Raw genomic sequence first — 56,969 nt, forward strand, 5'->3', positions numbered from 1 at the left:
TCAAAAGGTGCTGGAGAACCCTGGCCTCGCGGTGACCGTGGCGCCCGCCACCAGTGTGTTCCGACTGCTCTCGCCTCTCCACAGTCCCGTCCCCTTCCACGACCGGGACGAGGAGCTGGCGGAGCTGCGCCGCTGGTGCACGACGGCCGCCACGCATCCGGTGATGCTGCTCGCCGGCGCGAGCGGCGTCGGCAAGTCACGAATCGCACTGGAACTCGCGCGGTCCCTCGGCGAGGAATGGACAGCGGGCCGGATGATCGTCCCGGGGGCCGACTGGCTCGGTGCTCTCGCCGACCGTGGAAGACCGGCGCTGGTGATCGTGGACGAGGCCGATGTCCGCGCTCATCTCAGCTTTGACCACTCATGGGTCAATACCTTCGTGGTTCCGCTGCTCACGCGCCTCGGCGAACACCTGGGGGAAGACGGGCCCGCGTCGTCGGAGCGGCCCAGGGTGCGCCTGCTGCTGATCGCACGTCACCAGGACGCGGTCCGCAGGACGGTGGCCCGCGAGCTGGAGCGCGAAGCCAGGGGCCGCTACCGGTATCTCGTGGAGCAGGCCCCGGCGCTCGTCCTGGAGCCACCCACCCTGGACCGCGCCACCTTGGACGAGCGTTACCGTGAGGCTGTCGTCGCCATGACCGCCGCGCTGGCGGACGCGGCGGCCCCGACGGCCCGCGACGGTCTCGACGGCCCCGCACCCGCCCGCTCCGGTCAGACCCCCCTGGATCTCCACGCCCAGGCCCTGGTCACCGCGCTGCGCGGCGGCCCCGGCCCGGCCGAGCCCCGGCCCTTCGACGACATCGCGGACGTACTGTGCGAACACGAGCGACGACACTGGCGCGAGGCCGCAGCGGAATTCGCCGCCGCCGACCGGAGGCAGGGGGCTCCCTGGGCGTCCCAGCTGTCCGCCCACCCCGGCCTGCCGGAGCACATCATGCTGGGCATGCTCCTGTTCGGGCACTGGGAGTGGACCGAGACCAGCCACCTCCTGGCAGGACTTCCGGAGTTCGCCGGGCTGTCCGAGGAAGAGGCCGACGACCGGGCCCACGACTGGGCGTGGTGGGCCGAGGGACTGCACGACGGCCGGTCCACCAAGGGCGCGGCCGAGTCCTGGATCGGGCCGGAGGTCTTCACCGACTGGTTTCTCACCACCCGGCTGCAGGCCGAGCCGGACCTCCTCACCGGCCTCCTCGCCAAGGGCCCTCATGGGAGACGGTTCGAACACCTCGCCGTCCGCCTCTGCCGGGCGTGCGAACACCTCCCGGAGGCAGGGGAAGTCCTCCAGCGGTTCGTCCTGGACCAGATGTACTCGTACGACGGGCACGCCGTGGTGGCCGCAAGCCTGCTCCGCCGACCGGAGCGGGCCGATCCCTGGATAGCCGCCGGCTTGGAGGGCATGGACCCATCGCACCCGTGGTTCAGCAGAGACACCTTGTTCGCCGTGCGCCAGAACACCTCCCCCGAGCTGCTTCCGCTCACCTTCCGGCTCCTGGACGCCAAGTGCGCGCAGGTCGAACGACAGGAGCGGGAACTGGAGGAGCAACAACGCAGGGAAGCTCGCCGACGCCGAAGGCAGCCTCGTGGCTGAGCGGGACTCCCCAGGGGCGCAAGACACCAGGTGCGGACGCCTGTCAGTGCACGGTCGGTCTGGCGTCGAGGCCGCGGGTGATCACGGTGACGATGGTGTCGAGTACGGCGCCCATGTCCTGCGGATCGACACGGAGGCGGTCGGCGCGCCAGCTCAGGGCGAGGATGCCGTTCATGGCGGCCCACAGGGCGTAGGCGGTGGCTCGGGGATCCAGGTCGGGGTCGAAGGACCCGTCGGCGATGCCGTCGCGCAGTGCGGCGGTGAGTTTGGCGTTCTGTTCGTCGACGAGGTCGGCGATGCCCTTCGGTGACCCGGCGTCGGCGGGGGGTTCGGCGAGCAGCCGGAAGTGGTGCGGGCGTTCCAGGGCGAAGCGCGCGTAGGCGTCGGCGGCCAGCAGGATGCGTTCGCGCGGGGTGCCGGGGGTGGCGTAGGCGGCGTCCATGTACTCCCGGTTCTCCCGGAAGGCACGCTCGGCCACCGCGACCAGGACCGCGGACCTCCCGCCCACCCGGTTGTAGACCGTCTGCACGGCCACGTCGGCACGTTCGGCGACAGCCTCCAGGGTCAGGGCCGTGGGCCCGCCCGCGACGAGGATCGCCTCCGCCGCCTCGATGATCGACTGCCGCGTCGCGGCGGCCCGGCGTGCGGTTCGGGAGGTCTCATTGGCGGCCACAGGGCGACCCTACAGAACCCTGAAATCCTCATCGCTCCCAGCAGGCCGACCCCTGCTTCAGTTCCGTGCCCCGGATGCCGGGGACAGCGGTGGTTCCTGGTGGGAGCCGTAGCGTTCCATGCGCTGCCAGCGCAGGCGGCTGCCGGACAGGGCCGTGGCGACCGACTGGACCACCACGAGGTACATCAACTGGCGGTAGACGAACTGCTGGAACGGCAGGCTCCACAGCGGCCCGAGCCGTTCGCCGTCGAGGCGGAACGCATAGACCCCGGTGACTGCCTGGATGAGCAGGAACGAGCTCCACAGCAGCAGGACGTGGACGGGGTCGAGGAAGATCACCCCGTACACGCTCAACACGTCGACCAGGGGCGCGAACAACGGCAGCAGCACCTGGAAGAGCAGCAGGAAGAGCAGTCCGCGACGACCGAACGTGCCGGCCGCGCCGCTCTGCCGGACCGCGCCGCGGTGCTTCCACATCGCCTGCAGGGTGCCGTAGCACCAGCGGTAACGCTGCCGCCACAGGGCGCGGAGAGAAGCGGGCGCCTCGGTCCAGGCGATGGCCTTCTCCTCGTAGACCACGCGCCAGCCGCCACGCCAGATCGCCATGGTGAGGTCGGTGTCCTCGGCGAGCGTCGCCTCGGAGACACCGCCGACGCGCACCAGCGCGGCCCGCCGCCAGGCACCGATCGCGCCCGGCACCGTCGGCATGCACCGGGCCAGGTCGAAGAGCCGCCGGTCCAGGTTGAAACCGATGACGTACTCGATGTGCTGCCAACGGCCCATCAGTCCGCCCCGGTTGACGACCTTGGCGTTGCCGGAGACCGCGCCGATCCGAGGGTCGGAGAACGGTTGCACCAGGTGCCGGACCGCGTCCGGTTCGAAGACCGTGTCGCCGTCCATCATCACCACGATCTCGTACGAGGCGGCGGCGATCCCCCTGTTGAGCGCCGCGGGCTTGCCCGCGTTCCGCTGGCGGATCACCCGCACTCCCGGGAGCCCGAGTGCCTCGACGATGTCGGCGGTGCCGTCGGTGGAGCCGTCGTCCACGACGATGATCTCGACCGGGTGGTCGGACGCGACCAGGGACCTCACCGTCGCCTCGATACCGGCCGACTCGTTGTAGGCCGGGACGACCACCGACACGGGTTCGGTGACCGGCGGCCCCCACGCCTCCCTGGCGTCCCGCCGATGCCTGGCAGCGGCGATCATGGAGATCACGGCGCGCAGGATGCCCAGCAGTCCGGCGACGAGAAGCAGGACGTCGAGCCCGTCGAGCCCCCAGAGCGCCCCCTTGAGCAGCCACAGCAGCCCGACACCGAGCAGATGCTGGCCCGCGGAGGCGGGACGGTTGGCGCCGGTGAGGTGGAAGGCCTGGCTGACCGTCCGGAAACGGTAGCCGCGCGCCTCGAGGCGCGGAATGAGAGTGTCCAGCGCGGCCACGGTCTGCGCCCGGTCACCACCGGCGTCGTGGAAGAGAATCACCTGGCCGGTGGACCCGGGAGGGGTGGCGTTGCGGACGATCCTCGCCACGCCCGGCTTCTGCCAGTCCTCGCTGTCCTGGGTGACCAGCACGGTCAGGTAGTCCTGACGGCCGAGCTGCCGCATCACGGACCAGTCGGCGTTGCCCACCGCATCGGCACTGGAGGAGTACGGCGGCCGGAAGAGGCCGCTGGTGATTCCCGAGGCGCCGGCCACCGCGAGCTGGTCCTCCCGCATCTCCAGCGTGCGCTGCCAGCTGGGCAGGGCGGGCAGGTAGGGGTGGGTGAAGCTGTGCAGGCCGAGTTCGTCGTGGTCCTTCGCCATCCGGGCGACCAGTTCGGGGTGCGTGGCCACGCCGGTCCCCACGAGGAAGAAGGTCGCGGGCACATGGTGCCGTTCCAGCGCCGCCAGGACCTTCGGGGTCCAGGTCGGGTCCGGACCGTCGTCGAAGGTGAGCACCACGGTGTGCGCCGGCGGGGTGAGCGAGACCGGCTTGGTTCCGTTGGACGAGATCACCGGGCCACCGTTCTCGACCGAGGACGGCACCTGGTCGATGGGCCCCTGCGGAGGGTTCCCGCCGTCGTCCTGGAAGCCGAACATGTGCTGCGTGTAACCCTCGATGAGCAGCGTGAGGGTGAGGGTCAGCACCATGGTCACCAGCAGCACCCAGTGGGTGCGCACGGGCGTTTCGCGGGCGCTACGGCGACGCCGTGGGGAAGAGCTCACATCGGTGGTTTCTGGGATGAGTGACGAGGAGACGGAGGAGACGGGAGTCCCGGCAGACCGTCAGAGTCCGGACGTGCTGTGGGTGGGTGAGGCGGAGGGCGACCCGGTCGGGCTCCGCTTCGCGTGCGGGGACCGCCCGTGGCCCTTGTACCGCGTAGGACTCGGGGACGGCGACGCCGTCGCGGACGGTTTCGCCGTCGGGGACGAGGTCACCGTCGTCGCGGTCGCAGACGATGTCGCCTCGGCGGACGCGCTGCCGACGGCCTTCGACACGGTCGTCGCCAGGCCCGAGCCCCGTTGCCGCTGAACGCTGCCGCCCGCTGCGCCTGTCGAGGACGCTGAGTCCCGGGGCGTCTTGTGCACGTGCTCGGCGACGGCGCCCGTTCTGGGCCGCAAGGGCTGCGGCAGCAGCGCCGGCAGAGTCGGACCGCCGACGAAGGTGCTGATCAGCAAGGCGACGTAGGCCACTGCCGGGGTCACCAAGGCCGCCACCAGGATGCGCAGCCGCCGACGGCGCCCACCTGACATGTCGACGAAGACGGGCTTGGGGACAGGACGGCGTATCGGCAGGCCCCTCAGCCTCAGCGTGTCAGCGCCGGTGGCCTCAGCCGTGGAGCCGGCCATGGCAGACGCCTGGGGCGGCTCCTGAAGGGAGACCTCGGGAGACGGCGACGCGTCCCGCGTCACTCTGTCCCCGGCGGGCGCCGAGCCCTCCGGAATGGTCTGCATGAATTCGAGACAGTACTGGCTTGAAACCGCCTACGCCCCAGGGTCTGTTGAAGCATGCGAAAAGAGTCCGCAAAGCGGACGAGCGGATGAACGGACGAAACGGATGACCTGCGCGATGGGAGCCGTGACGCCCGTCAGTCGTGCGGCCTGCTGATGGTCAGCTTGAAGTCGGCACCCACGGACAGCGGAGCCTTCAGATCCCACTCGCCCCGGTCCGCGAGCTCCTGCAGGGCCTGCGACCGGTCGACGGCCTGCGGCCAGTCGCTCTCGCGGCCGGCGGTGCAGGGGTGCTCCATGTGCTTCCGCCGGACGGCGTTGAACCGAGCCAGCCACGTCGCCTCGTTCACCCCGGAGGCTGGATTGCCCCCGACCAGCTTGTCGGTCTCGTGCACGATCTTCACCACACCGTCGCAGTCGTCGGCGGTCTGGCCCATCATCAGCGCGGTGTCGTAGAGGTTCTCCAGACCGAGCTCGCTCTTCACCCCCTCCTGCGCGCCCAGCTTCAGTGCAGGGGCGAGGTACGTGTCGTGCCCCACTTGAATCTGCACCCTCCGGAAGGCCGGATCCAGGGCGGCCTTCTTCCAGTCGCGCACGAACGCCCCACCCAGCGCGCCGGTGTCGTCGCTACCCGAGTCGGCAAGTTTCTGCAGGACGGCGGTGTACTTCGCGAGCGGATTACCCGGCACGGCGGCGTCGTACTTCCTCACCAACGCGAGCATGTCGCCGCTCTGACTGCAGAACCCGATCCACCCCGCCGTGTAGCCGCACCCGTCGTGCAGATCGGTGATGTAGGCGTACTGCGGGACCGTGGCACCGTTCTCGAACACGGCGGTGATGTCATCCATCATGGAGATCCCGGCCGACCCCGCCGGACTCGCCGCAGGCGTCGCCGGAGTACTGGCCGCACCGCCGGGCTGATCGCCAGTACGGCTTGGCTTGTCGACAGCACCGGACGTACATCCCCCCACGGTGAGCACCGCACCGAGGATGACGAGGACGGTGCGACGTATTCGGCTCAGTCTCAACTCACTCAACTCCACGAACCGCTCCGGCCTGTCCTTTGCTGAGTGCGTCCTCTACGCCTACGGCACCAGGGGCGGTATTGGCCGGTGCCGAGCAGCAGCGCGGCTCACTCTAGATCCTGCTGCTCACGGCGCGATCCGCGAGCAGGCGGCTTGATTCATCATGAGTATCGGTGCCGCAGGCGAGACCCGATGCCTAGCCCTTGATGGCGGTGATACGAGGGCCGCACAACGCGGCCAGGGCCTCGGGGTCTGAGGTGAGAACGGGCGTCGGACCGAGGACGGCCAGGGCGGTGGCGCTGAGCATGGCGTCGACGGCGTACTTGTGGTCACCCGCAGATCGTCGGCGCGAGCGAGGGCGAGCCAGCCGGTGACCGTACGGTCACGAAGGATGGCCTTGGCCAGCCCCTCACTGTCGAGGACCAGGGTGCCGCCCGGGGTGGCGGGGGAGGGGCGAGTCACGCGGCGTCCGTCCCGCCTTGCGTTTGCTGCAGGCGAGCCTGGTGGAGCTGGTCGCGCAGGGTCTGGATCTCTTCGTCGGTGATGGGCCCGTGCTCGTCGGAGTGGTACCGCCGGTCGATTCCTCTGGCCGAGGTGCGTTACAGGCAGTGGCTGGCTTACCTGGAAAAACGGCGCAAAGGAGAGTGAGCAATGGACACGTTCCACTCCTGGGACGAGGTAGGGTACGAGATTTTCGTCGAGGACGTCCTCGACGAGATCAGGGCGGGCGCCCAAAGGCTGGTTGCCCGGGCCCGCGCTCATCGGCTGGCAGAGGTACGACAGGAACTCGGTCTTACCCAGAGCGAGGTTGTGGCGGGCATGCATGTCCGGGCAGGAACGGGTGTCCGCCATCGAACGCGGTAAGGCCGTCTCCACGGAGGTCGGCACCATGGCGGACTACGTCGCTGCGCTCGGAGGCAAGCTGGAGATCGTCGCGAACTTCGACGGCACCCGCGTCGTCATTGCCCGGTGAACCTGCTTCCACGACGCGCCGTGCGGCGAGGCGGACCGCGGCCCCGATCTCTCGGACAGCCTTCGGACATTCGGCGCGGTCATGCAGGCACTGCGCGAGCACGCGGGCTACAGCAGGATCCAGTTCACGGACCTGGTGCGTTTCTCCAAGCACACCGTGGAGTCAGTGGAGTTGGGACGACGTATGCCCGACGCGGCGCTGGTGGAACGCTCCGAGGAGGCGCTGGGCAAACGGGGGCGCTGCGGAAAGCGTCGCAGCACGTGACACGTGGACGCGGGGATGTCGGGCTCGCCGCGTGGCAGTGGGCTCTGCTGGAGCGGGTCGCGGTGAGCCTGTGTACGTACGAGTTCCAGCTGGTGCCGGGGTTGTTGCAGTCGGAGGGGTATGCGCGGGCGGTGTTCGAGGGGACCGTTCCGGTGGCGCCGGACGGCCTGCTGGAGGACTTCATGGCCCGCCGGATGGAACGACAGCGGATGCTGTTCGAGCGGCCGACGACGCCGTTCAGCTTCATCGTCGAAGAGCATGTGTTCCGGCGCCGATTCGGTGCTCCGGACCAGATGCCGAAGATGTTCGACCATGTGCTGGAGCTGAGCGCACCCCGGAACGTGACCCTCCAAGTAGTGCCGCTGGAGTCGGGGTTGCATGCCTGCCTGGATGGGCCGGTGCAGTTGCTGGAGACCCCGAGGGGGCAGCGGCTCGCGTACTCCGAGGGCCAGCAGTACGGCCGTCTGATCTCCGACGTGAAAGAGGTGAGCCTCCTCTACCAGCGCTATGACACACTGCGCTCGCAAGCCCTGAACGCCAAGGACTCGCGGGGTCTGCTGGAGCGACTCCGAGGACGTTGGGAGGGGCGCTCAACTCAAGTCGGTACTGCTTCTCATACACGCCAGCCTCCGTCAAGGCTCCGCGTGCTGCTGTCGCCCTATCCTCGAGCGGATCGTGACTATTGTGAGCTGTGTGACCTCGGATACGTCCCGGTGCCAGCGGAGGCGATCAGATGCCGCAGAGCTGAGAACACCCACCACGGCACCTAGCGCAGTAGCGATCACAGCTGCCCATTCCACCAGTTAAGCGTAGGGGGCAACTTCGACGTTGCCTATGGGGCACGCAGTACGCCGCCACGCCGTCATTTCGGTGCTGGGGCAGACGAGTTGGGCAAGGCACTGAAGGTGGGCCAGCACGCCCCAGCGCACCGGGACCCGAGCACGGGTCTGGAAGACGTGATGGGGAGCGTCTGGCGCCGAAGTTCAACGACTTCTGATCCGTAGCTCTGTAGAGATCGGTCATTGGAGGTCGTTCAGGCTGCGGGGAAGGGCTTGGTGCCCGGTGGTGGTCCTGCCGGTTGCTGGGGTTGCTGTACCTCGATGCTGTACAGCAGGATCCCGACTGGGGGTGTGGTCATGGAACGGGAACAGCTCGAACGGCTGCTGGGCGGTGGCGACGACACGTCATCGGCCGCTCTGGCTGCACTCCGCGCCGACGCTTCTTACATCGTCTGGGACGGAACGACGTCACCCAAGTCGCTCGCGACGGTCTACGGGCGCCGACTCCGTCACACCCTTCGGAGGGGCATCGAGACCTCCGGCTTGGCCCAGGCCGTACAACGCCTCGACCTATACGGTCGACCGGTTCGCCTGGGTCAGATCCGGACTGCCGACGCATCTTGGATCTTCATGCTGTTCCTCGACGAGGACAGCAGCACGCTGGTGGCGTGTACCGGCGTTCGGCAGCCCCAACCGGACCCACCACGACCAGACGCCTGCTGAAGCTCTGCAGCGCCAACACGCTTTCCAACTGTGGTGGATTGGGTCCCGAGTCAGTGCTGAGGTGAGGGGGCCGCCCCCCTCCAGGGCGGTTGAGCAGATCGACATGCGCTGGGTGCAGCCATGGAGGTGCCGGAACAGGAATGGCACGTTTATTCGATACCCTTGGATCCTTGCTGTTGGAGAATACTCGGCGGCATAACTCCGGGTGGTGACATTTGACGCATTTAAGGGGGGGCAGTGAAGGGCAAAACGCGCCGAGCGGTATCCGTAGCAGTCGTATTCGCATCAACAGCAGCCATGACAATAGCTGGTAGCGAAACTAGTAGCGCAGCAAGCCGTGCCTGCTGGCGGGCGAGTCACAGTCACACCATCACCAAGCTGAGGGTTCCTCTACTGGAGAGCGGGTTCACTTACCGCTGGTGTGCCCAGAATGGTCGAATCGACGAGTTCGTCGTAGAGAGTTGGCACAGCGTCATTCGCAATTGGGTTTGGGCGTCTGACCCTCGTGCCGACATCCAGCCGAGTATGTCTCTGGGGCAGGACCATCTGCATATCCATGCCGACTTCAGCGCGAAGTCGACACTCTCGGGAAGCGGAAAGTTCAAGGGAACAAAGGGCGAGGTGAACGTGAGTTGGTCGCCTGGGCGTTTGGGTGACCACTACGAGATCGACTTGTGGCCAGATGGGCGAATCTCAGGCGAGATCTGGAAGGGCTGAGCTCGATTCATTGATCGCTCTCATCGGTTCGGCGCACAGTGCGTTCTCGCTGTTGGCCGGCGCCTGGTCGGAGTCGCCGTTCTCGTATCGCTGCTGATTGCTCTCGGTGTCCACCTGTTTCCGTTGGTGCAGTCGCGCGCGGTGTTCCAAAGATCGTCAGGGATAGCCAAAGGGCCCCCAGCCAGCGGAGAATGTGCAGGTGGGGGCTTGGCCTTCCGTCTCCTTCTTCTTGCCCTGGGTGTTGTCGGGGATCTTGGTGAGCTTGGTTTTTGCTGGTCAGGAGACCACAGGCTTGCTCAGCTACTGTCATCGCTGGCCGTTGATGAGTGGTCTTGAGTCACCTCGGACGGCCCAGAGACGGCCCGACCGTTGGTCGCCTCCACCCGCAGGAGATCGTCAGGACTCATGTACGTCGAGATGTCAGAGCTTGGCGTACATGGGGTCGCCAGACGCTTCTCCCGCTCTTCCTCTGACATCGGTTCGAACTCGGGCGGCTCGTAGCTCTCGTCCGTCCACCCACAATGTCTGCAAGTACCTGCCGCTACGCTGTAGGACTCGCACTCGTCACAGCGCTTGACGGAGTTTCCGAGTCGCACCCGCGCCGCCGTGAATACACCCAACAGGTGCTCAACGGCTTTCAGCCCGATCTCAGCGTCCGTCCGCACTGCCCGCTTCGCGTGGGTCAACCAGTTGACGTACTCCCAGGTCTCTGCAGCGCTCTTCTTCAGATAGGAGCGGAGCTTTGTAGCGGAAGCACCAGCTGCCAGGTAGTTCACCAACAGCTCAGACCACGCCCGGAAGTCGGCATCCTTCGGCCGGTCCTTGCCGGCCGGCACCAGCTGATCCGAACGCGTCTCTCCAACGAAGGAGACCAGGCACTCGCGAAGACACACACCTACGGATTGGAAGTTCTCGGCCTCATCTCCACTGTCATAAGCCTCGAACGCTTGCTCCCACCGACGCCAGGAGCCTGGCAGAAGCTCGGCTTCGTCGGGTGCGAGTGGCACCTGTCGTTCCTGGAGGTACGACATCCGAAGCATGAGTCCAACGTGAAAAGGTCAGGACAACGTCTCGGCTCTTGAAGTCCCGTTGGTCGTACAGGTTCGTGCTGTTGGTTACGACCCACCATCGGGTGTCTTCGCAGTGCACGTCCCAGATGTCGTGCCGTACTGGGCCCACCAGTTCAGAGGCGGCCTTCTCCAGATGCACGACCTCCTCATGGGCTTGGTCCTCGACGTAGGCCCTGATGTGAGCCTTCTCCTGGTCCGTCGCTCGCACGCCTTCCCCCTATCCCTGGTGACGCGAGGGTAGCGAGAAGCCGACGGCCGGGCAGCTCAATTGGGCCTCTGCGCTGCACTCATCTCTGCGAACCGCGCTCTCAGCCTGGGAAGCTGATGTGATCTAGGGATCGCTGAGCGGATGACCTGCGGCGGAAGAGACCGGCGTCTGGTGGGCGGCCTCGTTGGTTCCCCGGTGTTCCCCTTGGTTCCCCGTACGAACTGGCACGCGTCTGGCACGGGCGTCGTCGGCACCAGGCGCTCTCGATCGAAGACATCGATGGCGTGGCGGAGTGCGTTTGCTGATCGCCTGCTGCCAACTCGACCTCCTTCGACGAACGTCCGGGACACAATGTGCGGTGCGGTGCGGTGCCGCCGTCCGAGATCAGGGCTGAAACGAAGAGTTGACATGCAGAATACGAACGATGGGGCCGGTTTAACCATCGCTGCGGTGATCGTTGCTCTCGTGGTGAGACAACAGCTGCGCACGCGTCTGGTGCGGCGCAACGGCTCGCTGATCACCCCGGTGGTTCTCGGTGTTCTGGGCGTCTTTGGGATCGCCTTCGGCGTTGCTTCGGTGATCAAATACCACCCGCTGACCGCGCTGCCCATCGTGCTGCTGGCCGTGAGTCTTGCAGTCGCGGCGGCCTTCGGCGTGGCCAGGGCGCGTACCGTCCGGGTCTGGAGTGGCCCTCAGGGCGAGGTACTGCGCAAGGGGACGGCTACCACTACCGCTCTGTGGCTGACGTCAGTTGCCGTGCACCTTGGGCTGAGCCTGTGGATCGACCATGCGGCCGGAGTCGGGTTACTGGGGACGGCGTCGCTGTACGCGTATCTGGCGATCGGTCTCGGGACGCAGAACCTGTTGGTGTGCGGACGGGCCACGGCACTGGGACCCCGGCCTGACACGGCCGACACGAAGTCATCGCAGGCTCGTCGCAGCCGATCCACACGCTGACGGCATCGGTGCGCGACGCGCATGGGAGAGCGGTCGGCGGCTCTCCGCTACCCGCGCCAGGCAAGAAACACCCCATCTTGCCTGAGGTCCAGACTTCACTGCTGTACGGCACAGGGACCGCAGCACGTCAGGTTTGCCTCAGGTTCCGCTACGGGTCTCGGCTTCGGCCTGGGCGATGGCTTCGGCTTCGCTCTCGGCCAGTGCGAGCGCCACACCGAACGCCTGGGCAATGTGGCCCGCGGCCGACATCACGCGCGCTGTCCCCACGACGGGGGCGATGGCGACGAGAAGGTCTTGCAATTGCTCGACCGTGAATTCGGCCTTGATCGCGGGGGGGATGTGGGCCAGGTAGGAGATCGCCGGTGCATCCATGGCCACGAGTGCGGCTATGCGGGACAGGATGAGCGTCCGGCCCTCCATGTGACAGCGCTCGATGGAATCGAGCGTCATGGCGGTGATCGTGTCGAGTACAGGAGTCTCAGATGCAGTGGCCATGGTGGGACCGCCTTCTAGTGGTGTAGGGAGCTGAACCGCCAACCGCTCGACGCGGCGATCCCCCCCCCGCGTGCCCGGCGGTTGCCACTCAAGCGTAGACACCCTCAGCTGGGCTCGCGCGTCGAGCCGGTCACCCGGACCGGGTGAGGCTGCCAGCCCCTGCCCGGCGCAATATGGGCACAGTAATGGGTCTGAGCTCGTAAAGGATCTTGCTGAAGTGCCCTGGTCGGGTGTGACTGGCGTGAGGAAGCCTCCGATCTCGGAGGAGCTGACCTGCTCCGGGCCGCGTGCCGGCCACTTCGCTCAGTCAACCCCCCGGGGGCCCCTGGAAGAGCCACACTGAGCGGATGAGCTCTGGAATGGCATCCGACCTGGTCGTCGGCCTTGTCCCTCTCCTCGGCGTGACTGTTGGTGCAGCAGCGACATTGCTCGTACAGCGCAGCGCGGCACGGGAGTCGCGAGCACGAGTCGCCGAGCAGGGGCGCGCCGCACACCGTGCTGAAGTCAAGGCTGCGATCTCCAGCTATCTGGAGGCAGCACACAAACTGCAAGGTGAGCTGGATGCCCGGGAGCGCGGGGAAGCCGCACCAGCTATCAAGAGCCTTGTTGAACGACTGTGGCTGGCCGGGAAGCAGGTCGAGATCATTAGTTCAGACGATCTTCAACGACCTCTCATCGCACACAACAAGGCACTGCATGAAGTGTCCCGCGACCCGACGCAGTACCCGGACTGGTGGGTACACCTGAAACCGCTTCAGGCAGACCTGCTCCGTGCGGTAAAGAGGGAACTTCGCTAGGAGCTTGCGCGTGCCCGTGTCGGAGCTGTGTCGCGTGTATCGCAGATGGTGCGTGAACAGTGAGAGACAACGAGAAAGAGCGGGAGTCAGTGAGACTGACTCCCGCTCTCTCATGTCGGCATCCGCACTGGTCAGAGCATGATTCTTGCTGGCTGACTGGCGAGTGCCCCCGGCAGGATTCGAACCTGCGCACACGGCTCCGGAGCCCATCAGAGACCGTTGCCCTCTTGGGGTGCTGACCTGCGGGGGAGGGGTGGCCACGGTCGCTGCTGACGAAGATCATTACGCCCCTATTACGTGGGTGGCCTGTCGGGCGGTCGGTGCGGCCCGTATGGTCGAAGCATGATCTCGGGCAGCAGCGAGGGACCGGACGGCGGCGCGGAGTTCACGGCGGAGGGCCTGGAGCCTGTCCTCCAGGAAGCATGCGCGACGGTCGGGCTCGACTCCCGCGGCGCCGAGTTGCTGCGGCTCGGTTCGAACGCGGTCTACCGCCTGGCGTCTTTACCGGTCATCGTCCGCATCGCGCGTGATCGAGCGGTGCTCGCCGAGATGGAGCGGGCCGTGAGCGTGGCCCGTTGGCTTGAGACGCAGGAGTTCCCGGCCATGCGCGTGCCGGCGTCGGTCGCTCAACCGCTCGTCGTCGGCGGCCTCGTGGTGACGTTCTGGGAGAGCGTCCAGGAGAACGAGGAATACGGAACGGTCCGGGAACTCGCGGATCTCCTCCGTCGCTTGCACTGGCTCGAAGAACCCGAGTCACTGCACCTGCCGTACTACGACCCGCTGGCCAAGGTAGCGGCGTCCCTCGAAGGGTTGGACGGCATCTCGGCGGAGGACCGAACGTTCCTCGAGGAACGGGCCTCGAGCCTCGGTAAGGACTACGACCGCCTGGACTTCGTCCTCCCCTTCGGCATGATCCACGGTGATGCCAGCATCGGGAACATCCTCCGCCACCGGGACGGGCACGCGGTGCTCATCGACCTGGACGGCTTCGCCCTGGCACCACGTGAGTGGGACCTAGTTCAGACAGCGATGTTCTACGAGCGGTACGCCTGGCACACAAAGGCGGAGTACGCAGAGTTCGTGCACCGGTACGGCTTCGACCTGATGAACTGGCCCGGTTACGAGACCCTGGCGGACTTGCGTGAACTGATGATGGTGGCCTGGCTCGGTCACCAGGTCACGAGCAGCGACCGGGCTGCCGCCGAGTTCGCTCGGCGAGTGGGGTCCCTTCGGACTGGTGAGGGCCGAGATCAATGGGGCCCGTTCTGACCGAGACGTTGGCGCGTCAGGAATCGGCCTGACCGCCAGCGGCAAGCCACAGTCGCTGGTCTCTGACCTGATCGGTGAAGCTCTGTACGTCCCTGTTGCTACCGACGCCTGCAAGGTTCTGCCGAAACTCGGCAAGGTAGCTGATGCAGCGAGCCGACTTCAGCTGCTCGCCCAGGTCGAGCGCATCGAGGGCGACACGGCAGGCTTCCTCGACGTCGCCGGCGCGTAGGTGGGCGTCGGCCAGGACCATGGTCGCGAAGAAGTCGCTCCGTACATGGCTGCCGCTCATGGCGTTCTCGGCGTAGGCGACGGCCTTTCGGGCGCTGTTGACGTCGCGGAAGCAATGGGCGGCCTCGGCAGCAAGCTCGGCTTCGTCGAAGTAGCTGATCCATTCAGGCTCGTCGTCGCTGTTCCGGCTCTCCAGCGCCTTCGTGGCTGCGGTCAGGGCTGCTTCGCAGGCACGTACATCGCCGGTGCGGGCAAGAGCGCGCGCCTCCATGGCGTGGAACTGGGCGCGCAGTGTCGGCGTGGCCACCGGGGAGATCCCCATGAGTGCCGCGCGGGCGAGCGTCGCGGCTTGCGTATAGCGACCGAGGAATGTCGCCTGGTGGCTCATGGCGGACAGGATGCTTCCGGCGAGCCGACGGTCGTTGGCGTCCTGGGCCAACCGGAGGGCCTGGAGGAAGTACCGCTGTGCCAGGCCGTGACGGCAGGCGTCGTACGACATCCAACCGGCCAGGAGGGTTGCCTCTGCCACGGTCGAGAATAGGGCTCGCCCAACCTGCTCGGTGTACTGCCCGCGCAGGAGCGGCGTCACCTCGGTGCTCAGGTACTGCACGGCTGCGTGTCGAGCGTGGTCGCCTCCGAACCGGTCGTCTAACTCGGCGAACATGTCCGCCGTGGTCTTGACCGCGGCGACATCTCCGAAACCGACGCGCATTCCGTCTCGACGCTGCCGAGGGATGGCCGGCTCGGGTGCGACCAGCCAACGGAGCGAGGCTTCGTTCCAGGCGGGCTCGGACGGCTCGGCCTGCAACAGGGGTTCGTACCGGTTGAGTTCAGCGCGCCACAGCTGACCGACGGTATCGATCGCGCCTTCGGGACTCGCCGGATAGCTGGCGTCCAAGAGCCCGGTGTCCCGCTCGCCCTCGTGGTTCAGCCCCAGCTCGGCTGCGCTTAGGTCGTACGCCTCGCACAGCAGCGGACCGTAGAAATCGTCCGGCGCGCTGTGGCCGTTCTCCCAACTGGCGATGCGGCGCTTCACGCTGGCGTCCGCCGGTAGCTGGTGGCCTCGGCGAAGCGCAACCTGACGTAGCTCGCGTACCAGCCTCGGCTGACTCCAGCCTCGGCCCGTACGGGCTTGCCGTAAGCGAACGCTGATCGGCTCCAGCGAAGACGTGACCGTTCCCTCCCCACCTGAGCACGGGTGCGACTTCTGGGGCGCACGACTCTTTGGCTTCACGACCGAATGTACGCGCAGTTCCTTACCGCGCGCTGCAAGTAACCCTAGATCGAGGGCGTTGATCGGTGACGGCGGATGACGCATCCCCGCCTGACCCGTCATCCCCCGTCACCTCTCGTCATCTGCCCTGGCCAGGGTGGTGAGCCCGAGTCTGGACACAGGCGGCATGGCGGCCGCAACCCAGTCTCGACCGAGGTGAGATGGCGTGCAGAGAATGACCAGGAGCGGCATGGAGTGGCTGTCGGCGGCAGCGGACAACCCCGTTGAGTGCCGGCAGGTGTGGGCGGACGATCCCCGCATGCCGTGCCTGCTGCCGACCGGCCGCTACTTCGACGTGGTGAGCGTGGAACAGCGCCTCGGGATGGAGATGTTCGACCGCCTCTTGCGGAGCGCAATGCCGTTCGGACCGGCGGTCATCGACCGCAAGGCACAGCGAGTCGGGTTCTTCCTCTCCTCGCAGAGCCGCGAGACCTTCACGCAGTACCTCGAACGCGAAACGTCCTCGCCGCCGTCGTACCGGTACCTGAGCAAGGACTGTGCCGTCGTCGTACCGGGCCCCATCCCCCTGGCCGACGACCGCTATCAGTGGCTCCGCGCTCCTACGCGTCGACCGGAAGCCAATCCACTGCGCCCCGTCGCCCTTGCCACTGCGCTGGTCGCTTCCGCGGAACTCCTCGCAAGGATCGACCGCTTCGACGAGCAGTACCCAACGCCGTACGCGGCGGTCGCCGCGCTCCCCGAGGAGTCGAACACGGATGCCGAATGAGCCGACCGACGGGCGCGACGCTGCCGCGTGGTCGCCTCTCGACAGCGACGGCTGGTACGCGGCCCGAAACGCGACCACCGCACTGCGAGACGTCCTTGTACACGCTGGCCTGGAGAAGGACTTCCCTTACCTGCGCGCGGACTTGAACGCCTTCGGACACGGCCTTGTCGAACTGGGCCGAGTGTCCCCCGCCACGGCCGAGCGCGTTGCAGAACTCCTGCGCCTGGCCCTCGCGAGCGGCTTCGGCCGAGACCGTAACGACGACGGTGACACACCGACCATCGCCGAAGAACACCAGGGAAGGGCCTGACATCATGACCGACCGGCGCGGAGTTGTGGCCAAACGAGCGGAGAACCTGTCGCCGGGCGTGCCCTATGTGCGCGGCTGGAACCGCGCGCGACAGAGCGCCGGTGCTCTGGCTGATCAGCTTGTGTTGCTCGGGCTGGACTCGGACTTCCCCGGCCTGGTCGCCGACGTCAACGTTTTCGGCGACGGGTTGGTGCAGCTCGGGACTGTGCGTCCTGAGGCGGCTGAGCTGCTGGCGAGACTCATCACGGCCGGACTGGCCGCGGAATCGGCGGACACGACGACGAACCTGCCCCTGCTCCCTCCCCGGGAAGCGCCGGCGGCTTGAACCGCTCCTCGGCGGTCTGTTGCCCTGCCGCTCGGCCGGGACCGGCGCCCCAGCGCCGCAGCCCGGACGAACGGCAGGGCAACCAGCTTGGGAAGCTGCGATCACTCGCCGTTCGCTGGGGTGCTGAGCTGGACTAATGACCGGGGCGAGGATTCATCGTCCTTGGCCACTCTCGCCCTGATTCCTCACTGCTCCCCGCTCGATCTGCTGCGCTTGTGGTGCTGCAGCCGAGTCCTCACTTGGCACCGTTGACTCGTCGATTTCGATGTAGAGGCTGGCGCGGAGGCGCTCCTTGGCTGCGTCAAACGACTGGTGCAGTCGGGCATGAAGATCTCGCTTGCTGGGCCGCAGCATGAGGGGAATGTCGGCGGCCAAGTCGCTCTGCGCCCACGCCCGAACCTCTCGGCTCTTGCCCACTCGGTTGAGACCGCGCTCTGCCTGCTCCAGGACCGAAGCGCCCCAGCCGTCGTTGTTCCACGCGGCGGCGCGGCGAACTTCAACGTCGAAGAGGACTTCCCTGCGGGCGTCGGGCGTCTCGCGCAAGCCTATGACCCGCAACTGTGAGAGTGAGGGTACGGCTGCCCAGGCCCTGCGGCTTGCCGCCAACAGGTGCGCACCCAGTAGCCCGGCGTACGCCTCATTGAAATCGGGCTTCGGCCAGGCCTTGGCCGACAGCCTGCCGGTGGGGGTGGTGTGGGGCATCTTCTCCGGAAGCACGTGCGGTCCCGGCAGCAGGACGGCGATTGTCCCCGCAGAGCCGCAGGCATCCACCACCTGGACCGGTGATGGGCTGTCCTGGAAGGCTTCGAGGAGAGCCGTGGTGATGGCGGAGCGTTCGCCTCGGCAGAGGGCGTCCCACTCGGCGTTGGCGGCGCTCTGCCGTTCCTGTTGGCCTTGTTGGGCTACGGCGTAGGTGTCGGCTGCTTGCCTCTCCCCGTAGTCGCGCGCCTCCTTGCGGATCTGCCGTCGCCGGCGGCGCTGCCACCAGTGTGCCTCGGTCTTGCGGCGCGCCCACTCCTTCTCCCGGAAGGGCGTCGCGTCGACCGGGGCGGGCTCAGGGACCAGCGGTCGCTGCGCTTCAGCGAACTGTTGGTGTCCGACGGACATGAGCCGAGCCAGTTCCTCCAGCGAGGCAGTCGCCTCGGCCGCACGGACCCCATTACCGACCGTGCCCCGGCTCGCAGAACGCGGGCGAACTCCGGAGGAAGGCCGACGACCTGCTCCCACCGTGCGCCGGCCGCCACTGCCGAGGGCGACGTCGATGATCTTGTTCTCGGCTGCCCCAATTGGGTGCGTGACGACGTACGCGGTTCGGCTCACCTGCTTGATCGGCTGCGGCGTCACCGCGTTCTTGACTGTGCGCACGGGATGCATCGCGCGGCGTACGGACCGAGGCGTCGCCTTGCGTACCGATTTACGGGCAACACGCCGAGCAAAGCCCATATGCCTGCCTCCTTCGGGACCCTGCATCAAGCCTACGGCTGGAGGAGCAATGTGACCCCGTTGTAGCCGTCACGCGGCGGTTCTCGGAAGAGCGCGCGGACGTTACGGAACGTCACTGGACGGAATCGGAACCTTGTGGGTTCCTGTGCGCCAACGTATCCGGAGCCTTAGCTTGGAAAGCTTGGGTTTTCTGGCGGCAGTTGTGGCACTGAACTGGGGCGGGACCGTGTTGGAGGCCTAACCGTATCCGTGGCCAGTCCCCGCTGTTCCCCGTGGTTCCCCGCAGGATCTGGCACGTGAATGGCACGACCCGCTCGCCTCGGAGAACCCTGGGCGGAAGCTGAGTCTTGGAAGTCTGAGCCTCAGCCGACGACAGTCAGCCACGACGGCGGGTGCGTCGGCCCGACCAGGCGCGCGTGTGCTTCGCTCCACCCCCACCGGCTCCAGCCACGTTGCTCGAAGCACGCCACAGGCGTCACAGTCGCCGGTTGTCTCTGAGGTAGGGGACCACCAAAAAACGCGGCTTGTTGAAGATCGCGATCAGGATGATCAGCAGCCAGCAGATCACCTGTCCACCGATGGCCATCGCCGAAATCACCAACCAAGGGTCGGCCGGTTTCTGTGTCTGTGTGACTGCGAGTCCCACGACCGGCGCAGTGACCATGACGGCCATCAAGACGAAGTTGGCCGCAACGACCACGACGCCACGTGTGAGGACCCACCCCGGTGCCCCTCTCACACTGAATGATTGGGCGGCATCGGGAGCGCGCTCAGGATGTCCCCAGAGCCGGACGGCGATCACGACGTATCGGACAGCTAGCGCCACGAAGAGGGCTAGCGCAATGAGGCCCCCGACCACTTGCCATCTCCGCTCATCTGTCCCCCGCACACAGCCGGTCCAGGATAGAACCTCATCTCACCAGTGGGACAGCCATGCGCATGAGCTGTGGCCTCCGGCAGCAACCAACCTGAGACCTCGTACTCCGAAGGGGCCAGCCTGAAAGGGAATCCCTCCTGACCTGGCCCTTCTCTCTGTGCCCCGCAGAATTCGAACCTGCGACACCCGCTTTAGGAGTTCGATCCCCCTTCAGCCTGTTCGCGGCTCGCCTCATGAACTGGTGCCGTACGTGGCTGCTGGGTGCCGCCGCCGTCCGGGGTCGTTGATGTCAGCGTTGGATGTCAGCAGAACAGCTCGGGTATCGGGCAGGGCTCCAACGGCTCCTCCGGACGGTCGGCCCAGCGCCACCAGACATGCCGACCGGTACACTTCCACACCGCCCGGCAGGCCCGCCGACCATCGTCCTCCCGATCGACAAGAACGAAACCGCCGAACTTTATGGGCTGGCTGCACTCGGGACAGTCCGTGGCGTCGGTCATGCAGCGCACCCTAACGGAGCGACCGCTTCGTCCCGAAGCAACTTGGATGGGGGCGCTACCTTGGGTTGGCGGAGCTCTTACCTGCGTTGATGGTCCGCAGACGTTCGCGCCCGTCCGCCGTTGTACGTCGGCGTTGTCACGCAGTTAGACACGCAGGTGGTGTTCTGTGTGGTTCGCAAATCACTTCTCGCGATACCTGATCGCACCCTTCTTCAGTTCACTTTGGCCACGCTTCGTCCAGTCACCCTGATGGAGGTACAAGTAGCAACGGGCCGTGCCCTTCAGCGTCCATAACACGCATAGAAGCCTATTGGATCGTCCTTACAGTCAAGTTCCTTCAAAGTTCGCCGTCACAATTTTGCTAGTCGCTTCAAAAGCGTTCGATATTGGGTGATAAATTCATCTGGTTCGCGAGGATCGCTTCCATAGAAATAGGCGGAGTCGACACCGTGTTCGTCGTCTAGTTGAAGCTCTTTACGTAGGTGCTTCAGGAGGGTTGCGTCTACTTCGTGGCCGTCGCTGCGGTACCCGACTGTGGCGCCGTAGGTTCTCACTTTTGAAAGACCGAACAAGCCTTTCGCTTGAACCGTACGTTGTACCTTGATCCTGTTCCCAGGCATTGGAGAGCCGATCTGACAGTCAAATCGTGAAAGGATTCGGCGGAGCTCGCGCCATTTCAACAGGCGGTCTCCATGCTGTATTTGCCGACTATTTTTCAGGATCCATCGAGCAATTTCTTGAACTTCTCGATCGGCGACCGAACTCCATCCAGTTGGCACGAGACGGTGTTGAGCTACCTTCAAAACCAACTTGAACAAGTCGCTCTCTGTGCAAGTGAGAAGCACATTATTCCGATCCAGGAAGGCCAAGGCTGAGACGAGAGCGGTACGCTTGTTTCCATTATGGAACGGGTGGTTGTGGATAATTGAGTGCAGCAACGCCGCACCAGCCAGTTCGACGGTCGAGTATTTACGCTCACCACCCAGAGAGGTGCCAGGGCGAAACGCAGCAGATTCCAGAAGGTTATTGTCTCGCACGCCGGGTGGATCAATTGGATCCTTAGAAACTCTGAAATCCTCTACAAGAGCGTCGTGGATGCTGCGAATGTCTGCAGACGAAAGCAAATCGGCCTCGCGCTCTCGACCGACGGTCTGCCAGATAAATTCTGGTTCGTCTGACTGCCCGCTTGAGGTAGGAATAGGAGAAGTAATGACCGGGGAGAAAACCCCCGATCTTCTTAGCTTTTTGAGGGCACCCTTAGGTAGCATGCGCGCATCTGGCGATACAGAAATTCCATATGTCAGTAGACGCTCCCGCGCTTCTTGCTCTGTCACCCCCCAGGCCTGTACCCAGTATGCTAGACACTGCATCTTCTTAGCTGTGACTACCCCCAGTGTTGAGCAAACACCGGACATATCGCGCACAGGTATCGTGTCGTCAATGTCTTCTAGCGACTCATAACCCGCGTCCCACAGGGTTACAAGTGCGAGATCGTAGTCAAGGCCAGCTTCGTCGGCCAGTTCTCTAATGGTCTTCACCTTGGACAACAACGACTCCCCATGTTTCGACCTTCAAGGTCATATTACGACTGAGCGGCCCTCTGTGCGAGGCTTGTTGAAATTGATCATTGGCATGCCTAATCAAGTTGGGCCTGGTGCGAGCCGAGCCATAACGCCCAATCCTCCACGGGCGAGAGCGAAATAGGGCAAAAAGGTAGATGTCAGCATCGGTTTATTCCAGCCTGAGTGTATGAACATTGCAGACGCCTGGGTCGCTGACCTGGGCATTTATCGTGAAGCGGGGATGAGAATCGAATTCTCACTCTCAGCTTGGGGAGCTCGGGTCTTCTGCCGCAGGCTGCACCTGGGGCAGAAGGGTGCCGGCGCCTGGACGGATCGCCGATCGATTCCCCGTTGCTCCCCGTGGTTTCCCGCACCCCTGGCATGACCTCTTCGTCCCCGAACTGCTGGCTGTATTGGTGGGCTGCTGCTCTGGTCACTCACTCAGTAAGGCTTTGATATGTCAGCGACCGAAAAAGAGCTCAGCCGCTTCAGATCTTCGATCGATATCCGAAGGGACTCCGTAGACTTTCCTGTTCCGCACCAAACCTTATGCTTTCCGAGCAATCGATGATCCAATATCACGGGAACGTATTTCGGCATACCAAATGGCGGTACGCTGCCGACAGTGAATCCTGTTAGCTCCTCCACCTGTGATTGCGTTGCCGCAGTAACGCAACGCCTAGGTTTTCCGAGGTAACGAGCAACCCTCCCGAAGTCCAACTTGCGGTCAGCGGGAATTCCGAAGAGAAAGAGCTGTGGATGAAGGTTGTCACGTTTAGGATCGCCGGAAGTTGCCACAAGGATGGACTTAATCAGTTCCCCTCTATCAGCCTGTATGACTTGTTCAACCTCTTCCATGTTTTTAACCGGTCCGTGATGACGAACGTCAAGGGTAACGTTATGGCGCTTAAGTAGCTTGACTACCCACTCGTATCCGCTCACCTCAGGCTTGTACTGAGGTCGCCCCTCGCGGCGCCCGACAGCGACGATATAGGGCCCGGCAGCTATGTCCAGATTTCCCGCCAACAGGTGATCTACATTCGTGCAGAGTTTACGCGCCACCGAATCAGAGAATAGCTCTTGAGGGAACAAGGCTGACAGCGTCGGAAAGGTGGTTAGGCTCAGAAGCCTGAAATTTCCTTCTACCTTCCGCTTGATTTCTCGTGGCGAATAAGAGCGTGCTGAGATGGTGTATTCTACGCCGCCAAAGTCAACTCGTAGGGCGTCCTCTCCTTCCACTGCTCTCGCCGCTAGAGCTGGGCGCCATTGCAGGTTGAGGCCGTTTACCAGGGCAGCCGAATTATAGAACGAGAAAATAGCAATGCCTTGAGGCTTTAGCGCTCGCTTCACGACACGGAGAAATCCTTCCACGCTTTGTACGAAGCTTCCCATTCCGAATGCCGAGTTGACAAGAGATGCACATCCTGCAGGGAGATCGAGCGGATTCACCTCGACATCCTGAACCTCAAAAAGAGCATTGCCGATTGCTCTCGAAATCTTCTTCTGTGTGGCCACTTCAATCATTTTAGGGGAGAAGTCGTAGGCGTAGACCTGGTCGAAGCGCCGAGCCAGAACAAATGTGTCGCGCCCTGTTCCGCATCCCAAATCTATGGCCAGATCATGATCGGGTGCTTCATGAGACCACTGTTCGAGGACTTGGATTTCATAATCCATATAGCTGCCGGTGGCAAAATTACTCTCTGCATAAAGGTCGTCATATCGATCGGCAACCGCTTCAGACAGTTTTAGGTGCTCGGTACGTCCAATTTCCCAGTCCATGCCTTTCCCCTCCTGAGTGGTGGCCGCAGATAGATTGCCCGTAGCAACTTGCCGTTAATTGTCATCCCGCTCCGGTATTTCTATTGCCGTCAGTCGTACCCCTGCCTTCACGCCGAACTCACTCAACCGGCGAGGATCGAAGGGTGTGCCCATATGTTCACGGGCCCACAAGGCCCCCATATCCTGCAACTGTTTTCCGTTCGCGTCTTTCAGAATCCATCTCTCGCCGTAGGTAAATGGCCTAACGTGTGGACTTACCTGCACGTAGAGCTGATTCAAGAAGGTCGAGACCTCGGTCTCCTCGTCTACGGGAAGAAGTACAGTTGCCACATCTTCCTCGGGTGCTATTTGGGAGATGTCCACGGTGATACTGGACTGTGCCACCTTATCCTCGGTGAGCTTTACGGCACGTTCCACGACATTTTCCAGTTCGCTATGGCGCACAGGACTTTCCTGCGACCACGCCAGACGCGCACCGGCTTCAGCACTTATCCGCGTGGCTTGGGACAAGGTTGTCTGGCTGTACGCGGAATATTTGTGCATGGCGTCTGCTAGATCGTTCAAGGTGGCGTACTGTGTGTAGGATTCCGGAGGTACAAGAATTAGTGGGTTACTTTTGAGGATGTGAAAAAAACCAAGAGCGATCGCCGTAATGAACAGAACGGCAAATGTGGAAAAGAGGCCTTGAATCCAGCCACTGGTTTTGATGGCTGCTGTGGTGACGAGTACTTCACCCAGACCAATTAGGAGGGCTATTACACCAGCTGGCCCGCGTCCTACCAGTGCAAGTTTGCCTGATTCGCCCGCCATGTTGGAACGCCTCCATAAATCCGGTTGCGTTTACCTCTATGCTAGGCGGTGAACCCTGAGGTCGCACGCGGAGAGATGTCAGGAAAAGTTGAGGGGTTAACTTCCTCTGTGCGTTACGTGGCAGCGTCGCCGAAAATGGAACAATTATGAGAACGAGGTCGCATCATGGAGTGCCGAGGTCGGCGGAGCGGCTTTGGGGTGGCGCTGCTTTGGCGGGAGTGATCATGGCCCCGTAAGCTTCCGGCGCGTCGGGCAGTCTGTGGACCTGCCCGGTAAAGCACGACGTTGGGGCCATGATCTTCGAGGCTCGCGCCAAAGTGGCTCCGTAAAGCCGTGGAGCCGACCGTCCCAGCCACGACGTACCGCTTCTCTGGCATCAGGCGGCCGCATGTTTTGCGCGCGGCACGGGCGCCGGCCGGGCTGGAGCGGGGCGGAGACAGGAGCGCAGGCCCGGTCGGGGGCCGGGCCGCGCGCGGGGAGCGGAGCGAGCCGCCTTGATCACGTGAAGAAAGTCTGAGCCAACTCGGGTGGCTACAGCCTGAACGACAGCTCCAACTCGTCGCCCGGCAGGTGGAACTCCTCCAGGCTCAAGGGCTTGTCCGCCTCCGCGAGCGTTACGCGGATGATGTGCAGGAGCGGCACGCCGTCGGCGAGTCGGAGGGCCTGGGCCTGGTCCGGTAGGGGCATGCGGGTGCGCACGTACTCCGTGAAGTGGAGTTTGTGACCCAGGTCGGCGAGTGCGCTGTAGAGCTCCGGTGCTGGCGGCGGTGCCGCCTCCTCGTACTTGGTGTCGATCAGGACGGAGAACGGTACGTACGTCCGGTGGAGTTGGCGGAGGCGGCCGTGGTCTGCCGTCTGTAGGGCGTCGTACGTGAACATCGGCTCGCCGGGTGGGATGCGGAGTAGGTCCGCCAGGGCCAGCGGGGCGTCGGTGCGGGTGGCTACGGGTGGTTCGGCGTCGGTCCAGCGGATGCCGTCGGCTTCGATGTAGCGGCCGTCGGGGGCTCGGCGTACGCCGCGTGGGCGCGTGTGGCTGGGGCGGCTGTGGGGAGAGCGGGCGAAGGTGCCGCGGCCCATGATGGCCTCGACGAGACCGGATGCCCGTAGCTCGGACAGGCCTTGACGGACTGTGGGGCGCGTCACGCCGAACTGCTTGGCCAACGCCTCCTCGGACGGGAGCGGTTGGCCGGCCGGGAAGGTGCCGTCCAGGATGCCATCGCGCAGGTAGTCGGCGATCTGCCGGTACTTCGGCTGCGTGTTCTTCGGCGGCATGCGGGCCCTCCGTGGCCGTGGCTTCTGCGGCTGTTTCTCGTCGTAGACAGGGTGCCCACGATCGTGGACAGCTTCGCGTACGGCTGGGTCGGTTGACAACCCGTACTACGGGTTGCACTCTTGTCTGCGTCACCCGTACTACGGGTGGTCTAGCAACCCGGAGGATCGGCCTTCGGGTGCCAGAGAAGAGGAGATCCAAGAAGTGGCAAGCCTTCCGATTGACACCGCGAAGTACACGGGGATCATCTGCGCCGTTCCCCCGGCTCCGCGGGTCGCCAACCGAGAGACCGGTCAGCTCCGTGTTGACCGCGAGACCGGCAAGACCATGTATCAGGTCGGGCTCTGCCTGATGGCCGGGGCGTCGGCGGACGTCGTGAACGTGAGCGTGGCCGGTGAGCCGAGTGGGGTGCAGCTCGGCATGCCGGTGGCTGTGAGGGACCTGGTCGCCACGCCGTGGGAGAACGAGGGGCGGCACGGGATCGCGTTCCGCGCGGCGGAGATCCGGCCCCTGAACGCTCCCGCGCCGACGGGTAAGGGGGCCGCGCAGTGATGAGTCTGGCCTCCTCCACCGCTTCGGCCGGTTCGTCCGGGCCGAGTTGGGTTCTGGTGGTGGCCGCAGTGCTGGTGTCGGGCCTGCTTCTCGCGGGCCCGGCCCTGCGCCGCCGCTATCCCGTCGCCTGGTGGCTGTTACTCGGCTTCCCGGTCGCGGCCTTCCGGGTCATGCAGACCTGGCGGCCCCTGATGGCCGGATGTGGGCTCGCCGTGAGTCGGCGGCCGGCACTGACTGTGGTGTCTGGGCTCGTCGGCAATGGGGCGCCTCCGCCTCAGCCGCGGGTGCCGCGTCGCGGGTTCATACGCCCGACCTCCGGCGGGTTCGTGCTCCTCGTACGGCTGTTACCCGGCCAGGTGCCCGAGGACTTCGTCAAGGCTGCGCCTGCCATGGCGGAGGACTGGCAGGTTCACGCAGTGCGGGTGACCTCCTGGAAGCCGGGCGTCGTACGGATCGTCGCTTCGGCGGCTGACCCGTTGGCCGCGCCTCGGGTGCCGAAGCAGCGGGGCCCTGGTCATCTGCTCCGGGTGACCGTGGGTGCGTTGGAGACCGGGGCCGCGTGGGTGCTCGACCTGCGGCGCGTGCCGCACTGGCTGATCGTGGGTGCCACCCGGTCCGGCAAGTCGACGCTGATCAACGCTCTCGTCGCGGGGCTGGCTCCGCAACCCGTCGCCCTCGTCGGTATCGACTGCAAGGGCGGCATGGAGCTGTCCCTCTACGAACCGCGGTTGTCCGCCCTCGCGACCAACCGTGAACAGGCGGTCCGGCTGCTGGCCGCGCTCGTAGACCTGACCCTCGACCGCATGACCGTCTGCCGGATGGCTCGAGTCCGCAACATCTGGGGTCTGCCGGACAAGGAACGTCCCGTCCCCGTCGTCGTGATCGTCGATGAGCTGGCGGAACTGTTCCTCGTCGCGAACCGGAACGAGAAGGACGAAGCTCAGGCGGCCGGTACGGCGCTGATCCGGCTGGCCCAACTCGGCGCAGCGCTTGGGGTGTTCCTCGTTGTCGCCGGCCAACGCGTCGGCTCCGACCTGGGGCCCGGCGTCACCGCACTGCGGGCACAGCTCGGCGGCCGGGTCTGCCATCGCGTGGCCGACCCCGGTACGGCCGAAATGGCGCTCGGGGATCTGAATCCCGATGCCCTGAAGGCGGCGCAGGCCATCACCCCGGAACAGGCCGGTACGGCTGTTCTCGCATCCGGTGACGGGTGGGAGCGGGCCCGTTCGCACCTGATCACGGAGGCAGAGGCGGAAGCCGTCGCCGCCGAGTACGCGCACCTGACTCCCGTCCTGTCCGAACTGCACGTCGAAGCGCCGTGAAAGGGGCCTGCCGTGCTCGTGTCCATGTCCGCCGTTCTGCTGCTCGGCCTGCTGATCTGGTTCCTTCTCCGCATCCGGTACCTGCGGTGGATCGACGCGCTGCTCTGCGGAGCCTTCGGCTTCCTGCTCTCCAAGACCGTGGCCGCGCCGTTCGCTCAGGCCTTCCTCGACGGCGTGAACGGCTTCCTCGGCCAACTCCGCTTCTGAAACGACCCGTTGACCTGAGAGGGGTACATCCCGTGTCCGACTACGTCATCCGCTCCGGTGACCGTGCCGCGTTCCTGGCCGATCTCCGGGAGCGGGTCGACTTCCTGACAGCCAACCCCGCGGTCGTCGTACCGCGCCATGCATCGGTCGTCCTGCTGGTCGACGCATCCGACTCCACCGGTCGGCGAGAGGGAGTGGCGTGCGTCGCTGCTCCGCTCGGCGTGCCGGCGGAGGACCTTGGCCAGGGCCACTTCAGCGCTCGCCGCGAGTTCGGACCGATCGCGTACGTCGTCGTCGCGATCCCGCCCGAGGAGCGGCAGTGATCGCCCGTACGAAGGGCTCCCGACGGGGCGCGAAGTCGCCAAACCCGACCCCGTCAGGAACCCACTCCATCCGCCACATGAGCAGTGAAAGGAGCACTCACACTTTGACCAGCGCGCTTCATTCGCGCAAATCCCCGCTGCCCGACTGCGAACTCAGGCAGCGCGAGTCGGAGGTCTCGACCTGCGCCGGACGGGAACAGGTCGTCCTCGTCGGGCTCGACGACACCGAGCAACGCCTGTGTCCTGCGCACGCGGCGGCGCTCTGGCTCACGGATCCGACGTTCCGCTTCAGCGCCAAGACTCGGCCCGAGGGCATCTCGGCTGTGATGGCGCATGCGTTCGGCGGTGGGGGTGGTCGCCGATGACCATGACCCTTACGACCAACGCTGCTGCCCTGGTCGCCAGGGCAGCAGAAGCGGACTTCGCGGCCTGGAGGCGGAACATCGTCCGCCTCGGCGGCTGCACCAACCCGATTCATCTGGTCGGCGCGGCGACCGTCTACGACACGACCACGGGTGCGGCCCTGCTCTCGTACGGGTCGGACGTCTACGGCGGTCGCCTGCTCGTCGCCTGCGGCAACCGGCGCGCGACGGTCTGCCCGGCCTGCTCGGCCCTGTATCGGGCGGACACGTACCAACTCGTCCGGGCCGGGCTCGTCGGCGGCAAGAACGTCACGGAGGCGGTGAGTGGCTATCCGCGCGTGTTCGTTACACTCACCGCTCCCAGCTTCGGCCCGGTTCACACGCGGCGGGAACACGGTGGGCGCGTTCGGGCCTGTCGTCCTCGCCGGGCGGGGGAGATGTGCTCCCATGGCCGACAGATCCGATGCCTTGAGCGTCACTCGGCGGACGATCTCCGTCTTGGCGAGCCGATCTGTCCTCGTTGCTACGACTATGCGGGCGCTGTCCTCTGGCACGCGTTCGCCGGTCGGCTCTGGCATCGGTTCGGGCTCGAGCTGCGGCGAGAGGTTGCACGGCGTGCCGGGCTGTCGCGGACGGAGTTTGGGGAAGTCGCTCGGCTCTCGTACGCCAAGGTCGCCGAGTACCAGCGGCGCGGGCTGGTCCACTTCCATGGCGTGATCCGCCTCGACGGACCGGACGGCCCCGACTCGGCTCCGCCGGGCTGGGTGACCGCGCCGCTGCTTATCGACGCTGTTCGGGAGGTGGCCGGTCGGGTACGGCTGGCCGCTCCGGGAGCTGACGTCGTCGGTCCGCGGGAGCTACGCTTCGGTACGCAGGTCGACGTACGGCCGGTCACCTCGTACGGGCGCAATTCGGGGGAGCGGCCTGCCTCCGCGGCGGCCGTTGCGGGCTACATCGCCAAGTACGCCACAAAGGGAGCCGAGTCCGCTGGCGCGGTGGACGGTCGGATCTACCGCGCGCGGGACATGGTCATGTTGCCGGTGCGTGCACACGTGCTGCGCATGATCGGTACGTGCTGGTGGCTCGGCGGTCTGCCAGAGTTCGAGCCTCTCGGGCTGCGCCGGTGGGCTCACATGCTCGGGTACGGCGGGCACTTCTCCACCAAGTCACGCCGCTACTCGACGACCCTGACCGCGCTCCGACAGGCGCGTGCCGATCACCGTGCGGAGCAGCAACAGGCTGCCCTCGGCCTGGTCGACGGCCCGACTGTCACGGTCGGCCAGTGGCGTTACGCCGGACGCGGCTACTCGCCGGCCGCAGCGCTCCTGGCCGCTTCCGTGCGGGAGGGCGGTGGTCTCCATGGCGCGTGACAGCCGCGCGAAGGCGGCCGAACTGCTCACTGTCCGCCAGGTGCTCGATGAACTGGGCGGCATCTCGCGGCGCACCTTCTACCGCTGGCGGGAACTGCGGCTCGCTCCGTCCTGCATACGGCTCCCCAACGGGGAGCTCCGGGTTCGGCGGGACGTGCTCAACGACTGGTTGGAGGAGCGGGCGGAGGGGGCTGCGTCGTGAAGTCGTACAAGGTCTCCGTTTGGAAGATCTCGGTCAACAAGACGACCAAGAAACCGACGTACCTCGTGCGCTGGGTGGTCGATGGACAGCCGTTCAGCGAGTCGCACAAGACTATGGCGCTTGCTGACCGCTTCCGAGCCAAGCTGGTGCGGGCGCTCGACAAGGGCGAGCCGTTCGACACGGTCACCGGTCTGCCCGACTCGCTGCGCGGGGGCAAGGCTGCCTTGTCGTTCCTCGACTTGTCGGTGAAGTACCTGGACGCGCGTTGGTCGGAGGCGTCGGCCAAGCAACGGGACAGCATGACCGATGCACTGGCGACGGTCATTCCCGTCGTGGTTAAACCGGCACGAGGGCGGCCTGCTCCGGAGGTGCTTCGGAAGGCGTTGCGCTCGTACGTTCTGCCGGTTCCGCGACAGGAGCGGGAGCGGCCCGAGGAGATCGCGGCGGCGGTGCGGTGGATCGAGAAGGCGTCGCTGCCGGTGGGGGAGCTTCAGGAGATCGCCCGGGTACATGAGCTGATCGATGCGCTCGGTCGCAAGCTGGACGGCAAACCGGCTGCGACTCAGACGTACCGACGGCGGCGCGCGGTCGTCTTCAACGCCCTTGAGTACGCAGTGGAGTTGGAGCACCTTCCGTCGAATCCGCTGTCGCGGGTTCGTCGCAAGCGTGGGAAGCGGGCGGTGCAGGAAGTTGACCGTCGGGTGGTGGTCAATCCTCGGCAGGCTCGGGAGCTGCTGATTGCGCTCACGTACGTGGGCGGCTACGACCGGGCGAGCGGCCGGCGGCTGCGGGCGTTCTTCGGGTGCCTGTATTACGCGGCCATGCGACCGGGGGAGGCCCTGGGGCTGCGGCGTTCCGACTGCACGCTTCCGGCATCGGGGTGGGGCCGCATCGAGTTGGCGGAGACCCGTCCCACGGCGGGGAAAGCCTGGACGGACTCGGGCGAGGCTCATGACCGGCGCGGCCTGAAACAGCGGGCCCATGGCGAGGTACGCATCGTGCCGATACCGCCTCCGCTGGTGCGGCTGCTCCGTGAGCATCTGAAGGAGTTCGGTACGGCGAAGGATGGCCGGCTGTTCTCCAGCGAGCGGGGCAACGTGATCGCGGCCTCCTCGTACTCCCGAGCGTGGAAGCAGGCTCGGGAGCTGGCGCTAGTGCCTGACCAGGTCTCCTCGGTCCTGGCCTTCCGACCTTACGACCTACGCCACGCGGGCGTGTCCCAGTGGCTCAACTCCGGTGTCCCGGCCCCGGAGGTCGCCGCCCGCGCGGGCCACTCGGTCGACGTCCTTCTGAAGATCTACGCCAAGTGCATCGACGGCCAGGAGAAGGAGATGAACGACCGGATCATGGAGGGTCTGGGGGAGGGGGACGACTTGACGGACTGACATCGGTCAATGACTGACAAATAGAGCCCCGGCTGCCTCTGGTCCGGGGCTCTGGTCTGCCCACTTGCGTGCACGCAAGTGGGCGTGATCACCGACTGGTTAAGCTCCCGGCCATGGCGAATGATCTCGGCTTCACCTGCTCATGCTGCGGGGAGTACCACGCAGAGCTTCCGATGGGCTACTCGACCATGGCTCCAGATGTTTGGGACGAGAGCTACGCGGATGATCCCGACAGCATGCTCTCCGCCGACCAGTGCATCATCAAAGGCCAGCATTACTTCATCAAGGGCATGATCGAGATACCGGTGATCGGCAGGAAAGACTCTTTCGCCTGGGGCGTCTGGGTCTCCTTGAGCCGAGACAACTTCGCCCGAGCCCTTGAGGTGTGGAACACCTCCGGTCGCGAGGCTGAGAAGCCCTACTTCGGCTGGCTGACCACCAAGCTGGGTCTGTACTCGCCCAGCACACTCAACCTGAAGACGAATGCTCACACTCGTCCGGTCGGCCAGCGCCCCTATATCGAGTTGGAACCCACTGACCATCCGCTCGCCGTCGAACAGCGGACCGGTATCACCCAGGACCACGTGCGCCAGATCGCGGAGGCCATCCTCCATCCCAAGGCCGACAACGTCTGATCCGATCGACATGACCGACGAATCAGGACCCGGGCTTGTCTCTGGTCCCGGGCTCTGGTCGGTCCACAGACAGTCCACACGGCTACGCGCAGAGGTCCGCGAAATGCCTCCTGACCTGCCGCGAAGCCCCTCAAGATCAACACGCTATTACAACGTGATCACTGGCAAACGGCTGCTTTCGGCGGCATCCGCCTGCACATACGCGAAGACCCCGGCCTCAGCGTTTCCGCTGGTGACGGGGTCTTTGGGCACCTCACGATGGGTGCCCCCGGCAGGATTCGAACCTGCGCACACGGCTCCGGAGGCCGTTGCTCTATCCCCTGAGCTACGGGGGCGTGTCGGGCGCCTTGCTTGGCGGCGACGGGTAGAACCCTACCAGCTCCTTCGGGGTGTTCATGAACGGGTTTCTTGGCGCAGCGACGGGTGGCGGCCCGTGCTGTCGGGGCAGCTGGGGGCAGACGCCAGGCCTACCGCGCAGCAAGCTCCTGCGTCCGTCGCCCGAGTCCATGCCCGCTGCGTACAAGCAGTGCCCGCCGGACCCCGCGTCGGCTGGGGACGGCGGCGCCGGCGTCTGTCAGTCCCGGCCCACGCCTGCTCCGTGCAGCACCTGGCGTCCCCACGCCCAGCCCGGCGTCGTATACGGACACCCCCATCCCCCGCACAGGTTGGAAGTGAGGAAAAGCCGGACGCGGTGGCTAATGTCGACCTACTCTCGAGTTGTGCCAGGCGCTTCGGGTCGGGTGCTTGTTGTGGACGACAACAAGGTCATCCGGCAGCTGATCAGGGTCAATCTTGAGCTGGAGGGGCTCGAGGTCGTGACCGCGGCCGACGGTGCCGAGTGTCTGGATCTCGTTCATCAGGTTCGGCCCGATGCGGTGACCCTTGATGTCGTCATGCCCCGGCTGGACGGGCTGCGGACCGCCGCCCGGCTGCGTTCCGATCCGCGTACCCGTGATCTTCCCCTCGCCATCATCAGCGCCTGCACCCCGTACGAGGTGGAGACCGGGCTCGATGTCGGTGTGGACGCCTTTCTCGCCAAGCCTTTCGAGCCCGCCGAACTCGTCCGTCTCGTACAGGAGTTGATCGAGCGGAGGCGGATCGCGCGCGGTGAGGGGGGAACGGGAGGAGAGGGACGGGACGTAGGGGGCGTAGGGCTGCCGGAAGCGCTGGGGATCGGTGACGCCGAGCGGGCTGACGTCTGAGCGACGAGCTTCCAGTCGTAGCCGTAGCTACAGCAGGTGCGGCGCCCCGGATCCCCGCCCCCGCCCGTCCCACATCCCGGAACCTCCCCAAACCTGCTCGCATACCCACCCCCCTCCTCCCCTACGCTTGTCCCGTGACCCCCGTCGAGCTCTCACGTACCGTGCTGTGCGCGGTGCGTCGTGCTGTCGACGAGGGGGAGCTGAGGGTCGCCGTGCCGGCACGGGCCGTGGTCGGGCCGCCGGGGCCCGGTGGCTGTGGGGATTACGCGACCAACATCGCGTTGCAGCTCGCCCGGCCGGCCGGGCAGCCGCCCCTCCGTGTCGCCGAGATCCTCCGGCAGCATCTGGCCGGCACCGTCGGAGTCGCCGACGTCACCGTGACGGGGCCCGGGTTTATCAACATCAGTCTCGGAGACGCCGTCACCGTCGGGCTCGTGCGCGGGATTCTGCGTGAGGGGTCGGCTTACGGGCACAGTGACGCCCTAGCCGGTCAGATCGTGGAGTTGCGTATCCCGTACGAGGTCCGCGCCGAGGTCGTCGCCGACGCGCTCGCCCGCATCATCGCCTCGCAGGGCGGACGCGCCGAGGTCGCACACGGGGGAACCGTCAACCTCCGGCCCGTACCGGCGCCCGAGGACCCTGCCCCGCTCGGTCCCGACGCCGCGCGCTGGGCCCTGCTCCATCCCGCCCCGCACGACCGGCCCCGCATCCCCGCCGATCACCTGGTCCAGCGCGAGAGCAACCCTCTCTTCCGGGTCCGTTACGCCCACGCCCGCACCCGGGCCCTGACGCGTAACGCCGCCGCCCTCGGCTTCACCGCCGAGCCCGGGGACGTACGCCAGGCCTCCACCCCTGGCCCCACCCCCCTCCTCACCGCCCTCGCCGATCACCCCCGCGTCCTCGCCGCCGCGGCCGCGCATCGTGCGCCCGATCGGCTTGCCCGGCATCTCGTCATCGTCGCCGACGCCGTGCTTCCGCTGCTTCCGAGCGTGCTGCCGCTCGGGGAGGAGAAACCCTCGGCCGCCCACCGTGCCCGGCTCGCGCTCGCCGAAGCCGCCGGGGCGGTGCTGGCCGGTGGCCTGTCCCTGCTCGGCATCGACGCACCCCAACACCTCTGAGAGACGACAGAAGATGAGCCGTTCCGCACACCCCGCCGGGCCCCGTCACGCCGACGTGCTCCCCGAGGGGCACTACTCCGCCCCTCCGACCGACCTCAACAGCCTCGACTCCAAGGTGTGGGCGCAGACCGTTCGCCGGGACGCCGACGGGGTCGTCACCGTCGGCGGGATCGACGTCAAGCAGATCGCCGAGGAGTTCGGGACTCCCGCCTACGTCCTCGACGAGGCCGACTTCCGGGCCCGGGCGCGGGCCTGGCGCACCGCCTTCGGGCACGACGCCGACGTCTTCTACGCCGGCAAGGCGTTCCTGTCGCGGGCCGTGGTGCGGTGGTTGCACGAGGAGGGGCTGAATCTGGACGTGTGCTCGGGGGGTGAGCTCGCCACCGCGCTGTCCGCCGGGATGCCCGCCGACCGCATCGCCTTCCACGGCAACAACAAGTCGACCGAGGAGATCCGCAGGGCCGTCACCGCCGGGGTCGGACGGATCGTGCTCGACTCCTTCCAGGAGATCGTGCGGGTCGCGCACATCGCGCAGGAGCTGGGCAAGCGGCAGCGGGTGCAGATCCGGATCACGGTGGGGGTGGAGGCGCACACCCATGAGTTCATCGCCACCGCGCACGAGGATCAGAAGTTCGGGATTCCGCTTGCGGGTGGGCAGGCGGCGGAAGCCGTGCGGAGGGCCCTGCAGCTCGACGGGCTCGAGCTGATCGGGATTCACAGCCACATCGGGTCGCAGATCTTCGACATGTCCGGGTTCGAGGTCGCCGCCCATCGGGTGGTCGGGCTGCTGAGGGACGTCCGGGACGAGCACGGCGTCGAGCTGCCCGAGATCGACCTGGGGGGCGGGCTCGGGATCGCGTACACGAGTGACGACGACCCCCGTGAGCCGCACGAGATCGCCAAGGCGCTCACCGAGATCGTCAGCCGGGAGTGCGAGGCCGCGAAGCTGCGCACACCGCGGATCTCCGTCGAGCCGGGGCGGGCCATCGTCGGGCCGACCGCCTTCACGCTGTACGAGGTCGGCACCATCAAGCCCCTCGACGGGCTGCGGACGTACGTCTCCGTCGACGGGGGGATGTCGGACAACATCCGCACCGCGCTCTACGACGCCGAGTACAGCGTCGCTCTCGTCTCCCGGGCCTCCGACGCCGAGCCCGTGCTCGCCCGGGTCGTCGGCAAGCACTGCGAGAGCGGGGACATCGTGGTCAAGGACGCGTTCCTGCCCGGTGACCTGGCACCGGGTGACCTCATCGCCGTACCGGCGACCGGGGCGTACTGCCGGTCCATGGCCAGCAACTACAACCATGTGCCGCGGCCGCCGGTCGTCGCGGTCAAGGACGGCGAGGTTCGGGTGATCGTGCGGCGGGAGACGGAGGAGGATCTGCTGCGGCTCGACGTCGGGTAGTCCTGGATCTGACAGTGATGGATTCCGATAGTCCGGAATTCGAGACTCCGGGGCGAAAGATCTGCGGTCCCGCGGCCCCGTACAAATGAAAACAATGTCTCACGATCCGGACCGGGGATAGAAAGTCCGGTCCGGTGAGTGAGACTGGTCCAACCGTAGACGGTATGAGGAAACGAGGTCGGATGATGCGTACGCGTCCGCTGAAGGTGGCGCTGCTGGGCTGTGGGGTCGTCGGCTCAGAGGTGGCGCGCATCATGACGACGCACGCGGCCGACCTCGCCGCCCGCATCGGGGCTCCGGTGGAGCTCTCCGGGGTCGCGGTACGGCGGCCGGGCAAGGTGCGCGACGGCGTCGACCCGAAACTCGTCACCACGGATGCCACCGCCCTCGTCAAACGCGGCGACATTGATGTCGTCGTCGAGGTGATCGGGGGGATCGAGCCCGCTCGGTCGCTGATCACCACCGCCTTCGAGCACGGGGCCTCGGTCGTCTCCGCCAACAAGGCGCTGCTCGCCCAGGACGGGGCCGCCCTGCACGCCGCCGCCGAGGAGCACGGCCGGGATCTGTACTACGAGGCCGCCGTCGCCGGCGCGATCCCGTTGATCCGTCCGCTGCGCGAGTCGCTCGCCGGGGACAAGGTCAACCGGGTGCTCGGGATCGTCAACGGCACCACCAACTTCATCCTCGACAAGATGGACTCGACGGGCGCCGGCTACCAGGAGGCCCTCGACGAGGCCACCGCCCTGGGGTACGCGGAGGCCGACCCCACCGCCGACGTCGAGGGCTTCGACGCCGCCGCCAAGGCCGCCATCCTCGCCGGGATCGCCTTCCACTCGCGCGTACGGCTCGACGACGTCTACCGCGAGGGCATGACCGAGGTCACCTCCGCCGACTTCCGCTCGGCGAAGGAGATGGGCTGCACCATCAAGCTGCTCGCCATCTGTGAGCGGGCCGAGGACGGCCGGTCGGTCACCGCGCGTGTGCACCCCGCCATGATTCCGCTGACCCATCCGCTCGCCTCCGTGCGCGGCGCGTACAACGCGGTCTTCGTGGAGTCGGACGCCAGCGGTCAGCTCATGTTCTACGGCCCCGGCGCGGGCGGTGCTCCCACCGCGTCCGCCGTGCTCGGCGACCTCGTCGCCGTGTGCCGCAACCGGCTCAGCGGGGCGACGGGGCCCGGCGAGTCGTCGTACGCCGCACTGCCGGTGTCGGGGATGGGCGAGGTCGTCACTCGCTACCACATCAGCCTCGACGTCGCGGACAAACCGGGTGTTCTCGCCCAGGTCGCCACCGTGTTCGCCGAACACGGCGTTTCGATCGATACCGTGCGGCAGCAAGGACGGCAGGACGGGGACGGCGACGCCTCGCTCGTCGTCGTCACCCACCGCGCGTCCGACGCCTCCCTGTCCGGGACCGTCGAGGCGCTGCGCAAGCTCGACACCGTGCGGGGTGTCGCCAGCATCATGCGGGTTGAAGGAGAGTAACCAGCAATGACCCACCAATGGCGCGGAATCATCGAGGAGTACCGGGACCGGCTGCCCGTCTCCGCCACCACGCCGGTCGTGACGCTCCGTGAGGGCGGCACGCCCCTCGTGCCCGCGCAGGTGCTCTCCGAGCGCACGGGCTGCGAGGTCCACCTGAAGGTGGAGGGCGCGAACCCCACCGGGTCCTTCAAGGACCGCGGCATGACCATGGCCATCACGCGGGCCAAGGAGGAGGGCGCGCAGGCAGTCATCTGTGCCTCCACGGGCAACACGTCCGCCTCCGCGGCCGCCTACGCCGTGCGCGCGGGCATGGTTTCGGCCGTTCTCGTGCCGCGGGGCAAGATCGCCCTCGGCAAGATGGGGCAGGCGCTGGTGCACGGCGCCAAGATCCTCCAGGTCGACGGCAACTTCGACGACTGCCTGACCCTGGCCCGCTCGCTGAGCGACAACTACCCGGTCGCGCTCGTCAATTCGGTCAACCCGGTGCGTATCGAGGGGCAGAAGACGGCCGCCTTCGAGATCGTCGACATGCTCGGCGACGCGCCCGACATCCACGTCCTGCCGGTCGGCAACGCGGGCAACATCACGGCCTACTGGAAGGGCTACACGGAGTACGCCGCCGACGGTGTCGCCAAGCGCACGCCCCGGATGTGGGGCTTCCAGGCCTCCGGCTCCGCGCCCATCGTGCGCGGCGAGGTCGTCAAGGACCCCTCGACCATCGCCACCGCCATCCGGATCGGCAACCCGGCCTCCTGGCAGTACGCGCTCGCCGCGCGGGACGAGTCCGGCGGTGTCATCGACGAGGTGACGGACCGTGAGATCCTGCGCGCCTACCGGCTGTTGGCCGCCCAGGAGGGCGTCTTCGTGGAGCCCGCCTCCGCCGCCTCCGTGGCCGGTCTGCTGAAGGCCGCCGAGCAGGGCAAGGTGGACCCGGGCCAGACCATCGTGTGCACCGTCACCGGCAACGGCCTCAAGGACCCCGACTGGGCCGTCGCCGGCGCCCCGCAGCCGGTCACCGTTCCCGTCGACGCGGTCACCGCGGCGGAGCGCCTCGGCCTCGCCTGACAGGACCCGGCCAGGTTCCTGACCGGGCACCGGGCCAGGAACCGACGGGAACCTTCGGGCGGTTCGAGGGGTTCACCCTTACGGGGGTGCACAGGGGGCTTACGACACGCATCGTGCGCCTCCTGTGCGCCCTATGTCGCCACAGAACCTTCCTTCGATAGGCTGTACCGAACCCGCCCGCTGCATATGCCCTCGCATATGGCGCGGTGCCGCGCTGTCTCCGCGGCCAGAGGGGTCTTCGTACGTCATCGAATGTCCATCGAATGTCATTCGACAACCACGCAGCTCAAGGAGAGTCATCGAGCGATGGCCGGTCCAGCGTTCCGCGCCGCCGCCGTGCGGGTGCGCGTCCCCGCCACCAGCGCCAACCTCGGCCCGGGCTTCGACGCCCTCGGCCTGTCGCTGGGGCTCTACGACGACGTCGTCGTCCGGGTCGCCGACTCCGGGCTGCACATCGACATCGCGGGCGAGGGCAGCGAGACGCTGCCGCGTGACGAACGCCACCTTCTCGTACGGTCCCTGCGCACCGCCTTCGACCTGCTCGGCGGACAGCCGCGGGGCCTGGAGATCGTGTGCGCCAACCGCATCCCGCACGGCCGTGGCCTGGGCTCCTCCTCCGCCGCCATCTGCGCCGGCATCGTCGCCGCGCGCGCCGTGACCATAGGCGGCGAGGCCCGGCTCGACGACACGGCCCTGCTGGAGCTGGCGACCGAGATCGAGGGCCACCCCGACAACGTGGCCCCGTGTCTGCTCGGCGGTTTCACCATCGCCTGGATGGAGGCCGGAGCCGCGCGGGCGATCAGGCTGGAGCCCGCCGATTCCATCGTTCCGGTGGTTTTCGTGCCCGGAAAGCCGGTCCTGACCGAGACCGCGCGCGGCCTGCTCCCGCGCACCGTGCCGCACGTCGACGCCGCCGCCAACGCGGGCCGTGCCGCGCTGCTCGTCGAGGCCCTCACCAGGCGCCCCGAGCTGCTGCTGCCGGCCACCGAGGATCGTCTCCACCAGGAGTACCGCGCCCCCGCCATGCCGGAGAGCGCCGCCCTGGTGGAGCGGCTGCGGGCCGACGGGGTCCCGGCAGTCATCTCCGGCGCGGGGCCCACCGTGCTCGCGCTGGTCGACACCGACAGCGCCGACAAGGTGTCCCACCTGGCGGGCGAGGGCTGGGCCGCGAACCGGCTCGACCTCGACGCCCAGGGCGCGGTCGTGCTGCCCCTGTCGGCGGCAACAGATATGTGAAACCGGCCCCAGCCGGATTTCGAGAGGGGGAATGTTTGTTGGATCCGGTAGTGTTAATCTCAAGTCTGCACCCGACCCCACCATGGCGAGGTGCTTCGTGTCCCCGTCCGGGACAGACATTCTTCCGGGAGCCTCCCAAGCCGCACTGTGTTCCGTACGACGTACGCGGGCAGTACCTCGTACGCGAGCACTGAGCGACTTGCCGGGCACGCTCCGGAATCGGTGCTACCGAGCCACGTGACACTGACACCCGGTGCCACGGCCCAGGTCTTGGTCAGCGCCATCCCAGAAATTCCCTCCGCCTGCATGGGCGGACCACCGCCCCGGCACGGTCCACACAGCAAGGACCACTGCCGGACAGCACAACCGGTCGCCGAGCCAGAAGGCCGACGTCCGCTCCAGGGAAGGACCCTTCGTGAGCGACACCACCGATCTGATGGGCGCACGTGTCGAGGAGACCGCTGCCGCGCCCGCCACGGACGCCTCCGCGCCTGCCACCGGTGCCGGCTCCCGGCGGCGCCGCGGTACCGGCCTCGAGGGCATGGTGCTGGCCGAGCTGCAGCAGGTCGCCTCGGGCCTCGGCATCAGGGGCACCGCGCGGATGCGCAAGAGCCAGCTGATCGACGTCATCAAGGAAGCGCAGGCCGGCGGTGCTCCGGCCGCGAAGGCCGAGACGGCCGCCGAGACCAAGCCGAAGCGCCGGACCACCTCCAAGGCCCGCACCAGCGAGGACGCCGCCGCTCCCGCCGCCGACGCCAAGTCGGCCGAGGCCCCCGCCGAGAAGGCCGTGGCCCAGCAGCAGATCGAGATCCCCGGCCAGCCCGCCGGCGGCCCCTCCCGCGCGAGCGCGGCCGAGCGTGGCGCGGACGACGCCCCCGCCGAGCGCCGCCGCCGGCGTGCCACCGCCGAGGCCGGCGCCCCCGTCGCCTCCGGTGCGGAGACCATCGCCGCCGAGGCCAAGAGCGAGCCGAAGGCCGAGACCCCGGCCCAGGCCCAGCCGCAGGGCGACGCCGCCGACGGCGGCGACGGTCGTGGCCGTCGCGACCGCCGTGACCGCGGCCGGGACCGCGGGGACCGTCAGGACCGCGGGGACCGTCAGGACCGCGGTGAGCGCCGCAAGGGCGACGACCAGCAGGGCCAGGGCGGCCAGCGCCAGCAGCAGAACCAGCAGCAGGGCGGCGGCCGTCAGGACCGCAACGCCGGCCCGCAGGACGACGACGACTTCGACGGCGGCCGTCGCGGCCGTCGCGGGCGCTACCGGGACCGCCGTGGGCGCCGTGGCCGTGACGAGATGGGCGCCCCCGAGCCGCAGCTCGCCGAGGACGACGTCCTGATCCCCGTCGCGGGCATCCTGGACATCCTCGACAACTACGCCTTCATCCGCACCTCGGGCTACCTGCCGGGTCCGAACGACGTGTACGTCTCCCTCGCCCAGGTCCGCAAGAACGGCCTGCGCAAGGGCGACCACGTCACCGGCGCGGTCCGTCAGCCCAAGGAAGGCGAGCGGCGCGAGAAGTTCAACGCGCTGGTGCGTCTGGACTCCGTCAACGGCATGGCCCCCGAACACGGCCGTGGCCGCCCGGAGTTCAACAAGCTGACCCCGCTGTACCCGCAGGACCGGCTGCGCCTCGAGACCGACCCGGGCGTGCTGACCACCCGCATCATCGACCTCGTCGCGCCCATCGGCAAGGGCCAGCGCGGCCTGATCGTGGCCCCGCCGAAGACCGGCAAGACCATGATCATGCAGGCGATCGCCAACGCGATCACGCACAACAACCCCGAGTGCCACCTGATGGTCGTCCTGGTCGACGAGCGTCCGGAAGAGGTCACCGACATGCAGCGCTCGGTCAAGGGCGAGGTCATCTCCTCGACCTTCGACCGTCCGGCCGAGGACCACACCACGGTCGCGGAGCTGGCCATCGAGCGCGCCAAGCGTCTGGTGGAGCTGGGCCACGACGTGGTCGTGCTGCTCGACTCCATCACCCGTCTGGGCCGCGCGTACAACCTCGCGGCGCCCGCCTCCGGCCGCATCCTGTCCGGTGGTGTCGACTCGACCGCGCTGTACCCGCCGAAGCGCTTCTTCGGTGCGGCCCGCAACATCGAGGACGGCGGCTCGCTGACCATCCTCGCCACCGCGCTGGTGGACACCGGGTCCCGCATGGACGAGGTGATCTTCGAGGAGTTCAAGGGCACCGGCAACGCCGAGCTCAAGCTCGACCGCAAGCTCGCCGACAAGCGCATCTTCCCCGCGGTGGACGTCGACGCGTCCGGTACCCGTAAGGAAGAGATCCTGCTGGCCAGCGACGAGCTCGCCATCGTCTGGAAGCTGCGCCGGGTGCTGCACGCCCTCGACCAGCAGCAGGCGGTCGAACTGCTCCTCGACAAGATGAAGCAGACGAAGTCGAACGCCGAGTTCCTGATGCAGATCCAGAAGACGACCCCCACTCCGGGCAACGGAGACTGAGGCACCGCCTTCCGGCAGCGCACAAAGGCCGCGCACCGTCACAACCGTGACGGTGCGCGGCCTTTTGACGCTGTGGTGGGGGGGGGGGGGGGGGGGCCCCCCCCCCCCCCCCCGGGCGGAGGGGGGAGGTTTTTTTACCAAACAGAGCACCACCGGCCGGGCCCCAAGCCCCCGACCCCCGCCCCCCCCCCGCGGCGCCCCCCCCCGCACCGCCCCCCCCCCCCCACCCCCGGGGGGGGGGCGCGGCATTTTGCGGGGGTGGTGGTGGGGGTCAACCCCCCCCCCCACCCACCACATGTCTCACTGGGGGACTTCTTTGTCCACATCCCTGTCCGGCAGCGGCCGTCACAGACGCCGGATACGCCTGGCCCTGCCGGTCGGCGCGACCGGCCTCGTCGTGGCCGTCGCCACCGCGCTGCTGGCCTCCTCCGCCGGCGCGGCCACCTCGGTGCCGAGCACGCGGCCCACCAGGACCTCCGCGTCGGCCGGTGAGCTGGCGCAGCGCATCGCGGGCGCCGTCGCCGCCCAGCCCACCGCGAGCTCGTCGACGAGGACGAGCGGTTCCTCGGTCCACCCGAACGTCATCGGCGGCACCGACACCACCATCGCGACGGCGCCTTTCATGGCGCAGCTGTGGTACTTCGACGACAAGGGCACCACCGACACCAGCGACGACGTCAGCTTCTTCTGCGGCGGCATCGTGGTCGCGCCGACGAAGATCCTCACCGCCGCGCACTGCGTCAAGGGCTACGACTGGCACGCGCACGGCGCCGTCGTCACCGGCACGAACCAGCTGCCGACCACCTCCACGGACGCCTCCGGCACCACGACCACCGACCTGCACGGCGGCACGGACATCGGCGTGTGGCGGCAGTGGAACCACCCGTCGTACAGCGTGTCCAGCGACCACGTCCCCGACAACGACATCGCCGTGCTCACCCTGCCCGCGCCCGTCAAGGCGACGCCGATCCGCATGACGACGAACACGGACACCGGTTCGTACGCCGCCGGCACCGTCGGCACGCTCTACGGCTGGGGCCGTACCAGCTCCTCCAGCAGCGACATCTCGCCGACGCTGCAGACCGCGCAGCTGACTCTCCACGCCGACAGCACCTGCGCCAACGCCTACGCCACGTCCACCGGCTCCGACTACATCGCGGGCCACATGGTGTGCGCGGGCACCCAGAGCGGCGCCGACGCCGGCACCAAGGCGTCCTGCAACGGCGACTCCGGCGGGCCGCTGATCGTGGGCGACCGGGTCGTCGGGATCGTCTCCTGGGGGGTGGACAACTGTGTCGCCAAGGGTGGCTACAGCGTCTTCACCAAGGTCAGCGCCTACGTCGGCGCCGCCTATGCGCGCGTCGACGACACCAACCTGAGCGGTGACGCCCGGGCCGACCTGTTCCTGCGCAACTCCTCCACCAAGACGGCGTACGAGCTGGACTCCAAGGGCACCACGCTCGCCGCGCGGACCTCCTGGGGCTCCTTCAGCGGCTACAACGTCATCCTGCAGACCGACCTGAACCGGGACGGCTACCAGGACCTCGTCCTGCGCAGCAGCTCCACCGGCGCGGTCTACTGGGACCACTTCGTGCCCTCGACCAAGTCGTGGTCCCGGACGCAGATCTTCAGCAACTGGGGGAGCCGCACCCGTATCGTCGCCCCGGGCGACGTCACCGGCGACTACCTGCCCGACCTGCTCTCCGTCGACTCCGGCGGCACGCTGTGGATCTACCCGGGCAAGGGCGACGGCACCTTCGGCACCGCGGCGAAGGTCTCCACCGGCTGGAACCAGTACAACGCCCTGCTCGGGCACGGCGACTTCGACGGCGACGGCAAGACCGACCTGATCGCCCGTCAGAAGAGCACCGGCTACGTGTACCTGTATCGCGGCACCGGCAAGGCCGGTTCGGGCGCGTTCGCCGGCCGGATCCAGGTCCGCACCTGGCCCACCAGCACGTACAACACCCTGGACACCGTGGGTGACGTCAACGGTGACGGCAGGGCCGACCTCCTGGCCCGTACGCCCGGCGGCACGCTGTACCTGTACCCGGGGACCGGAAAGGCGTCGAGCGAGATCTTTGCCACAAGGGTCTCGGTTGGTACCGGTTTCCAGCAGTACGACCTGCTCGGCTGAAGCCGCAGGTGAGCGGGGCGGGCCCGTAAGCAATCGTCACTCTCTGTGCCCAACCTCCCACGGGTTGGGCACAGTGCGTTGTGCAACCCTTTCCCGAGTTTCCCCGTCTGACCGAACGGAGTGACGATGGAGCGGTGTCAATCGCGCCGAACCGGGCCTGTTCCTGACAGCAGGGGGTAACCGACCGGACGAGATTCGAGGAGCACATGTCCGCCGAGAGCACGCCGGAACCCGGCATACCGGGCGACTCCGGCACGAACGGCCCGCGCGACCGCGCCAAGGGCCGGCGTCGCAAGCCACGCAGCGAGCACCGCAAGGCCCTGATCCTGATGGCCTGGACCGCCGCGGGCATTCTCGTGCTGGGCGGCACCGGTGTCGGCTACCTGTACTTCAAGCTCAACGGCAACATCAAGAGCGTCGACATCAACCAGGCCCTCGGCAGCGACCGACCGACGAAGGTGGACAACGGCTCCGAGAACATCCTGGTCCTCGGCTCGGACTCACGGTCGGGCAGCAACAGGAAACTCGGCGGCGGCGCCGACGACGGCAGCGCCCGCTCGGACACCGCGATGATCGTGCACGTCTACAAGGGTCACAAGAGCGCCAGCGTGGTCTCCATCCCGCGGGACACCCTCGTCGACCGTCCGCAGTGCACCGACGCCAAGGGCGGCACGCACGACGCGGCGACCGCCGTGATGTTCAACTCCGCGTACTCGACGGGCGGGGCGGCCTGCGCGGTGAAGACCGTGGAGTCGGTCACCGGACTGCGCATGGACCACTACCTCGAGGTCGACTTCAGTGGCTTCCAGAAGCTGATCGACGAGCTCGGCGGTGTCCCGGTCACCACGACCAAGGACATCGACGACAAGCAGAGCCACCTCACCCTCAAGGCCGGTACCCACACGCTCAACGGCCGGCAGGCGCTCGGCCTGGTCCGCACCCGGCACGGCGTCGGCGACGGCTCAGACCTCGGCCGCATCCAGCTCCAGCAGGCGTTCATCAAGGCCCTGGTCACCCAGGTCAAGCAGGTCGGCATCTTCACCAGCCCGAAGAAGCTGTACGACCTCGCCGACACCGCCACCAGGGCCGTGACCACCGACTCCGACCTCGGCTCGGTCGACTCCCTGATGTCGTTCGCGGGCGGCCTCCAGGGCATCGGCTCCTCGCGGATGCACATGGTCACCATGCCGGTCCAGTACGACCCGGCCGACCCCAACCGCGTGATCATCGACAAGGCCAAGGCCCAGCAGGTCTGGGACGCCCTGAGGAAGGACCTCCCGATCCCACCGAACGCCACGAAGGGCACGGCCTCAGGCGAGGCCAAGGGCGTCGTGACGGCGTCGTAGCCCCCTGGGCGAACCCACCCCCGGCCTCAGGAATAGAACACGCGAACCCCCGGTTTGGGGGGATGGCACCAGTCCTGGCAGACTGGTACGTCGGCTCCGGTTCACGCCTCCGCATCCCGCGGCTGCGACCCGGCGCCCTCCCGAAACTAGGAGACACCTTGAAGCGCGACATCCACCCCGAGTACGTCGAGACCCAGGTCAGCTGCACCTGCGGCGCGTCGTTCACCACCCGCAGCACGATCTCCAGCGGCACCATCCGCGCCGAGGTCTGCTCCGAGTGCCACCCGTTCTACACGGGCAAGCAGAAGATCCTCGACACCGGTGGCCGCGTGGCCCGCTTCGAGGCCCGCTTCGGCAAGGCTGCGGCCGGCTCCAAGAAGTAGCGAGCTCCAAACCGCCGGTCCACGGCCGCGCCCTTCCGAGGCGCGCCTGGACCGGCGTTTTTGGTCGCCCGCCTTCCCCTTCCGTCCGCAGTACAGGAGCCCACAGATGTTCGAGGCCGTCGAGGAACTCGTCGGTGAGCACGCCGACCTGGAGAAGAAGCTCGCCGACCCGTCGGTCCACTCCGACCAGGCCAACGCGCGCAAGCTGAACAAGCGTTACGCCGAGCTCACCCCGATCGTCGCCACGTACCGCTCCTGGAAGCAGACCGGCGACGACATCGAGACGGCGCGGGAGTTCGCCGCCGCCGATCCCGACTTCGCGGCCGAGGTCAAGGAGTTGGAGAAGACGCGCGAGGAGCTGACGGAGAAGCTGCGGCTGCTGCTCGTCCCGCGCGACCCCAGCGACGACAAGGACGTCATCCTCGAGATCAAGGCCGGCGCCGGCGGCGACGAGTCGGCGCTCTTCGCCGGCGACCTGCTGCGCATGTACCTGCGCTACGCCGAGCGCGTCGGCTGGAAGACCGAGATCATCGACGCCACCGAGTCCGAGCTGGGCGGCTACAAGGACGTCCAGGTCGCCGTGAAGACCAAGGGCGGCCAGGGCGCCACCGAGCCCGGCCAGGGCGTCTGGGCGCGGCTGAAGTACGAGGGCGGGGTGCACCGCGTGCAGCGCGTGCCGGCCACCGAGTCCCAGGGCCGTATCCACACCTCCGCGGCCGGTGTGCTCGTCACCCCGGAGGCCGAGGAGGTCGACGTCGAGATCAACCCGAACGACCTCCGCATCGACGTCTACCGCTCCTCCGGACCCGGCGGACAGTCCGTCAACACCACCGACTCCGCCGTACGGATCACCCACCTCCCCACCGGCGTCGTCGCCTCCTGCCAGAACGAGAAGAGCCAGCTGCAGAACAAGGAGCAGGCGATGCGTATCCTGCGCTCCAGGCTGCTCGCTGCGGCGCAGGAGGAGGCGGAGAAGGAGGCCGCGGACGCCCGCCGCAGCCAGGTCCGCACCGTCGACCGCTCCGAGAAGATCCGTACCTACAACTTCCCGGAGAACCGCATCTCGGACCACCGCGTCGGCTTCAAGGCGTACAACCTGGACCAGGTCCTGGACGGCGACCTCGACGCGGTGATCCAGGCCTGCGTCGACGCGGACTCGGCGGCGAAGCTGGCGGCCGCGTAAGAGGTAGCGGCGCACGACCCAGTACGACACGGAGGAATGCGTGAACCTGCTGCTCGCAGAGGTGGCACAGGCCACCCAGCGGCTGGCCGACGCCGGCGTGCCCTCGCCGCGCAACGACGCGGAGGAACTCGCCGCGTTCGTGCACGGCGTGAAGCGGGGCGCGCTGCACTCCGTGAAGGACTCCGACTTCGACGCCCGCTACTGGGAGGTCATCGCCCGGCGTGAGCAGCGCGAGCCGTTGCAGCACATCACCGGGCGGGCCTACTTCCGGTACCTCGAACTCCAGGTGGGTCCGGGCGTGTTCGTGCCCCGCCCGGAGACCGAGTCCGTGGTCGGCTGGGCCATAGACGCCGTCCGCGCGATGGACGTCGTCGAGCCGACCATCGTCGACCTGTGCACCGGCTCCGGCGCGATCGCGCTCGCCCTCGCCCAGGAGGTCCCGCGCTCCAAGGTGCACGCCGTGGAGCTGTCCGAGGACGCCCTCGCGTGGACCCGCAAGAACGTCGAGGGCTCGCGGGTCGACCTGCGGCAGGGCAACGCCCTGGACGCCTTCCCCGACCTCGACGGGCACGTCGACCTGGTCATCTCCAACCCGCCCTACATCCCGCTCACCGAATGGGAGTACGTCGCTCCCGAGGCGCGGGACTACGATCCCGAACTCGCCCTGTTCTCCGGCGAGGACGGCCTCGACCTCATCCGCGGTCTGGAACGGACCGCACACCGGCTCCTGCGCCCCGGCGGGGTCGTCGTCGTCGAACACGCCGACACCCAGGGCGGCCAGGTGCCGTGGATCTTCACGGAGGAACGGGGGTGGGCCGACGCGGCCGACCACCCGGACCTCAACAACCGCCCCCGGTTCGCCACGGCCCGCAAGGCACTGCCGTGAGCACCCCGAAGACTCTCAGCCCGAAGCACGTGTACGAGGAGGCCCGCTAGACATGGCACGGCGATACGACACCAACGACGCGACCGACCGCACGACCGGTCTGCGCGAAGCCGCGTCCGCCGTCCGCCGTGGCGAGCTCGTGGTCCTCCCGACCGACACGGTGTACGGCATCGGCGCGGACGCGTTCTCCTCGGAGGCCGTCGCCGACCTGCTCGAGGCCAAGGGGCGGGGCCGCAACATGCCCACCCCCGTCCTCATCGGCTCCCCGAACACCCTGCACGGCCTCGTCACGGACTTCTCCGAGCTGGCCTGGGAACTGGTCGACGCGTTCTGGCCGGGCGCCCTCACGCTCGTCGCCAAGCACCAGCCGTCGCTGCAGTGGGACCTGGGGGACACCCGGGGCACGGTGGCCGTCCGCATGCCGCTGCACCCCGTCGCCATCGAGCTGCTGACCGAGGTCGGCCCCATGGCCGTGTCCTCCGCGAACCTCACGGGTCACCCGGCTCCCGAGGACTGCGACGCCGCCCAGGAGATGCTCGGCGACTCGGTCTCCGTCTATCTCGACGGCGGCCCGACCCCGGCCAACGTCCCGTCCTCCATCGTCGACGTCACCGGCCCGGTGCCGGTGCTGCTACGCGAGGGCGCGATCTCCCCGGACGAGCTGCGGAAGGTCGTACCCGACCTCGAGGTGGCGAATTGACAGCCCCTGACGCGGGGCGTGGCATAGGCGACAAGGCGGGAGCCGGCGTCACATCCCCGGCCGGGCGCGCGACGCCTGGCACGCCGGCTCGCCGCGTTGCCGAACCGCCCACGTGGCTCCTCCCCCATGCTCGAACAGACTCGCACGGGGGCACCCCCATGACCCCGCGCGCTGATCCGGCCGGGAATGTGACGCCGGCTCCAAGCGCGGCGGAGATCACCACGACGTTCGTGGGGCTGCCACGTGACTGCTTTCGCATCCTCCACGTCAGCACCGGCAACGTCTGCCGCTCGCCCATCACCGAGCGGCTGACCCGGCATTACGTGAAACAGCGGCTCGGCATCCTGGGTGGCGGGCTGATCGTGGAGAGTGCGGGCACCTGGGGCCACGAGGGCGCGCCGATGGAGGCCAACGCGGAGACCGTGCTGGCCGACTTCGGCGCGGACGCCTCCGGGTTCGTCGGCCGCGAACTGCTGGACGAGCACGTGATCATGGCCGACCTGGTGCTGACCGCGACCCGGGACCACCGCGCGCAGGTCATCTCTATGGGCCACTCGGCGGGCCTGCGCACCTTCACGCTGAAGGAGTTCACCCGTCTGGTCCGCGCCATAGACCCGGCCACGCTGCCCCCGCTGGAGGACGGCGTGGTCGTCCGCGCGCGGGCCCTGGTCCGCGCGGCGGCCGCTCTACGCGGGTGGCTCCTGGCGCCCACGGCGGAGGCGGACGAGGTGTACGACCCCTACGGCGCCCCCCTGCCCTTCTTCCGCTCCATCGGCGACGAGATACACCAGGCACTGGACCCGGTCGTGACGGCTCTGACGGGGGTTCCGGCGCGCGCCTGACGCCACGACCCCCACCGGTGTCCCCGTGGGGAGGCAAGTACCGCGCACCCCACCGGGCGCGGGCCTACATTGGTCGTACGTCATCGCCGACGCCCCCCGGAGCCCACCATGCCGGTCATGCACACCCTCGATGCCGCCGACCTCCTGCGGCGGCAGGACCCCGAGCTGGCCGAGATCCTGCTCGGGGAACTCGACCGGCAGTCGACGACCCTGCAGCTCGTCGCCGCCGAGAACTTCTGCTCGCCGGCCGTGCTCGCGGCCCTCGGGTCGCCGCTGGCCAACAAGTACGCCGAGGGGTACCCCGGCGCCCGGTACCACGGCGGCTGCGAGATCGTGGACGTCGCCGAGCGGCTCGCCATCGAGCGGGCCAAGGCCCTGTTCGGCGCCGAACACGCCAACGTCCAGTCCCACTCCGGCTCCAGCGCCGTGCTGGCCGCCTACGCCGCCCTCCTGCGGCCCGGTGACACCGTCCTCGCTCTCGGGCTGCCCCACGGCGGCCACCTCACCCACGGCTCGCCCGCGAACTTCTCCGGCCGCTGGTTCGACTTCGTCGGCTACGGCGTGGACGCGGAGACCGGCCTCGTCGACTACGACCAGGTCCGCACCCTGGCCCGCAACCACCGCCCCAAGGCGATCGTGTGCGGCTCCATCGCCTACCCCCGCCACTTCGACTACGCCCTCTTCCGCGAGGTCGCCGACGAGGTGGGCGCGTACCTCATCGCCGACGCCGCCCATCCCATCGGGCTCGTCGCCGGGGGAGCGGCGCCCAGCCCGGTGCCGTACGCCGACATCGTCTGCGCCACCACGCACAAGGTGCTGCGCGGGCCGCGCGGCGGGATGATCCTGTGCGGCGCCGAACTCGCCGAGCGCGTCGACCGGGCCGTGTTCCCCTTCACCCAGGGCGGCGCCCAGATGCACACGATCGCCGCGAAGGCCGTCGCGTTCGGCGAGGCGGCGACGCCGGCTTTCACGGCGTACGCCCATCAGGTGGTCGCCAACGCGAGGGTGCTGGCGGCCGGGCTGGCGGCGGAGGGGCTGGTCGTGACGACGGGCGGCACGGACACGCACCTGATCACGGCCGATCCGGCGCCCCTGGGCGTCGACGGCCGCACCGCCCGCGGACGGCTCGCGGCGGCCGGGATGGTGCTGGACTGCTGCGCGCTCCCGCACGGCGACGCCCGCGGGCTCAGGCTCGGCACGGCGGCCGTCACCACGCAGGGCATGGGCGCGGAGGAGATGGCGTACATCGCCACCCTGTTCGCCGCCGTGCTGCGCGGCGAGACGGAGAGCCAGAAGGCGCGTGATCAGGTACGCGAGCTGGCCGGTAGATTTCAGCCGTATCCCGGCTGAGCGGGGGTAGGCGCACCTGCGTAAAACGTGTGGGATGCCTGCGGACACAGGCAGGCGTGCAACCATCGTCGCTACCCGGAAGTCCCCACACGTATGCGTCCCTCGCTAGGGTGTGGGGCTGAGATGGCCAGCGAGACCTGTGGGGAAGCCTGTGCGTGAATACCTGCTGACGCTCTGCATCACGGCCGCGGTGACGTATCTGCTGACAGGGCCGGTACGGAAGTTCGCGATCGTGGCCGGAGCGATGCCGGAGATCAGGGCCCGTGACGTGCACCGGGAACCCACTCCGCGGCTCGGCGGTATCGCGATGTTCTTCGGGCTGTGCGCCGGTCTGCTGGTCGCCGACCACCTGACCAACCTCAGCCAGGTCTTCGAGAAGTCCAACGAGCCGCGGGCGCTGCTGTCGGGCGCGGCGCTCATCTGGCTCATCGGCGTCCTGGACGACAAGTTCGAGATCGACGCCCTGATCAAGCTGGGCGGCCAGATGATCGCCGCCGGCGTGATGGTCATGCAGGGCCTGACGATCCTGTGGCTGCCGATCCCGAGCGTCGGCAACGTCGCGCTGACCCAGTGGCAGGGCACCCTGCTGACGGTCGCGCTGGTCGTCATCACCATCAACGCGGTGAACTTCGTCGACGGCCTCGACGGCCTCGCCTCCGGCATGGTCTGCATCGCGGCCGCCGCGTTCTTCCTTTACGCCTACCGCATCTGGTACTCGTACGGCATCGAGGCCGCCTCCCCGGCCACGCTGTTCTCGGCGATCCTCATGGGCATGTGCATCGGCTTCCTGCCGCACAACCTGCATCCGGCGCGGATCTTCATGGGGGACTCCGGCTCGATGCTCATCGGCCTGGTGCTGGCCGCGGGTGCGATCTCCATCACGGGACAGGTCGACCCGGACGCGCTGCAGCTGTACGTGCACTCCGAGAAGGCGGCCGTGCACCAGACGGTGCCGGTCTACATTCCGCTGCTGCTGCCGCTGACGATCATCGCGGTGCCGACCGCCGACCTGGTGCTGGCGATCGTCCGCCGCACCTGGCGGGGCCAGTCGCCGTTCGCCGCCGACCGCGGGCACCTGCACCACCGGCTGCTGGAGATCGGCCACTCGCACAGCCGGGCCGTGCTGATCATGTACTTCTGGTCGGCGCTGATCGCCTTCGGCGCGCTCGCCTACTCGGTCAACTCCGCGTCAATGTGGATCGTGCTCGGCATCGTGTTCCTCAGCGCGATCGGCCTCGTCCTGCTCCTGCTGCCGCGCTTCACCCCGCGTGCCCCGCGCTGGGCCGAGGCCTTCCTGCCGCCCCGCTACCGGCGCCGCCGGGCCCTGGCCCGCGCCGCGTCAGCCTCCGTGCAGGCCACGGGAGTTGAGGCGGCGGGCGCGTCCGCCGCGGACGCGGAGCCGTGCGCTCCGGTCGTTGCCGGTGTGGCAGGAGTCAACGGAGCGACCGCCCTCGGCACCCGGCAGCCGACAAGGTAAGAATCTGACGAGAGCATTGCCAAGTCGTGGGGGAGTAAAGTCCCCCAATACCAGACAAAGTACCCGGATTTTTGCACAGACGGGCACTGTCACTCTCATGTGTGACAGCGAGCACACCTTCTAGGTAAAGACCACATCAAATAGTTTGTGATAGCGTTCACTACCAGTTGAGTGAAGCGCCGAAAGGCCTTGGCGGAACGGCCCTCTGGCCCGAAGCGCCCGCACCTCCTCGCGTTAACCTCTGCACTGCACCGGAGCACCGATCGGTGACCCCCGGTCACACGTCTACATACGACCCCCACTTCCGTTGGAGCCGTCCGCATGCAGCCAAACGATGTCCGGATCCTCCGGGGCGCAGCGCTCGTCGCCGCCCCCGTGGGAGTCGTCGCCACCGTGGTCAGTGCGATCGTCGCCGGCGAGAAGGGTCTGGTCGGCGCGCTGGTGGCCCTCGCGGTCGTGGCCGGCTTCTTCGGTGGCGGTTCCGCCGCTCTGATGCGCCTCACCCAGGACAAGCCGCAGGTGGCCATGACGGCCGGACTGCTCGTCTACGCCGTGCAGATGCTGCTCATCGGCGTCTTCGTCATCGCCTTCGGCAAGACCACTCTGTTCAACGGCCGCGCCTTCGCTCTCAGCCTGCTGGTCACGGCCCTGGCCTGGGTCGGTGGCCAGGTCAAGCAGAGCCTCACCAGCCGCATGCTCTACGTGGATCCCGTGCCCTCCGTGCCTGCCAAGGGGGCGGACCCGGCCAAGGCGGAGTCCCGTGATGCGGCGTAGGGGGCACGTAAAGGCGGTACATCCCGATCTGCTATCGTCCCAAAGCGCTTCCGGTGGGGGTTGCTTCCGCTTCTCGGGCGGGGCAGGACATCGCCTCCACGGTCGACGGCGGACTCGGACCGACAGCTGTGATCACAGCACGCAATCCGAGCGGCCGGGCCCTCGGCGGATGCGCCCCACGGACTGCGGCGGCACCGTCACACCACCACGTCCCCAGTGCCGATCAGCGGCCTCACCAGCCGCGCTGACACACAAGGTTGCCGTTACTTATGCGTCACGACGAAGGAGTCACGGGTGAGTGCCCACATGCTGCTCGCTGAAAGCGGCTGCCACATCAATGCTGACTGTGCCTTTCCCGCGCCGGGCCTTCACTCGTTCAACTTCCAGCCGATCTTCAGCGTCGGCGGCTTCGACTTCACGAAGCCGATGCTCCTGACGATCATCTGCATGCTCGCCGTGATCGGCTTCTTCTTCGCCGCCTTCCGCAAGCCGAAGCTGGTGCCCGGGAAGCTGCAGCTCGTCGGCGAGATCGGTTACAACTTCGTCGCGCGCAGCATCGCCCTCGAAGTGATCGGCAAGAAGGGCAGCAAGTACGTCCCCTTCCTCACGTCGATCTTCTTCTTCGTGTGGATCATGAACGTGATGTCCATCATCCCGCTGGCACAGTTCCCGGCGACCTCGCGTTTCGCGTACCCGGTGGTGCTCGCCGCGCTCGTGTACGTCACGTACATGTTCCTCACGTTCAAGACGCACGGGTTCAAGGGCGGCGTCAAGAACCTGGTCTGGCTCGACGGTCTGCCGAAGCCCCTCGTTCCGCTGATCGTCCTGCTCGAGTTCTTCTCGAACGTGATCCTGCGCCCGTTCACCCTCGCGGTGCGACTGTGGGCCAACATGTTCGCCGGTCACATGCTGATCGTGATGTTCAGCGTGGCGACCTGGTACCTGCTCACGCCGTCGATCATGTCGGCCGTCGCCGGTGGCTCGTTCCTGCTGGCGCTCGCCATGACCACCCTGGAGGTTCTGATCCAGTTCCTTCAGGCGTACATCTTCACGCTCCTCGCCTCGATCTACATCCAGGGAGCGCTCGAAGAGGGTCACTGACCCTGCTGCACCCCTCCCGCTCCACCGCCGTCGGGAAGCCCTCCTGGCGGACCGCATCGCACACATCACAAAAGGAAGACAGGGAAATGTCTGCCGAGCTCGTTAACCTTGCTGCCGCTTCCGTCGCGGGTCGTATGGGCGCGATCGCCTACGGTCTGGCCGCCATCGGCCCCGGTGTCGGCATCGGTCTGGTCTTCGGTCACTCCATCGAGGCCATGGCCCGTCAGCCCGAGGCCATGCCGATCATCCGCACCAACATGTTCCTGGGCTTCGCGCTCTGTGAGGTGCTGGCTCTGCTCGGTCTGGTCGTCCCCTTCGTCTTCAGCAGCTGACGACCAGTAGCCACTCTCGACGAAAGGTTCAGACATGATGGCCTTCCTGGCTGAGGGAGGAGCGGAGAATCCGCTCATTCCCGCCACCCCGGAATTGATCGTCGGCCTGATCTGCTTCTTCATCGTCTTCGGCGTCCTCGGCAAGAAGCTCCTGCCCAACATCCAGAAGACCCTGGAGGAACGGCACGACGCGATCGAGGGCGGCCTGGAGCGTGCGGCCACCGCGCAGGCCGAGGCGCAGCAGATTCTTGAGCAGTACCGGGCTCAGCTCGCCGAGGCCAGGCACGAGGCCGCACGCCTGCGCCAGGAGGCGACCGAGCAGGGCGCCGTGATCATCCAGGAGATGAGGGCGGAAGGCCAGCGGCAGCGCGAGGAGATCATCGCCGCCGGTCACGCGCAGATCGAGGCCGACCGCAAGGCCGTGGTCGCCGCCCTGCGTCAGGACGTGGGCACGCTCGCCACCGACCTGGCCGGCAAGCTGGTCGGTGAGTCCCTCGAGGACCACGCCCGGCAGAGCCGTACCATCGACCGCTTCCTCGACGGGCTCGAGGAGAGCGCGGCGAAGGCCGAGGCCCGGCCATGAACGGAGCGAGCCGCGAAGCGCTCGCCGCCGCGCGAGACCGTCTCGAGGCCCTGACCGACTCGTCGGCGGTCGACGCCAAGCAGCTCGCCGAGCAGCTGGCCGCCGTCACCGAGTTCCTCGACCGTGAGGTGGCGCTGCGTCGGGTCCTGACCGACCCGGTCCAGTCCGGTGAGGCCAGGGCCGAGCTCGCGGGCCGGCTGCTGGGCGGACACCTCGACGGTCCGGCCCTCGACCTGGTCACGGGCATGGTCCGGGCGCGCTGGTCGCGTTCGCGTGACCTCGTCGACTCGGTGGAGGAGCTTGCGGCCACCGCCGACCTGACGGCGGCTCAGCAGGCGAACGTGCTCGACGACGTCGAGGACGAGTTGTTCCGGTTCGGCCGGATCGTCCAGTCCAACGCCGCGCTGCGCGCCGCGCTGACCGACCGGGCGGCGTCCGTCGAGGCCAAGACCGAGTTGCTGCACAGCCTGCTCGGCGGCCGGGCCAACCCGGTCACGGAGCGGCTGGTCGTGCGCCTTGTGACGCGGCCGCGGGGACGTAGCCTGGAGGCAGGCCTCGAGGCCATGTCCCGGCTCGCCGCGGCTCGCCGGGGCAGGGCGGTCGCCGTCGTCACCTCGGCGGTACCGCTCACGGACGGGCAGAAGCAGCGCCTCGGCGCTGCGCTGGCGAAGCTGTACGGACGCCAGATGCATCTGAACCTCGACGTGGACCCCTCGGTCCTCGGCGGGATCTCCGTACGGGTCGGCGAAGAGGTCATCGACGGCACGATCGCGGAGCGCCTCGCAGAGGCGTCGCGGCGGTTGGCCGGCTGACGGCCGGTCGGCCACCAAGAAGAACAGCGGCCCGGTTGGGTCGTGCAGAAACTGCAGAAGATTGCTGGGGGCCCGCGGCACAGCCGCTGAGGCAAACAGCCCCAGACCCCCAAAGACTTCGGGCCCAACAAGGAGAGCAGGGAACCCAGATGGCGGAGCTCACGATCCGGCCGGAGGAGATCCGGGACGCGCTGGAGAACTTCGTCCAGTCGTACAAGCCGGACGCGGCCTCGCGCGAGGAGGTCGGTACGGTCACCCTTGCCGGCGACGGCATCGCGAAGGTCGAGGGCCTCCCCTCGGCCATGGCCAACGAACTGCTGAAGTTCGAGGACGGGACCCTGGGTCTCGCGCTGAACCTGGAAGAGCGCGAGATCGGTGCGGTCGTCCTCGGCGAGTTCAGCGGCATCGAGGAGGGCCAGCCGGTGCAGCGCACCGGTGAGGTGCTCTCGGTCGCCGTGGGCGAGGGCTACCTCGGTCGCGTCGTCGACCCGCTCGGCAACCCGATCGACGGTCTCGGCGAGATCGAGACCAGCGGCCGTCGTGCCCTCGAGCTGCAGGCCCCCACGGTCATGCAGCGCAAGTCGGTGCACGAGCCGATGGAGACGGGCTACAAGGCCGTCGACGCGATGACCCCGATCGGCCGCGGCCAGCGTCAGCTGATCATCGGTGACCGTCAGACCGGCAAGACCGCCCTGGCCGTCGACACGATCATCAACCAGCGCGACAACTGGCGCACCGGCGACCCGTCGAAGCAGGTCCGCTGCATCTACGTCGCCATCGGTCAGAAGGGTTCCACGATCGCCTCCGTGCGTGGCTCCCTCGAAGAGGCCGGCGCCCTGGAGTACACGACCATCGTCGCCGCCCCGGCGTCCGACCCGGCCGGCTTCAAGTACCTGGCGCCCTACACCGGTTCGGCCATCGGCCAGCAGTGGATGTACGAGGGCAAGCACGTCCTCATCATCTTCGACGACCTGTCGAAGCAGGCCGACGCCTACCGTGCCGTGTCCCTGCTGCTGCGCCGCCCGCCGGGCCGCGAGGCCTACCCGGGTGACGTCTTCTACCTGCACTCCCGTCTGCTGGAGCGCTGCGCGAAGCTCTCCGACGACATGGGCGCCGGCTCGATGACCGGTCTGCCGATCGTCGAGACCAAGGCCAACG

At 67.4% G+C, this 56,969-nt stretch carries 53 protein-coding genes, 1 tRNA gene and 3 pseudogenes (2 of these 57 cut by a window edge); 42 read left to right on the plus strand and 15 right to left on the minus strand.

Going from position 1 to position 56,969, the window contains the following annotated elements:
- Nucleotides 1-1,588, plus strand: the 3' portion of a protein-coding gene (locus ACIRVK_RS01890; RefSeq protein ID WP_404242906.1) for a hypothetical protein. 152 nt of this gene lie to the left of the window's left edge; the window shows 1,588 of its 1,740 coding nt (coding positions 153-1,740); the start codon falls outside the window, past its left edge; its stop codon occupies nt 1,586-1,588.
- A gap of 43 nt (nt 1,589-1,631) precedes the next feature.
- Here ACIRVK_RS01890 and ACIRVK_RS01895 read toward each other — a convergent pair whose 3' ends face one another.
- Nucleotides 1,632-2,261 (minus strand): TetR/AcrR family transcriptional regulator, encoded by a 630-nt coding sequence (locus ACIRVK_RS01895; protein WP_404242908.1) that lies wholly within the window; start codon nt 2,259-2,261, stop codon nt 1,632-1,634.
- A gap of 57 nt (nt 2,262-2,318) precedes the next feature.
- Nucleotides 2,319-4,421: a bifunctional polysaccharide deacetylase/glycosyltransferase family 2 protein gene (locus tag ACIRVK_RS01900; RefSeq protein WP_404242910.1), complete on the minus strand. Its 2,103-nt coding sequence runs from the start codon at nt 4,419-4,421 to the stop codon at nt 2,319-2,321.
- Between the two features lie 61 nt (nt 4,422-4,482).
- Between ACIRVK_RS01900 and ACIRVK_RS01905 the strand changes: the two genes are divergently transcribed.
- Entirely contained in the window at nt 4,483-4,773 is a 291-nt protein-coding gene (locus ACIRVK_RS01905) for a hypothetical protein (protein WP_404242912.1), read from the plus strand.
- A gap of 556 nt (nt 4,774-5,329) precedes the next feature.
- Here ACIRVK_RS01905 and ACIRVK_RS01910 read toward each other — a convergent pair.
- From ACIRVK_RS01910 to ACIRVK_RS01920, 3 genes and pseudogenes are all read right to left on the minus strand, one after another.
- Entirely contained in the window at nt 5,330-6,043 is a 714-nt protein-coding gene (locus ACIRVK_RS01910; RefSeq protein WP_404242914.1) for a chitosanase, read from the minus strand.
- 370 nt (nt 6,044-6,413) lie between these two features.
- Nucleotides 6,414-6,679: pseudogene (locus ACIRVK_RS01915) on the minus strand (hypothetical protein).
- A pseudogene (locus tag ACIRVK_RS01920) lies at nt 6,676-6,774 on the minus strand (CopG family transcriptional regulator); the annotation flags it as partial. The pseudogenes ACIRVK_RS01920 and ACIRVK_RS01915, both read right to left, overlap by 4 nt.
- 266 nt (nt 6,775-7,040) lie before the next feature.
- On the opposite strand from ACIRVK_RS01920, the gene ACIRVK_RS01925 reads away from it, so the two are divergent.
- The 3 genes and pseudogenes from ACIRVK_RS01925 (at nt 7,041) to ACIRVK_RS01935 (ending at nt 8,956) form a co-directional block, all read left to right on the plus strand.
- Entirely contained in the window at nt 7,041-7,190 is a 150-nt protein-coding gene (locus ACIRVK_RS01925; protein WP_404242916.1) for a hypothetical protein, read from the plus strand.
- 24 nt (nt 7,191-7,214) lie between these two features.
- Nucleotides 7,215-8,029, plus strand: a pseudogene (locus tag ACIRVK_RS01930) (helix-turn-helix domain-containing protein); the annotation flags it as partial.
- Nucleotides 8,030-8,590: 561 nt separating this feature from the next.
- Nucleotides 8,591-8,956: a hypothetical protein gene (locus ACIRVK_RS01935; protein WP_404242918.1), complete on the plus strand. Its 366-nt coding sequence runs from the start codon at nt 8,591-8,593 to the stop codon at nt 8,954-8,956.
- A 1,013-nt stretch (nt 8,957-9,969) separates the two neighbouring features.
- Here the strand turns inward: ACIRVK_RS01935 and ACIRVK_RS01940 are convergent.
- On the minus strand, nt 9,970-10,680 hold the full coding sequence (locus tag ACIRVK_RS01940; RefSeq protein WP_404242920.1) for a hypothetical protein: 711 nt from the start codon (nt 10,678-10,680) through the stop codon (nt 9,970-9,972).
- A 679-nt stretch (nt 10,681-11,359) separates the two neighbouring features.
- On the opposite strand from ACIRVK_RS01940, the gene ACIRVK_RS01945 reads away from it, so the two are divergent.
- Nucleotides 11,360-11,908, plus strand: coding sequence for a hypothetical protein (locus tag ACIRVK_RS01945; RefSeq protein ID WP_404242923.1), 549 nt, complete (start codon nt 11,360-11,362; stop codon nt 11,906-11,908).
- Nucleotides 11,909-12,046: 138 nt separating this feature from the next.
- On the opposite strand, the gene ACIRVK_RS01950 is transcribed toward ACIRVK_RS01945, so the two are convergent.
- Nucleotides 12,047-12,403, minus strand: a complete 357-nt coding sequence (locus ACIRVK_RS01950) for a carboxymuconolactone decarboxylase (protein ID WP_404242925.1) — start codon at nt 12,401-12,403, stop codon at nt 12,047-12,049.
- Between the two features lie 347 nt (nt 12,404-12,750).
- Between ACIRVK_RS01950 and ACIRVK_RS01955 the strand changes: the two genes are divergently transcribed.
- Both ACIRVK_RS01955 and ACIRVK_RS01960 read left to right on the plus strand, forming a co-directional pair.
- Nucleotides 12,751-13,200, plus strand: a complete 450-nt coding sequence (locus tag ACIRVK_RS01955) for a hypothetical protein (protein ID WP_404242927.1) — start codon at nt 12,751-12,753, stop codon at nt 13,198-13,200.
- A gap of 342 nt (nt 13,201-13,542) precedes the next feature.
- On the plus strand, nt 13,543-14,469 hold the full coding sequence (locus ACIRVK_RS01960) for a phosphotransferase (protein WP_404242929.1): 927 nt from the start codon (nt 13,543-13,545) through the stop codon (nt 14,467-14,469).
- 16 nt (nt 14,470-14,485) lie between these two features.
- Here ACIRVK_RS01960 and ACIRVK_RS01965 read toward each other — a convergent pair whose 3' ends face one another.
- Nucleotides 14,486-15,733: a hypothetical protein gene (locus tag ACIRVK_RS01965; RefSeq protein WP_404242931.1), complete on the minus strand. Its 1,248-nt coding sequence runs from the start codon at nt 15,731-15,733 to the stop codon at nt 14,486-14,488.
- Nucleotides 15,734-16,136: 403 nt separating this feature from the next.
- Here ACIRVK_RS01965 and ACIRVK_RS01970 point away from each other — a divergent pair, with 403 nt between their 5' ends.
- From ACIRVK_RS01970 to ACIRVK_RS01980, 3 genes are read left to right on the plus strand one after another with little or no spacing between them, the layout of a single operon-like run.
- Nucleotides 16,137-16,697, plus strand: coding sequence for a bifunctional DNA primase/polymerase (locus ACIRVK_RS01970; RefSeq protein ID WP_404242933.1), 561 nt, complete (start codon nt 16,137-16,139; stop codon nt 16,695-16,697).
- On the plus strand, nt 16,687-17,007 hold the full coding sequence (locus tag ACIRVK_RS01975) for a hypothetical protein (protein WP_404242935.1): 321 nt from the start codon (nt 16,687-16,689) through the stop codon (nt 17,005-17,007). Before ACIRVK_RS01970 ends, ACIRVK_RS01975 begins: the two co-directional genes overlap by 11 nt.
- Nucleotides 17,008-17,011: 4 nt before the next feature.
- On the plus strand, nt 17,012-17,332 hold the full coding sequence (locus tag ACIRVK_RS01980) for a hypothetical protein (RefSeq protein WP_404242937.1): 321 nt from the start codon (nt 17,012-17,014) through the stop codon (nt 17,330-17,332).
- A gap of 153 nt (nt 17,333-17,485) precedes the next feature.
- On the opposite strand, the gene ACIRVK_RS01985 is transcribed toward ACIRVK_RS01980, so the two are convergent.
- The 6 genes from ACIRVK_RS01985 to ACIRVK_RS02010 form a co-directional block, all read right to left on the minus strand.
- Complete coding sequence (locus ACIRVK_RS01985; RefSeq protein ID WP_404242939.1) at nt 17,486-18,697, minus strand: hypothetical protein; 1,212 nt, start codon at nt 18,695-18,697, stop codon at nt 17,486-17,488.
- Between the two features lie 553 nt (nt 18,698-19,250).
- The gene (locus ACIRVK_RS01990) at nt 19,251-19,448 is read right to left on the minus strand and encodes a hypothetical protein (RefSeq protein WP_404242941.1); all 198 of its coding nucleotides are present in this window, start codon (nt 19,446-19,448) and stop codon (nt 19,251-19,253) included.
- Between the two features lie 1,054 nt (nt 19,449-20,502).
- On the minus strand, nt 20,503-21,690 hold the full coding sequence (locus ACIRVK_RS01995) for a type II toxin-antitoxin system death-on-curing family toxin (protein WP_404243145.1): 1,188 nt from the start codon (nt 21,688-21,690) through the stop codon (nt 20,503-20,505).
- Between the two features lie 465 nt (nt 21,691-22,155).
- Nucleotides 22,156-23,493, minus strand: coding sequence for a YbaK/EbsC family protein (locus ACIRVK_RS02000; protein ID WP_404242943.1), 1,338 nt, complete (start codon nt 23,491-23,493; stop codon nt 22,156-22,158).
- A 54-nt stretch (nt 23,494-23,547) separates the two neighbouring features.
- Nucleotides 23,548-24,303, minus strand: a complete 756-nt coding sequence (locus ACIRVK_RS02005) for a hypothetical protein (RefSeq protein ID WP_404242945.1) — start codon at nt 24,301-24,303, stop codon at nt 23,548-23,550.
- Between the two features lie 531 nt (nt 24,304-24,834).
- The gene (locus ACIRVK_RS02010; protein ID WP_404242947.1) at nt 24,835-25,575 is read right to left on the minus strand and encodes a GntR family transcriptional regulator; all 741 of its coding nucleotides are present in this window, start codon (nt 25,573-25,575) and stop codon (nt 24,835-24,837) included.
- A 202-nt stretch (nt 25,576-25,777) separates the two neighbouring features.
- Here ACIRVK_RS02010 and ACIRVK_RS02015 point away from each other — a divergent pair, with 202 nt between their 5' ends.
- The 9 genes from ACIRVK_RS02015 (at nt 25,778) to ACIRVK_RS02055 (ending at nt 31,931) form a co-directional block, all read left to right on the plus strand.
- The gene (locus ACIRVK_RS02015; RefSeq protein ID WP_351479727.1) at nt 25,778-26,125 is read left to right on the plus strand and encodes a hypothetical protein; all 348 of its coding nucleotides are present in this window, start codon (nt 25,778-25,780) and stop codon (nt 26,123-26,125) included.
- Nucleotides 26,125-27,447 carry an FtsK/SpoIIIE domain-containing protein gene (locus ACIRVK_RS02020; protein WP_404242950.1) on the plus strand — a complete coding sequence of 441 codons (1,323 nt, stop codon included), beginning with the start codon at nt 26,125-26,127 and terminating at the stop codon, nt 27,445-27,447. Before ACIRVK_RS02015 ends, ACIRVK_RS02020 begins: the two co-directional genes overlap by 1 nt.
- Nucleotides 27,448-27,459: 12 nt before the next feature.
- Nucleotides 27,460-27,654: a hypothetical protein gene (locus ACIRVK_RS02025; protein ID WP_133044655.1), complete on the plus strand. Its 195-nt coding sequence runs from the start codon at nt 27,460-27,462 to the stop codon at nt 27,652-27,654.
- Between the two features lie 32 nt (nt 27,655-27,686).
- Nucleotides 27,687-27,977 (plus strand): hypothetical protein, encoded by a 291-nt coding sequence (locus ACIRVK_RS02030; RefSeq protein WP_404242953.1) that lies wholly within the window; start codon nt 27,687-27,689, stop codon nt 27,975-27,977.
- A 104-nt stretch (nt 27,978-28,081) separates the two neighbouring features.
- Nucleotides 28,082-28,342, plus strand: a complete 261-nt coding sequence (locus ACIRVK_RS02035; RefSeq protein ID WP_404242955.1) for a hypothetical protein — start codon at nt 28,082-28,084, stop codon at nt 28,340-28,342.
- Nucleotides 28,343-28,344: 2 nt separating this feature from the next.
- Nucleotides 28,345-29,709, plus strand: coding sequence for a replication initiator (locus ACIRVK_RS02040; protein WP_404243147.1), 1,365 nt, complete (start codon nt 28,345-28,347; stop codon nt 29,707-29,709).
- Nucleotides 29,699-29,911, plus strand: coding sequence for a helix-turn-helix transcriptional regulator (locus ACIRVK_RS02045; protein ID WP_404242957.1), 213 nt, complete (start codon nt 29,699-29,701; stop codon nt 29,909-29,911). The genes ACIRVK_RS02040 and ACIRVK_RS02045 overlap by 11 nt, the downstream gene beginning before the upstream one ends.
- Nucleotides 29,908-31,296, plus strand: a complete 1,389-nt coding sequence (locus tag ACIRVK_RS02050; RefSeq protein WP_404242959.1) for a tyrosine-type recombinase/integrase — start codon at nt 29,908-29,910, stop codon at nt 31,294-31,296. Before ACIRVK_RS02045 ends, ACIRVK_RS02050 begins: the two co-directional genes overlap by 4 nt.
- Before the next feature lie 113 nt (nt 31,297-31,409).
- Complete coding sequence (locus ACIRVK_RS02055; protein ID WP_404242961.1) at nt 31,410-31,931, plus strand: DUF2199 domain-containing protein; 522 nt, start codon at nt 31,410-31,412, stop codon at nt 31,929-31,931.
- 263 nt (nt 31,932-32,194) lie between these two features.
- Here the strand turns inward: ACIRVK_RS02055 and ACIRVK_RS02060 are convergent.
- A tRNA-Arg gene (locus tag ACIRVK_RS02060) sits at nt 32,195-32,266 on the minus strand.
- Nucleotides 32,267-32,629: 363 nt separating this feature from the next.
- Here ACIRVK_RS02060 and ACIRVK_RS02065 point away from each other — a divergent pair.
- The 22 genes from ACIRVK_RS02065 to atpA form a co-directional block, all read left to right on the plus strand.
- On the plus strand, nt 32,630-33,133 hold the full coding sequence (locus tag ACIRVK_RS02065; protein WP_404242963.1) for a response regulator: 504 nt from the start codon (nt 32,630-32,632) through the stop codon (nt 33,131-33,133).
- A 134-nt stretch (nt 33,134-33,267) separates the two neighbouring features.
- Entirely contained in the window at nt 33,268-34,251 is a 984-nt protein-coding gene (nrtL, locus tag ACIRVK_RS02070; protein ID WP_404242965.1) for an ArgS-related anticodon-binding protein NrtL, read from the plus strand.
- A 13-nt stretch (nt 34,252-34,264) separates the two neighbouring features.
- Complete coding sequence (gene lysA, locus ACIRVK_RS02075) at nt 34,265-35,656, plus strand: diaminopimelate decarboxylase (RefSeq protein ID WP_404242967.1); 1,392 nt, start codon at nt 34,265-34,267, stop codon at nt 35,654-35,656.
- A 182-nt stretch (nt 35,657-35,838) separates the two neighbouring features.
- Nucleotides 35,839-37,140, plus strand: a complete 1,302-nt coding sequence (locus ACIRVK_RS02080) for a homoserine dehydrogenase (RefSeq protein ID WP_404242969.1) — start codon at nt 35,839-35,841, stop codon at nt 37,138-37,140.
- A 6-nt stretch (nt 37,141-37,146) separates the two neighbouring features.
- Nucleotides 37,147-38,205 carry a threonine synthase gene (thrC, locus tag ACIRVK_RS02085; RefSeq protein ID WP_404242971.1) on the plus strand — a complete coding sequence of 353 codons (1,059 nt, stop codon included), beginning with the start codon at nt 37,147-37,149 and terminating at the stop codon, nt 38,203-38,205.
- 306 nt (nt 38,206-38,511) lie between these two features.
- The gene (gene thrB / locus ACIRVK_RS02090) at nt 38,512-39,441 is read left to right on the plus strand and encodes a homoserine kinase (protein ID WP_404242973.1); all 930 of its coding nucleotides are present in this window, start codon (nt 38,512-38,514) and stop codon (nt 39,439-39,441) included.
- A 415-nt stretch (nt 39,442-39,856) separates the two neighbouring features.
- Entirely contained in the window at nt 39,857-41,905 is a 2,049-nt protein-coding gene (gene rho / locus ACIRVK_RS02095; protein WP_404242975.1) for a transcription termination factor Rho, read from the plus strand.
- A 295-nt stretch (nt 41,906-42,200) separates the two neighbouring features.
- Nucleotides 42,201-44,042, plus strand: a complete 1,842-nt coding sequence (locus tag ACIRVK_RS02100; protein WP_404242977.1) for a trypsin-like serine protease — start codon at nt 42,201-42,203, stop codon at nt 44,040-44,042.
- Nucleotides 44,043-44,248: 206 nt separating this feature from the next.
- Nucleotides 44,249-45,388: an LCP family protein gene (locus tag ACIRVK_RS02105; protein WP_404242979.1), complete on the plus strand. Its 1,140-nt coding sequence runs from the start codon at nt 44,249-44,251 to the stop codon at nt 45,386-45,388.
- Between the two features lie 158 nt (nt 45,389-45,546).
- On the plus strand, nt 45,547-45,771 hold the full coding sequence (gene rpmE, locus ACIRVK_RS02110) for a 50S ribosomal protein L31 (protein ID WP_019753312.1): 225 nt from the start codon (nt 45,547-45,549) through the stop codon (nt 45,769-45,771).
- Nucleotides 45,772-45,877: 106 nt separating this feature from the next.
- Nucleotides 45,878-46,954, plus strand: a complete 1,077-nt coding sequence (gene prfA / locus ACIRVK_RS02115; protein ID WP_404242981.1) for a peptide chain release factor 1 — start codon at nt 45,878-45,880, stop codon at nt 46,952-46,954.
- A 40-nt stretch (nt 46,955-46,994) separates the two neighbouring features.
- Complete coding sequence (gene prmC / locus ACIRVK_RS02120) at nt 46,995-47,840, plus strand: peptide chain release factor N(5)-glutamine methyltransferase (RefSeq protein WP_404242983.1); 846 nt, start codon at nt 46,995-46,997, stop codon at nt 47,838-47,840.
- A 52-nt stretch (nt 47,841-47,892) separates the two neighbouring features.
- Nucleotides 47,893-48,540 (plus strand): L-threonylcarbamoyladenylate synthase, encoded by a 648-nt coding sequence (locus tag ACIRVK_RS02125; RefSeq protein WP_404242985.1) that lies wholly within the window; start codon nt 47,893-47,895, stop codon nt 48,538-48,540.
- Between the two features lie 158 nt (nt 48,541-48,698).
- Complete coding sequence (locus ACIRVK_RS02130; protein WP_404242987.1) at nt 48,699-49,382, plus strand: protein-tyrosine-phosphatase; 684 nt, start codon at nt 48,699-48,701, stop codon at nt 49,380-49,382.
- Nucleotides 49,383-49,490: 108 nt separating this feature from the next.
- Nucleotides 49,491-50,732: a serine hydroxymethyltransferase gene (glyA, locus tag ACIRVK_RS02135; RefSeq protein WP_404242989.1), complete on the plus strand. Its 1,242-nt coding sequence runs from the start codon at nt 49,491-49,493 to the stop codon at nt 50,730-50,732.
- 151 nt (nt 50,733-50,883) lie between these two features.
- Nucleotides 50,884-52,209 carry an MraY family glycosyltransferase gene (locus ACIRVK_RS02140; protein WP_404242991.1) on the plus strand — a complete coding sequence of 442 codons (1,326 nt, stop codon included), beginning with the start codon at nt 50,884-50,886 and terminating at the stop codon, nt 52,207-52,209.
- Between the two features lie 321 nt (nt 52,210-52,530).
- A complete protein-coding gene (locus tag ACIRVK_RS02145; RefSeq protein WP_404242993.1) occupies nt 52,531-52,983 on the plus strand; it encodes a hypothetical protein in 453 nt (150 codons plus the stop codon).
- Nucleotides 52,984-53,277: 294 nt separating this feature from the next.
- Nucleotides 53,278-54,084: a F0F1 ATP synthase subunit A gene (atpB, locus tag ACIRVK_RS02150; RefSeq protein WP_404243150.1), complete on the plus strand. Its 807-nt coding sequence runs from the start codon at nt 53,278-53,280 to the stop codon at nt 54,082-54,084.
- An 86-nt stretch (nt 54,085-54,170) separates the two neighbouring features.
- On the plus strand, nt 54,171-54,416 hold the full coding sequence (gene atpE / locus ACIRVK_RS02155; protein WP_016438241.1) for an ATP synthase F0 subunit C: 246 nt from the start codon (nt 54,171-54,173) through the stop codon (nt 54,414-54,416).
- Nucleotides 54,417-54,450: 34 nt separating this feature from the next.
- Complete coding sequence (locus ACIRVK_RS02160; RefSeq protein ID WP_404242995.1) at nt 54,451-54,999, plus strand: F0F1 ATP synthase subunit B; 549 nt, start codon at nt 54,451-54,453, stop codon at nt 54,997-54,999.
- Nucleotides 54,996-55,811 (plus strand): F0F1 ATP synthase subunit delta, encoded by an 816-nt coding sequence (locus ACIRVK_RS02165; RefSeq protein WP_404242997.1) that lies wholly within the window; start codon nt 54,996-54,998, stop codon nt 55,809-55,811. The genes ACIRVK_RS02160 and ACIRVK_RS02165 overlap by 4 nt, the downstream gene beginning before the upstream one ends.
- A gap of 149 nt (nt 55,812-55,960) precedes the next feature.
- Nucleotides 55,961-56,969: the 5' portion of a F0F1 ATP synthase subunit alpha gene (gene atpA / locus ACIRVK_RS02170; protein WP_404242999.1), read on the plus strand. Its footprint extends 584 nt past the window's final position; 1,009 of the gene's 1,593 nt are visible here — the first part of the coding sequence; its start codon is at nt 55,961-55,963; the stop codon falls past the right edge of the window.

Source organism: Streptomyces sp. NPDC101152, from assembly GCF_044768275.1.
GTDB lineage: Bacteria > Actinomycetota > Actinomycetes > Streptomycetales > Streptomycetaceae > Streptomyces.

Excerpts from the sequence above, each read along its gene's own strand:
- ACIRVK_RS01905 (WP_404242912.1), top strand. The coding sequence starts at position 4,483 with ATGAGTGACGAGGAGACGGAGGAGACGGGAGTCCCGGCAGACCGTCAG.
- ACIRVK_RS01910 (WP_404242914.1), bottom strand. The coding sequence starts at position 6,043 with ATGATGGATGACATCACCGCCGTGTTCGAGAACGGTGCCACGGTCCCG.
- ACIRVK_RS01925 (WP_404242916.1), top strand. The coding sequence starts at position 7,041 with ATGTCCGGGCAGGAACGGGTGTCCGCCATCGAACGCGGTAAGGCCGTC.
- ACIRVK_RS01935 (WP_404242918.1), top strand. The coding sequence starts at position 8,591 with ATGGAACGGGAACAGCTCGAACGGCTGCTGGGCGGTGGCGACGACACG.
- ACIRVK_RS01945 (WP_404242923.1), top strand. The coding sequence starts at position 11,360 with ATGCAGAATACGAACGATGGGGCCGGTTTAACCATCGCTGCGGTGATC.
- ACIRVK_RS01950 (WP_404242925.1), bottom strand. The coding sequence starts at position 12,403 with ATGGCCACTGCATCTGAGACTCCTGTACTCGACACGATCACCGCCATG.
- ACIRVK_RS01955 (WP_404242927.1), top strand. The coding sequence starts at position 12,751 with ATGAGCTCTGGAATGGCATCCGACCTGGTCGTCGGCCTTGTCCCTCTC.
- ACIRVK_RS01960 (WP_404242929.1), top strand. The coding sequence starts at position 13,543 with ATGATCTCGGGCAGCAGCGAGGGACCGGACGGCGGCGCGGAGTTCACG.
- ACIRVK_RS01975 (WP_404242935.1), top strand. The coding sequence starts at position 16,687 with ATGCCGAATGAGCCGACCGACGGGCGCGACGCTGCCGCGTGGTCGCCT.
- ACIRVK_RS01980 (WP_404242937.1), top strand. The coding sequence starts at position 17,012 with ATGACCGACCGGCGCGGAGTTGTGGCCAAACGAGCGGAGAACCTGTCG.
- ACIRVK_RS01990 (WP_404242941.1), bottom strand. The coding sequence starts at position 19,448 with ATGGCCGTCATGGTCACTGCGCCGGTCGTGGGACTCGCAGTCACACAG.
- ACIRVK_RS02000 (WP_404242943.1), bottom strand. The coding sequence starts at position 23,493 with ATGGACTGGGAAATTGGACGTACCGAGCACCTAAAACTGTCTGAAGCG.
- ACIRVK_RS02005 (WP_404242945.1), bottom strand. The coding sequence starts at position 24,303 with ATGGCGGGCGAATCAGGCAAACTTGCACTGGTAGGACGCGGGCCAGCT.
- ACIRVK_RS02010 (WP_404242947.1), bottom strand. The coding sequence starts at position 25,575 with ATGCCGCCGAAGAACACGCAGCCGAAGTACCGGCAGATCGCCGACTAC.
- ACIRVK_RS02020 (WP_404242950.1), top strand. The coding sequence starts at position 26,125 with ATGAGTCTGGCCTCCTCCACCGCTTCGGCCGGTTCGTCCGGGCCGAGT.
- ACIRVK_RS02040 (WP_404243147.1), top strand. The coding sequence starts at position 28,345 with ATGACCCTTACGACCAACGCTGCTGCCCTGGTCGCCAGGGCAGCAGAA.
- ACIRVK_RS02045 (WP_404242957.1), top strand. The coding sequence starts at position 29,699 with ATGGCGCGTGACAGCCGCGCGAAGGCGGCCGAACTGCTCACTGTCCGC.
- ACIRVK_RS02055 (WP_404242961.1), top strand. The coding sequence starts at position 31,410 with ATGGCGAATGATCTCGGCTTCACCTGCTCATGCTGCGGGGAGTACCAC.
- ACIRVK_RS02065 (WP_404242963.1), top strand. The coding sequence starts at position 32,630 with ATGTCGACCTACTCTCGAGTTGTGCCAGGCGCTTCGGGTCGGGTGCTT.
- lysA (WP_404242967.1), top strand. The coding sequence starts at position 34,265 with ATGAGCCGTTCCGCACACCCCGCCGGGCCCCGTCACGCCGACGTGCTC.
- ACIRVK_RS02080 (WP_404242969.1), top strand. The coding sequence starts at position 35,839 with ATGATGCGTACGCGTCCGCTGAAGGTGGCGCTGCTGGGCTGTGGGGTC.
- thrC (WP_404242971.1), top strand. The coding sequence starts at position 37,147 with ATGACCCACCAATGGCGCGGAATCATCGAGGAGTACCGGGACCGGCTG.
- thrB (WP_404242973.1), top strand. The coding sequence starts at position 38,512 with ATGGCCGGTCCAGCGTTCCGCGCCGCCGCCGTGCGGGTGCGCGTCCCC.
- ACIRVK_RS02100 (WP_404242977.1), top strand. The coding sequence starts at position 42,201 with ATGTCTCACTGGGGGACTTCTTTGTCCACATCCCTGTCCGGCAGCGGC.
- ACIRVK_RS02105 (WP_404242979.1), top strand. The coding sequence starts at position 44,249 with ATGTCCGCCGAGAGCACGCCGGAACCCGGCATACCGGGCGACTCCGGC.
- prfA (WP_404242981.1), top strand. The coding sequence starts at position 45,878 with ATGTTCGAGGCCGTCGAGGAACTCGTCGGTGAGCACGCCGACCTGGAG.
- ACIRVK_RS02125 (WP_404242985.1), top strand. The coding sequence starts at position 47,893 with ATGGCACGGCGATACGACACCAACGACGCGACCGACCGCACGACCGGT.
- ACIRVK_RS02130 (WP_404242987.1), top strand. The coding sequence starts at position 48,699 with ATGACCCCGCGCGCTGATCCGGCCGGGAATGTGACGCCGGCTCCAAGC.
- glyA (WP_404242989.1), top strand. The coding sequence starts at position 49,491 with ATGCCGGTCATGCACACCCTCGATGCCGCCGACCTCCTGCGGCGGCAG.
- ACIRVK_RS02145 (WP_404242993.1), top strand. The coding sequence starts at position 52,531 with ATGCAGCCAAACGATGTCCGGATCCTCCGGGGCGCAGCGCTCGTCGCC.
- atpE (WP_016438241.1), top strand. The coding sequence starts at position 54,171 with ATGTCTGCCGAGCTCGTTAACCTTGCTGCCGCTTCCGTCGCGGGTCGT.
- ACIRVK_RS02160 (WP_404242995.1), top strand. The coding sequence starts at position 54,451 with ATGATGGCCTTCCTGGCTGAGGGAGGAGCGGAGAATCCGCTCATTCCC.
- ACIRVK_RS02165 (WP_404242997.1), top strand. The coding sequence starts at position 54,996 with ATGAACGGAGCGAGCCGCGAAGCGCTCGCCGCCGCGCGAGACCGTCTC.